This is a genomic window from Saccharicrinis fermentans DSM 9555 = JCM 21142, assembly GCF_000517085.1.
Taxonomy (GTDB): Bacteria; Bacteroidota; Bacteroidia; order Bacteroidales; family Marinilabiliaceae; genus Saccharicrinis; species Saccharicrinis fermentans.
In genome coordinates this window covers 4,434,235-4,491,905 of record NZ_KI912107.1, presented here as the reverse complement: position 1 = coordinate 4,491,905, position 57,671 = coordinate 4,434,235, and the positions used below count along the sequence as shown (strand labels likewise).

Annotated in this window: 51 protein-coding genes (2 of these 51 only partly in view); 19 read left to right on the top strand and 32 right to left on the bottom strand. The window is 34.3% G+C overall.

Annotated elements, in window-relative coordinates; all coding sequences use genetic code 11:
* The 3 genes from CYTFE_RS28970 to CYTFE_RS0118325 all read right to left on the bottom strand — a co-directional run.
* A protein-coding gene (locus CYTFE_RS28970) for a CheR family methyltransferase (protein WP_052343287.1) crosses the window boundary here: on the bottom strand, positions 1-4,765 show its 5' portion. Its footprint begins 56 nt before the window's first position; only the first 4,765 of its 4,821 coding nucleotides appear in the window; it begins with the start codon at positions 4,763-4,765; the stop codon falls past the left edge of the window.
* A gap of 79 nt (positions 4,766-4,844) precedes the next feature.
* Complete coding sequence (locus CYTFE_RS0118330) at positions 4,845-5,297, bottom strand: 6-pyruvoyl trahydropterin synthase family protein (RefSeq protein WP_081736030.1); 453 nt, start codon at positions 5,295-5,297, stop codon at positions 4,845-4,847.
* Between the two features lie 269 nt (positions 5,298-5,566).
* A complete protein-coding gene (locus CYTFE_RS0118325; RefSeq protein ID WP_027473004.1) occupies positions 5,567-5,890 on the bottom strand; it encodes an ArsR/SmtB family transcription factor in 324 nt (107 codons plus the stop codon).
* 203 nt (positions 5,891-6,093) lie between these two features.
* Between CYTFE_RS0118325 and CYTFE_RS27165 the strand changes: the two genes are divergently transcribed.
* Entirely contained in the window at positions 6,094-6,981 is an 888-nt protein-coding gene (locus CYTFE_RS27165; RefSeq protein WP_044212000.1) for a class I SAM-dependent methyltransferase, read from the top strand.
* A 15-nt stretch (positions 6,982-6,996) separates the two neighbouring features.
* Here the strand turns inward: CYTFE_RS27165 and CYTFE_RS0118315 are convergent, their stop codons facing one another.
* A complete protein-coding gene (locus tag CYTFE_RS0118315) occupies positions 6,997-7,845 on the bottom strand; it encodes a patatin-like phospholipase family protein (RefSeq protein WP_027473003.1) in 849 nt (282 codons plus the stop codon).
* Positions 7,846-7,908: 63 nt separating this feature from the next.
* Positions 7,909-8,208, bottom strand: a complete 300-nt coding sequence (locus tag CYTFE_RS0118310; protein WP_027473002.1) for a Dabb family protein — start codon at positions 8,206-8,208, stop codon at positions 7,909-7,911.
* A gap of 91 nt (positions 8,209-8,299) precedes the next feature.
* Between CYTFE_RS0118310 and udk the strand changes: the two genes are divergently transcribed.
* Together udk and CYTFE_RS0118300 are read left to right on the top strand one after the other, a co-directional pair.
* Complete coding sequence (udk, locus tag CYTFE_RS0118305; RefSeq protein WP_027473001.1) at positions 8,300-8,911, top strand: uridine kinase; 612 nt, start codon at positions 8,300-8,302, stop codon at positions 8,909-8,911.
* A 6-nt stretch (positions 8,912-8,917) separates the two neighbouring features.
* Complete coding sequence (locus tag CYTFE_RS0118300; protein WP_027473000.1) at positions 8,918-9,640, top strand: 3'-5' exonuclease; 723 nt, start codon at positions 8,918-8,920, stop codon at positions 9,638-9,640.
* A gap of 22 nt (positions 9,641-9,662) precedes the next feature.
* Here the strand turns inward: CYTFE_RS0118300 and CYTFE_RS0118295 are convergent, their stop codons facing one another.
* From CYTFE_RS0118295 to CYTFE_RS0118285, 3 genes are all read right to left on the bottom strand, one after another.
* Positions 9,663-10,424, bottom strand: a complete 762-nt coding sequence (locus CYTFE_RS0118295) for a sulfite exporter TauE/SafE family protein (RefSeq protein WP_027472999.1) — start codon at positions 10,422-10,424, stop codon at positions 9,663-9,665.
* Positions 10,425-10,492: 68 nt separating this feature from the next.
* Entirely contained in the window at positions 10,493-13,165 is a 2,673-nt protein-coding gene (locus CYTFE_RS0118290; RefSeq protein ID WP_027472998.1) for an outer membrane beta-barrel protein, read from the bottom strand.
* A 214-nt stretch (positions 13,166-13,379) separates the two neighbouring features.
* Positions 13,380-13,826, bottom strand: coding sequence for a DUF302 domain-containing protein (locus tag CYTFE_RS0118285; RefSeq protein ID WP_052343286.1), 447 nt, complete (start codon positions 13,824-13,826; stop codon positions 13,380-13,382).
* Positions 13,827-13,959: 133 nt separating this feature from the next.
* Between CYTFE_RS0118285 and trhA the strand changes: the two genes are divergently transcribed.
* From trhA to CYTFE_RS0118255, 6 genes are all read left to right on the top strand, one after another.
* Positions 13,960-14,619, top strand: a complete 660-nt coding sequence (gene trhA, locus CYTFE_RS0118280; protein ID WP_027472996.1) for a PAQR family membrane homeostasis protein TrhA — start codon at positions 13,960-13,962, stop codon at positions 14,617-14,619.
* A gap of 300 nt (positions 14,620-14,919) precedes the next feature.
* Positions 14,920-17,310 carry a TonB-dependent receptor gene (locus CYTFE_RS0118275; RefSeq protein ID WP_027472995.1) on the top strand — a complete coding sequence of 797 codons (2,391 nt, stop codon included), beginning with the start codon at positions 14,920-14,922 and terminating at the stop codon, positions 17,308-17,310.
* Positions 17,311-17,315: 5 nt separating this feature from the next.
* Positions 17,316-18,548, top strand: a complete 1,233-nt coding sequence (locus CYTFE_RS0118270) for a DUF4374 domain-containing protein (protein ID WP_027472994.1) — start codon at positions 17,316-17,318, stop codon at positions 18,546-18,548.
* Between the two features lie 154 nt (positions 18,549-18,702).
* Positions 18,703-19,821: a PepSY-associated TM helix domain-containing protein gene (locus CYTFE_RS27160; RefSeq protein ID WP_161636208.1), complete on the top strand. Its 1,119-nt coding sequence runs from the start codon at positions 18,703-18,705 to the stop codon at positions 19,819-19,821.
* 382 nt (positions 19,822-20,203) lie between these two features.
* On the top strand, positions 20,204-21,466 hold the full coding sequence (ilvA, locus tag CYTFE_RS0118260; protein ID WP_027472993.1) for a threonine ammonia-lyase IlvA: 1,263 nt from the start codon (positions 20,204-20,206) through the stop codon (positions 21,464-21,466).
* A 221-nt stretch (positions 21,467-21,687) separates the two neighbouring features.
* Positions 21,688-22,140, top strand: a complete 453-nt coding sequence (locus tag CYTFE_RS0118255; protein ID WP_027472992.1) for an Hsp20/alpha crystallin family protein — start codon at positions 21,688-21,690, stop codon at positions 22,138-22,140.
* Positions 22,141-22,231: 91 nt separating this feature from the next.
* Here the strand turns inward: CYTFE_RS0118255 and CYTFE_RS0118250 are convergent, their stop codons facing one another.
* The 8 genes from CYTFE_RS0118250 to dtd all read right to left on the bottom strand — a co-directional run bounded on the left by CYTFE_RS0118250 (position 22,232) and on the right by dtd (position 30,941).
* Positions 22,232-23,284, bottom strand: coding sequence for an ABC transporter permease (locus tag CYTFE_RS0118250; RefSeq protein ID WP_244880338.1), 1,053 nt, complete (start codon positions 23,282-23,284; stop codon positions 22,232-22,234).
* Positions 23,238-24,212 carry an ABC transporter ATP-binding protein gene (locus tag CYTFE_RS0118245; protein WP_027472990.1) on the bottom strand — a complete coding sequence of 325 codons (975 nt, stop codon included), beginning with the start codon at positions 24,210-24,212 and terminating at the stop codon, positions 23,238-23,240. The genes CYTFE_RS0118250 and CYTFE_RS0118245 overlap by 47 nt, the downstream gene beginning before the upstream one ends.
* A gap of 2 nt (positions 24,213-24,214) precedes the next feature.
* Positions 24,215-25,354, bottom strand: a complete 1,140-nt coding sequence (locus CYTFE_RS0118240) for a COG1470 family protein (RefSeq protein WP_044212004.1) — start codon at positions 25,352-25,354, stop codon at positions 24,215-24,217.
* Between the two features lie 42 nt (positions 25,355-25,396).
* The gene (locus tag CYTFE_RS0118235) at positions 25,397-26,365 is read right to left on the bottom strand and encodes a DUF4340 domain-containing protein (RefSeq protein ID WP_027472988.1); all 969 of its coding nucleotides are present in this window, start codon (positions 26,363-26,365) and stop codon (positions 25,397-25,399) included.
* Positions 26,358-27,857, bottom strand: a complete 1,500-nt coding sequence (locus CYTFE_RS0118230) for a GldG family protein (RefSeq protein WP_027472987.1) — start codon at positions 27,855-27,857, stop codon at positions 26,358-26,360. The genes CYTFE_RS0118235 and CYTFE_RS0118230 overlap by 8 nt, the downstream gene beginning before the upstream one ends.
* Positions 27,858-27,862: 5 nt before the next feature.
* Positions 27,863-28,588: an ABC transporter permease subunit gene (locus tag CYTFE_RS0118225; protein ID WP_027472986.1), complete on the bottom strand. Its 726-nt coding sequence runs from the start codon at positions 28,586-28,588 to the stop codon at positions 27,863-27,865.
* A 555-nt stretch (positions 28,589-29,143) separates the two neighbouring features.
* Entirely contained in the window at positions 29,144-30,109 is a 966-nt protein-coding gene (locus CYTFE_RS27155) for an ATP-binding cassette domain-containing protein (RefSeq protein WP_044262905.1), read from the bottom strand.
* Positions 30,110-30,488: 379 nt separating this feature from the next.
* Positions 30,489-30,941 (bottom strand): D-aminoacyl-tRNA deacylase, encoded by a 453-nt coding sequence (gene dtd, locus CYTFE_RS0118215; protein ID WP_027472985.1) that lies wholly within the window; start codon positions 30,939-30,941, stop codon positions 30,489-30,491.
* 251 nt (positions 30,942-31,192) lie between these two features.
* Between dtd and CYTFE_RS0118210 the strand changes: the two genes are divergently transcribed.
* Entirely contained in the window at positions 31,193-32,167 is a 975-nt protein-coding gene (locus CYTFE_RS0118210; protein ID WP_027472984.1) for a lipoate--protein ligase, read from the top strand.
* 122 nt (positions 32,168-32,289) lie between these two features.
* Here CYTFE_RS0118210 and uvrC read toward each other — a convergent pair whose 3' ends face one another.
* From uvrC to nadA, 13 genes are all read right to left on the bottom strand, one after another.
* A complete protein-coding gene (gene uvrC, locus CYTFE_RS0118205) occupies positions 32,290-34,104 on the bottom strand; it encodes an excinuclease ABC subunit UvrC (RefSeq protein WP_027472983.1) in 1,815 nt (604 codons plus the stop codon).
* Positions 34,104-35,729, bottom strand: a complete 1,626-nt coding sequence (gene ade / locus CYTFE_RS0118200; protein WP_027472982.1) for an adenine deaminase — start codon at positions 35,727-35,729, stop codon at positions 34,104-34,106. The genes uvrC and ade overlap by 1 nt, the downstream gene beginning before the upstream one ends.
* 33 nt (positions 35,730-35,762) lie before the next feature.
* Positions 35,763-37,640 (bottom strand): tRNA uridine-5-carboxymethylaminomethyl(34) synthesis enzyme MnmG, encoded by a 1,878-nt coding sequence (gene mnmG / locus CYTFE_RS0118195; protein WP_027472981.1) that lies wholly within the window; start codon positions 37,638-37,640, stop codon positions 35,763-35,765.
* 63 nt (positions 37,641-37,703) lie between these two features.
* Complete coding sequence (gene ybeY, locus CYTFE_RS0118190) at positions 37,704-38,102, bottom strand: rRNA maturation RNase YbeY (RefSeq protein ID WP_027472980.1); 399 nt, start codon at positions 38,100-38,102, stop codon at positions 37,704-37,706.
* A 24-nt stretch (positions 38,103-38,126) separates the two neighbouring features.
* A complete protein-coding gene (locus CYTFE_RS0118185; RefSeq protein ID WP_044212011.1) occupies positions 38,127-38,531 on the bottom strand; it encodes an ATP-binding protein in 405 nt (134 codons plus the stop codon).
* An 89-nt stretch (positions 38,532-38,620) separates the two neighbouring features.
* A complete protein-coding gene (locus CYTFE_RS0118180) occupies positions 38,621-39,742 on the bottom strand; it encodes a murein hydrolase activator EnvC family protein (RefSeq protein ID WP_052522055.1) in 1,122 nt (373 codons plus the stop codon).
* A gap of 19 nt (positions 39,743-39,761) precedes the next feature.
* The gene (locus CYTFE_RS0118175) at positions 39,762-40,517 is read right to left on the bottom strand and encodes a DUF4292 domain-containing protein (RefSeq protein WP_044212013.1); all 756 of its coding nucleotides are present in this window, start codon (positions 40,515-40,517) and stop codon (positions 39,762-39,764) included.
* A 64-nt stretch (positions 40,518-40,581) separates the two neighbouring features.
* Positions 40,582-42,324, bottom strand: a complete 1,743-nt coding sequence (locus CYTFE_RS0118170; RefSeq protein WP_027472976.1) for a tetratricopeptide repeat protein — start codon at positions 42,322-42,324, stop codon at positions 40,582-40,584.
* A 262-nt stretch (positions 42,325-42,586) separates the two neighbouring features.
* On the bottom strand, positions 42,587-43,027 hold the full coding sequence (dut, locus tag CYTFE_RS0118165) for a dUTP diphosphatase (RefSeq protein WP_027472975.1): 441 nt from the start codon (positions 43,025-43,027) through the stop codon (positions 42,587-42,589).
* Positions 43,028-43,031: 4 nt separating this feature from the next.
* Positions 43,032-44,522 carry an MATE family efflux transporter gene (locus CYTFE_RS0118160; protein ID WP_044212015.1) on the bottom strand — a complete coding sequence of 497 codons (1,491 nt, stop codon included), beginning with the start codon at positions 44,520-44,522 and terminating at the stop codon, positions 43,032-43,034.
* 14 nt (positions 44,523-44,536) lie between these two features.
* Positions 44,537-45,562 carry a Holliday junction branch migration DNA helicase RuvB gene (ruvB, locus tag CYTFE_RS0118155; protein WP_027472973.1) on the bottom strand — a complete coding sequence of 342 codons (1,026 nt, stop codon included), beginning with the start codon at positions 45,560-45,562 and terminating at the stop codon, positions 44,537-44,539.
* Positions 45,563-45,566: 4 nt separating this feature from the next.
* Positions 45,567-45,956 carry a response regulator gene (locus tag CYTFE_RS0118150; protein ID WP_027472972.1) on the bottom strand — a complete coding sequence of 130 codons (390 nt, stop codon included), beginning with the start codon at positions 45,954-45,956 and terminating at the stop codon, positions 45,567-45,569.
* A 70-nt stretch (positions 45,957-46,026) separates the two neighbouring features.
* Entirely contained in the window at positions 46,027-47,022 is a 996-nt protein-coding gene (gene nadA / locus CYTFE_RS0118145) for a quinolinate synthase NadA (protein ID WP_044212018.1), read from the bottom strand.
* 535 nt (positions 47,023-47,557) lie between these two features.
* On the opposite strand from nadA, the gene rpiB reads away from it, so the two are divergent.
* Both rpiB and CYTFE_RS0118135 read left to right on the top strand, forming a co-directional pair.
* Complete coding sequence (rpiB, locus tag CYTFE_RS0118140) at positions 47,558-47,995, top strand: ribose 5-phosphate isomerase B (RefSeq protein ID WP_027472970.1); 438 nt, start codon at positions 47,558-47,560, stop codon at positions 47,993-47,995.
* A gap of 209 nt (positions 47,996-48,204) precedes the next feature.
* Positions 48,205-48,648, top strand: coding sequence for an RrF2 family transcriptional regulator (locus CYTFE_RS0118135; protein ID WP_027472969.1), 444 nt, complete (start codon positions 48,205-48,207; stop codon positions 48,646-48,648).
* Here the strand turns inward: CYTFE_RS0118135 and CYTFE_RS32020 are convergent.
* Entirely contained in the window at positions 48,636-49,043 is a 408-nt protein-coding gene (locus CYTFE_RS32020; RefSeq protein WP_027472968.1) for a VanZ family protein, read from the bottom strand. The two genes, CYTFE_RS0118135 and CYTFE_RS32020, sit on opposite strands and share 13 nt — an antisense overlap.
* Positions 49,044-49,204: 161 nt before the next feature.
* On the opposite strand from CYTFE_RS32020, the gene hemW reads away from it, so the two are divergent.
* The 4 genes from hemW to CYTFE_RS0118105 all read left to right on the top strand — a co-directional run bounded on the left by hemW (position 49,205) and on the right by CYTFE_RS0118105 (position 52,627).
* The gene (hemW, locus tag CYTFE_RS0118125; protein WP_027472967.1) at positions 49,205-50,329 is read left to right on the top strand and encodes a radical SAM family heme chaperone HemW; all 1,125 of its coding nucleotides are present in this window, start codon (positions 49,205-49,207) and stop codon (positions 50,327-50,329) included.
* A 10-nt stretch (positions 50,330-50,339) separates the two neighbouring features.
* Entirely contained in the window at positions 50,340-50,738 is a 399-nt protein-coding gene (locus CYTFE_RS0118120; protein ID WP_027472966.1) for a rhodanese-like domain-containing protein, read from the top strand.
* Positions 50,738-51,607: a cation diffusion facilitator family transporter gene (locus CYTFE_RS0118115; RefSeq protein ID WP_027472965.1), complete on the top strand. Its 870-nt coding sequence runs from the start codon at positions 50,738-50,740 to the stop codon at positions 51,605-51,607. The genes CYTFE_RS0118120 and CYTFE_RS0118115 overlap by 1 nt, the downstream gene beginning before the upstream one ends.
* Before the next feature lie 216 nt (positions 51,608-51,823).
* Positions 51,824-52,627 (top strand): exonuclease/endonuclease/phosphatase family protein, encoded by an 804-nt coding sequence (locus tag CYTFE_RS0118105; RefSeq protein ID WP_152541648.1) that lies wholly within the window; start codon positions 51,824-51,826, stop codon positions 52,625-52,627.
* Between the two features lie 65 nt (positions 52,628-52,692).
* Here the strand turns inward: CYTFE_RS0118105 and CYTFE_RS0118100 are convergent, their stop codons facing one another.
* Together CYTFE_RS0118100 and CYTFE_RS0118095 are read right to left on the bottom strand one after the other, a co-directional pair.
* A complete protein-coding gene (locus CYTFE_RS0118100) occupies positions 52,693-53,493 on the bottom strand; it encodes a DUF2797 domain-containing protein (RefSeq protein WP_027472963.1) in 801 nt (266 codons plus the stop codon).
* 89 nt (positions 53,494-53,582) lie between these two features.
* Positions 53,583-54,839 (bottom strand): peptidase U32 family protein, encoded by a 1,257-nt coding sequence (locus tag CYTFE_RS0118095; RefSeq protein WP_027472962.1) that lies wholly within the window; start codon positions 54,837-54,839, stop codon positions 53,583-53,585.
* Positions 54,840-54,913: 74 nt separating this feature from the next.
* On the opposite strand from CYTFE_RS0118095, the gene CYTFE_RS0118090 reads away from it, so the two are divergent.
* From CYTFE_RS0118090 to CYTFE_RS0118080, 3 genes are all read left to right on the top strand, one after another.
* Positions 54,914-55,963, top strand: a complete 1,050-nt coding sequence (locus CYTFE_RS0118090) for a hypothetical protein (RefSeq protein WP_027472961.1) — start codon at positions 54,914-54,916, stop codon at positions 55,961-55,963.
* Positions 55,964-56,028: 65 nt separating this feature from the next.
* A complete protein-coding gene (locus CYTFE_RS0118085; RefSeq protein WP_027472960.1) occupies positions 56,029-56,991 on the top strand; it encodes a glycosyl transferase family 90 in 963 nt (320 codons plus the stop codon).
* A gap of 15 nt (positions 56,992-57,006) precedes the next feature.
* A protein-coding gene (locus tag CYTFE_RS0118080) for a glycosyl transferase family 90 (RefSeq protein WP_052343283.1) crosses the window boundary here: on the top strand, positions 57,007-57,671 show its 5' portion. The gene runs 319 nt beyond the window's last position; the window shows 665 of its 984 coding nt (coding positions 1-665); the start codon lies at positions 57,007-57,009; its stop codon lies off the right edge, out of view.

The window sequence follows — 57,671 nt, the reverse complement described above, 5'->3', positions numbered from 1 at the left end:
AAATATAACCTGCGAATCCTAATTCCAAATACTTATCACGATCAGAGCTCATAGCATAAGCCGTTTGTGCAATAATTTTAGCTTTAGGATTAACTCTTAAAATCTCCTGTGCCGTTTCAACGCCATTCATTACAGGCATTCTAATATCCATTAAAACAACATCAATTGAAGAATTATTTTTATAAATATGAAGAGCTTCTTTACCATTATTTGCATATAAAACATCTATCGGCGTTGAACTAAATAAAGCTTTAAAAAATTCCACGTTTACCGATTCATCATCCACAACCAAAAGAGTAATTTTATTAACAACACTTACACTATTAGAGATACTACTCTTAACTCCTTTCAATAAATCAATTCTAATTAACGGAATAACAAAAGAAAAGGTTGTACCTTGCCCAACCTTTGAGTCTACTTCGAATTTACCATTAAGCAATTTGACTATTCCCTTTGAAATAGACAACCCCAAACCCGTACCTTCATTAGGAATGTGTCTTCCCGTTCCAAGCTGTTCAAAACGATCAAATATAATATCTAATTTTTCAGGCGGTATACCCATACCCGTATCCTTAACGAAAAATTGAATTTCGTTTTTAGGTAAAAGAAAATAACCAAACTCAACAGTACCCTCCTCTGTATACTTCAAAGCATTACCAATTAAATTAGATAACACCTGCTGTACACGCATTGGATCTGTCTTAATTAACATTCTAGAATAACCTTTTGGAATAGTACACTTTAAGACAATATGATCTTTATTTTTATGCTTTTTTATTTCATTAAACGATGTTTCTAAACTTTTTAATATATCATTCAACCTGCACTCCTTAAACTCCAGACTAAGTTCATTAGCTTCTATCTTAGAAACATCAATAATATCATTTATAAGATTAAGTAATTGGTTCGAACTCGTTTTTATAATATCAATATACCTTTTTCTTGTTAAAGCATTTATTTCATCATCATCAAGCAAATCTGCAAACCCCACAACTCCATTCATAGGTGTACGTATCTCATGACTCATATTGGCTAAAAACTGATTTTTATAGACATTTGCAATTTCTGCTTTCTTTTTAGCTTCTATTAATTTTGTTTCATACTCTTTTCTTTCATTAATATTTTGAATATATACATGAATTAGCAATCTATTGTTGATAATAAATTTACAAGGCCTTACTTCTGCATAAAAAGTAGTATTATTTTTACGTTTAAAAATAGTTTCAATTGTTTCTTCTTGGTCATTTTCAATGCTATGCAAAACATCATTCGAATAATCTGATTCATCACTTGAATACAAATGATAAATCTTAATGCTTAACAACTCATCCTTTGTATAACCAAGCTCTTCTAAAGCCTTTTCATTGGCATCAATAATATTCATTTCTGTATCATGAATGATGATTGGTATAAGAGAAAACTGGAGCATTTGTTTATACATATTTTCTTCTTCATTAAGCAGCTTAAACTCATCTGTTAAAGCCAATACTCCTTCTTTGCGTTTGGTAATATCTTTCACCAATGCAACGGCATACATCATTTCCCCTTTTGCATCACATACCGAAGAAACAGTTAACTGTCCCCATATAATACGACCATCTTTATGAAGATATCTTTTCTCTAATCTATAAGAACTTATTTTTCCTCGTAGAAGCAAACCATATTGCTCCATATCTTTGTGTCGATCATCAGGATGGGTAAACATAGTAAAGGTCATTTCGGACAATTCTTTAACAGAATATCCCAAAATTTTCTCTAATTCAGGGTTTACAGACATAGGTTTTTCATCCAAAGACACAGTTGCAATACCTAGGCCAGCATTTAAAAAAATAGATTTAAATAGATTTTCACTTTGTCTTACCTTATTAACGGCATTTAAACGCTCCGTAATATCCCAAAACGTGGCGGCCCACTCTCCTTCTCTAGGTTGAAAGGTATGCACAGCAAAATGTAATCCAATAGGTGTAGATTCGGCCTCTATATAATGTTCTGTTCCATTTAGAGCGGTATCGCCATATAAACCAATCCAATCAGTTGGGTCTTCACTGATTGCAGGTAACACTTTCGTAATTCTTTTTCCAATAACATCCTTTGCTTTTAACCCGGTTAAGCTTTCAAACGCAGAATTTACAGTTATATATCGCCAATCAACAGGTACACCTTTTTCATCAACAATTATTTTTGCATGAGCAAAACCTTCGGTCATATTGTCAAATAGATTTCTGAATTTCTCTTCTGACTTTATGACTTGTTCCTCTGCTCGTTTTAATGCTGTAATTTCAACAAATGCAATTACTACTCCATCTATTTTTTTATCATTAGTAATGAAAGGGCTCGTACGACGCAAGTAACAACTTCCATTAGTATCATAAATCTCCGCCTCCATTCCCTTCAAGGTCTGCAAGGTTTTCTTACTATCGTATATAATAGATTTACGATCACTTTCCTCAAAGTTAGAAGCAAAACTAGTAATAGAACGCCCAACATCCTCATCCTGCAAATTAAAATGCTTCTGCATTGATGGCGTAAATTTTCTTATCCGTAAATCCACATCCAAAAATAGGGTACCTATCTCTGTTGAATTTAATAAATTATTAACATCGTTATTCAAATACGATAACTCTCTATTTTTCTCTTGCAACTCGGCATTAACAGTATATAATTCCTCATTAACCGATTGAAGTTCCTCATTCGTACTTTGTAACTCCTCATTGGAGGCCATCAATTCTTCATTACTTGATTGCAACTCTTCGTTACTCGTTTCAAGTTGCTCCACTACATTTTGAAGCTGTAGTCTATTGTCCTTTAATTCATCTTCTAATTCTGAAACTCGCTGTTTACTAACCTCATCGCCTAATTTATTGTTTATTGTGATTGTTTTTTCTGAATTATGCTGTTTATCCTCACTAAAATGAATAATGTATACAGTACCAAAACCTTCAAAATTTTTAACTTTACGAAACCCTAGATCAAAACAATACTCTTGATCTCCAATTACATTAACCACATCAGTCACCATCACTTCAGTGCCATCTCCATCTAATTTACGTATTGCACTTCGTATAATGGGTGCTACTTGACTACTCACTAATTGCAACAAATTACTCTGAAAAAGTCCCCCTCTAATAGATAACCTGGTGGTAATATCTCCATTAACAAAGAGAATATTAAAGTCAACATCCGTAAAAACCATTGCAGGACTATACTGCTGACTCATGTATTTATAAAATACATTTTCTGGGTTATGTTTAAATTTATACTCAAACTTTGGCTGAGATACAGTTGGTGCATTATGAAAATTGATGGTACGAACACGTTCTTCCGGCATTTCCTGCACAGGGAATCGCTTACTATCCACCACACATTTATAAATCTTCCATTTAGAATTCACGGTGTCAAAAAACTTAGATTGATGACCTAATGATTCACTGTTACCCAACAATAAATATCCTTCTTTACGTAATGCAAATTGAAAGTTCATTAATACTTTAGCCTGTATCCTTGCCTCAAGATAAATGAGCAGGTTACGACATGAGATCAAATCCATACGGATAAAAGGTGGATCTTTCAATAAATTATGCTTGGAGAATACAATACGTTCCCTGATGCGTTTAATAACCTTCATATTACCCGCATCATTCACAAAATAAGGTTCTATATATTCTCTGTTTATTTCGCTTACTGTATTAGGTGAATAAACACCATTTCCGGCTATTTCCAGCGCCTCCTCATCTATATCTGTGGCAAATATCTTAAAATCAACATGTAATTTATTTTCTTTTATATGATCATCTAACAAAATAGCAATAGAATAGGCTTCTTCTCCCGTAGAACACCCTGGTACCCAAATCCTGACTAACCCATTATCATTAGATTGATAGGAGCATAAATTCGGGATTATTGTTGTTTTGATCAACTCAAAAACTTCAACATCTCTAAAAAAACTCGTTACACCAATTAAGAAGTCCTGCTTTAAAACAAGAACTTCTTGAACATTACTTTTTAATAATAAAAAGTAATCGTATAAACATGAAAAGTTATTGATGTTCATCCTCTTTTCCAAACGTCGCAATAAAGTCTTCTTTTTATATTGCTTAAAATCAATGGTTGAATGCTTATGTACCAAATCAAGAATTTGAAAATAAATAACTTCATTTGATTTTGTCGCTTCCTCTTCTTCAGTCAATGATATGGTGTGATTTGGTATTCTTATTAAAATCTCAGCAATTTTAGGAGGACTTAAAATAAAATCGATCAAACTAGTAGCAATAGAACTATTCGGCATTCCATCGAATTGAGCACTTTCTGGATCCTGAACAAACAAAGTACCTCCAGCTTCTTTTATTGTTTTAATACCTCTAGAACCATCAGATCCAGTTCCTGATAAAATTACACCAATGGATTTATCTCTATGCTCTTCACCTAAGGTATGAAAGAAGATATCAATGGGCAAGTTTAAATTAGGCCTCGGGCTTTTCTCAGTTAAAAAAAGCTGATTCCCTTTAATGGTAATATTTTTATTTTTTTGATTGAGATATATGCAATTAGGTACTATCTTTTGTTTATCCTTAGCGGTAAAAATTTCCATACCTGTATGCTTAGCAAGCAATTCAGGCATTAAACTATTAAAATTAGGAGAAAGATGCTGCACTATTACATATGCCATACCTGTTTCGGCAGGGATATTATCAAACAATTGCTGTATGGCATCAAGACCTCCTGCAGATGCGCCAATACCAACAATAAAAAAAGTTTTCTCTTTCATCACAATTTAGGTTTTCTCAAATATATAAAATTTTAACTGTATAAACCTATAATTCAAGAACCTATTGGACGTTTAAAAACTATTTATTATCTTCAGCATACCACTCAGCAAAGGAATTTGCTGTCTCATTTAGACGCAAACTATGCAACAATACACCTTTGGGCAAGCGTGGTTTAATGCGTTCGGCCATTTCCAGAAGCATATTTTCGCAGGTAGGTTGGTATTGGGTCAATATCACCCTTTCACCCATTTCAGGCAAAGACAACAAAGCTTGGTGCTCCGAATCGTTATTCAGCACCAAAGCATGATCCATTCTATCAACCACCTCCTCATGCACAATTTGTTTGAGCAATCCAAAATCCATTACCATGCCATATTTAGGACTTTTTTTATCCTCAATAGGTTCACCCATCACAGTAACCCTTAAAATGTACGAATGCCCATGAAAATGCTTGCACAATCCATCATACTTCCACAATGCATGTGCCATCTCAAATCTGAACTCTTTGGTCAATCTAATTTTTCTCCCCATTCATCCTAATTATTAAATACCAGATACCCACCTATGTATCATCTTATTCTTTAAAAATTCCAAAGGAATGTTCATTAAAATTATCCTCTTAAATGTAATTTTTAATCGATTCATTTTACTGATAACTCCATCAGAGTCATCATAATTTTAACTTAACTTGGGCAAGCCAAGCCTTTCATTGGCATAGACTTGCCCAAACAAATAGGTGATAAATACCTTTGCCGTTTCTCCCTTTTAAAATCTTACAATCCTCTCAATGTACAGTACAGCTATAAATTAACCGTACATTTACTTACACAGTTAACAATATTCTGTAAGCTTTCATGTTTTAAAGAATAGTAGGTATTTTTACCTTCTCTCTGCGACACCAGCACTCCTTTATCCTTCAATATCCCCAAATGGTGTGAGGTGGTAGACTGTTCAATATTCAGTAGTTTATGTATCTCTGTCACCGTGAGTCGGGTTCCTTCTTCTAAATGACTCAAAATAGCAATCCGCATTGGATGCGCAATAGCCTTGAGCATACTGGCGGCTCGCTCCAGCTGCGCCGTATCCAAATCCTGTATCTTCATTTCTTTAGCATATTCTTTCATAGCTGGTACTCTTATAAGTATAATCAGCAAACAATTACAAATACAAATATATAAATATGTCGCCTAACAACCTTAACATATCGACAATATTTACATATTTAGATGCGTTTTAATATACTTACCATAAATGCAGGCCTGCGTTGTTATTTCTGTTTGGTGCTCTTTATGCGATTACATATATTTGAACTCAAGAAAAATAAAGGATGGTAAACCAGGATTTCAAAGCACAGAGCTATGCAGCTCACGAACAACACTACAAGAGCAGCCAAAAAGTTTTCCGTCGTTTGGAGAATAAAGAAAGCATTGACTTTTGGCGACATGAGAGGATGTACAATACGCTTAGTCCTTTTATTCAGGATAAGAAGGACAGGTGGCTAACGGTTGGTGACGGTGTAGGTACAGATGCCAATTGGCTACAAGACCAATCACTTGCTGTGGTAGCCTCAGATATTTCTGATGTGATTCTAACAAAAGCCCACGAAAAAGGATATGTAAAAGAATTCAGCAAAGAAAATGCAGAACATTTAAGTTTCGATGACTGCTCTTTTGACTATGTATTTTGCAAGGAGGCATATCATCACTTTCCCCGCCCTTACATGGCTTTATACGAAATGATACGTGTTTCATCCAAGGCTGTGATACTTATTGAACCAGAAGATATAGGCATTCAGATGCCATTAATGATATTTATCAAAAACATACTAGACAAAATTTCACCTACCATGATCAACAAAGTATGGAAAAATCGGTTTTCATTTGAGGAGGTGGGTAATTATGTATATAAAGTATCAGAACGAGAACTTGAAAAAGTAGCTATGGGAATCAACCTTCCATGCATTGCCTTTAAAGGAATCAACGACTACTACAGTACTTCTTTAGATCTTTCTCTGTCCACCAGCAAGCAAAAAATTTTAAATAAAGTAAAGTCAAAAATAAAATTTAAGAATTTACTATGCCAACTAGGTATCGTACCCTATCAATTAAAGACCTGCATTATTTTTAAAACTACACCAACATCACAAGTAAAAACAAGCATGAAAAAACAAGGTTACAAATTCATTGAGTTGGCGAAAAATCCCTATTTAAAATAAGCTCACGCAGCAAAGTCAATCTAAAAAAGACAACAATTTATTCATCAAAACATCCCCTTGCCTGCATCCAATATCAAAAGTTTCTTTCAACTTTTCCTTTTTCTGTTCTGTTCTACTCACTGGAAGAGTAAAATTGGGTCTAAACACAAAAGCCTTACCCTCGGCTTCCAGCTGTTCCACAAGATCTAATTGCTTATTATACTTTATGTGACGTTTGAGTATAGCCTCCGCTAATTGCGGATACTTCTTATATATCATATGTGTAAGCCGTTTAGCTTTAATGGCCTTTTTGCGAAATTCCTTTGGCTGAGTTAAGATTACCACCAATTTTTCATAGCCTTCCTCCATTGCTTTTTCCACCGGAATAGGATCTGTAATTCCTCCATCCAACAACAAACGATTGTGTAAAGGAACCATCTTAGAAACAAAAGGTAAACTTGTAGAAGCTTCCAATGCTTTAAATGATTCATTCATACTGGTATTAAGCACATAATAAGGTTTTCCCAGACAACAATCAGTCGTTACATAAATAAGCTTTTGCTTAGACTCCGTAAAAGTCTTAAAATCGAATGGAATCAATTTCTTTGGTATATCCACAAAAATAAAATCTATCCCAAACAAAGCACCTCCAGTTAATAAGCGTGCATAACTCATATACCGCTTATCATTCACAAAAGTATAAGGAACATCAAGGTTTCTTTGGGTTTGTTTGGCCAGATAATTAGTAGCATTACTGGCTCCCATCGAAACGGCAATGATAAAAGGAAATTCTAAATTATTTTCAGAGAAACGGTGAAGAATTCCTGCGGTATACAAACCACGAAATCCTCCCCCCTCTAATACTAAGGCTGTTTTATTATTCATATTATATTAAGAAAAGACTTAGCTAGTCCATTTGCTTTGCTCTATATTTTAAAGTACTGGTGTTTATATCTCGTAGTCGACGCATGATCGTGACTCTAAAACAGGTCGCAATAACTTACCTACGGCCACATGATCAGGATGCGTATTATACAGAGCCAATGCCTCTAAAGAGTCCACATCAACCACCAAAGCCAGGTCAAACTTCTCTGCTGGATTTACATTTAAACCCACTACTAAACCTTTCACCACATCAATTTTGGCAGGTAAGGACTCTAAAGCAGATTTAAGCTCGTTCAACTTATTCAATTTTGCTTCCTCAGTATCAAAATCCTGCAACTTAAATAAAACAGTGTGTCTTATCATCGAAATTCTATTTTAAAGATTATTTTTGTTGTAATTATCTTTACAAAGATAGGATAAACAAATATTTTGTATCAGTGATAAAGAAAAAAGCATGCTAATAATTGAAATTGCGGGAGGAACAGGCTCGGGAAAAACAACGGTAGTCAGAAGAATAATTGAACAACTACCACAAGGGGAAGTAACCGTACTTCCACAAGATTCCTATTATCGAGACAATGCGGATATACCATTGGAAGAACGCCAGAAAATAAACTTCGACCATCCAGATAGTCTGGAATTCGAATTACTGGTTGAACACCTCAAGCGTTTAAAACAAGGCAAAACCATTGAACTACCCACCTATTCATACTTAACATGTACCAGAGGTGAAAAAACCATCTCTATCCATCCAACCCAGGTGGTAATTATAGAAGGAATTTTAATACTCGGACACAAAGAACTGCGAGAACTCATGGATCTGAGAATTTTTGTAGATGCTGATGCTAATGACCGCCTTTCAAGAGTAATCTCCAGAGATATTATAGAACGTGGAAGAGACGTATCTCAAGTATTAGACAGATATAAAGAAACGGTGAAACCAAGCCATTTACAATTTATTGAACCCACCAAGCGCTATGCTAACCTAATCGTTCCGCAAGGAGGAAACAATAAGGTAGCCATCAACCTACTAAAACAATATATAGAACAAAATCTAAATAGCTAAATTATCATGTTAGATAGATTACAACCCGAAAATATTCTTTTCATCGATATCGAAACAGTTCCTCAACATCCGGTTTACAATGAAGTGGAGGAAAACATACAAAAACTTTGGGACAAAAAAGCGGCTTTCTTTTTAAAAGATGACCAAACACCTGCTGATGTATATCAGAGAGCCGGTATATATGCAGAGTTCGGAAAAATAGTGTGCATCTCGGCTGGCGTAATCCATTATGTGAAAGGCGAAATGCACTTTAAAGTGAAGAGCTTTGCCAATGATGATGAAAAAAAATTACTGATGGAATTTGCTGATATGCTGGATCATTTCATGAGTAAAAGTCCCGACCGAAATCTATGTGGCCATAACGCCAAAGAATTTGACTTTCCCTATATTGCCCGAAGAATGCTTATCAACGGAATCAAACTACCCCAGGCTTTAAATATAGCCGGCAAAAAACCGTGGGAAATAAAATTTATTGATACACTCGACTTATGGAAATTTGGTGACTATAAACATTATACCTCCCTTAACTTACTAACTACTATCTTTGGAATCCCTTCCCCCAAGGATGATATCGACGGAAGCCAAGTGGCCGATGTTTACTACCGGGAAAATGACCTGGACCGAATAGCTATATATTGCGAAAAAGATGTATTGGCTACCGCCCAGCTTTTACTACGTTTTATGGGTAAACCACTGATAGAACAAGACTATTTTGAACGCGTAATATAACTTATACCAATAAGTTAGTTTGTTAGAAAAACAACATAATAGCCGAAACAGATATCACGCCTATCACAAAATAACGATAGGCTTTTTCTGGTATATATTTAACTATACGCTTACCAATAAATGCACCGGTCAAAAGAACAGGAAGTAATACAAAATTTAGCTGCAATGACTTAAGAGATATGGAGTCCCAATAAAACATTTGGATGGGAAACTTTAACAAATTGAGTATCAAATAAAAGATAGCACCAGTACCGATAAACACATTTTTAGGTAACCGCATGCTCATCAAGTAAAGATTAAATATAGGACCAGCTGCATTTCCTATCATCGTAGCAAAACCACCAGAAAGACCTAAGGAAGAAGAAAACCATTTTTTATCAGATAATACTTGTTTGCCCCCATATATATCCTTATAAACAATGAGTGCCAAACATATTATTATGGCAATTCCAATACTGATTCTAAATTGCTCATCATTGATATATCGCCCAAAAAAAGTCGCTATCAACACTCCGGCTAATGCCCAAGGAAAAAGTATTTTTATATATTTCCATTCTGCACTTCTTCGATAATAAACCAATGCAAAAATATCTCCAAAAATAAGAAATGGTAAAAGAATACCTACCGAAGCCATGCCCCCGTACAAATTGGCTAAAAGAGGAATGTTAATCATGGCAAAGCCCTTCAATCCACTCTTACTCATACCTGCAACCAATGCACAGAAGGCAGTTATTACCCAAGTAGTCCAATCGGTATTTAAAGGGTTTATAACAGATTCAATCATAAAACAAAGGAAGGCTTATTTTACCGCAACACCTAAGAATTAGATTTTTTTAAGATTTAACAACCCTCTTATAGACTATAGGAAAAACTCAACATATAAAATCTATTTATGGTAGGACGAAAAGATTCTGAGATATAAAGGTCACTTACCTGGCGGCTCTGATCACTTTGATTATTTGCTAAATCATACAATGAAAAACTAATTTCGCCCTGATTATCAGCAAATAATTTTTTACTGAGCCCTAAGTTAACAAACCACCTGTTGGAACGCTTTAAACTACCATACCCGCCGGTAAAATATTGACTCGTATTAGACTTAAAGATGAATTTTTTATAAAAATTATAATATAGATTAATGCCAGTACGCTGCGAAAAAGTACCCAATTGATTACCTGTATTAAGCTTATTATCAATCATTGAATAACTACTTTGCGAATGAAAGGTAAAATCAATTTTTTCATTGATATTAGATGCTACAGTAAAATTTTGCGATACTCGTATTCTATCGGCTTTATTTTTTAAGCCATTTAAAATATAGGGCGTACGGTTAAAAGATAACTCTGATCTGGTATTAAGTTTAGATTTTAGCTTTTTAAGAGGCATACTGTAAACACCATTTATTCCCAAATAGTATTTCCCATTCAAGTTAACTGGTCGCATAAACTGTCCTCCTGCCGGCAAAAAATAAGCCCCTAAAATCAGCGTATCATTCTGAGCCACCACCCTGTCCTGGGCTACCATATGATTGGTTATATCCCCCTTAAGCTGCAAGGTAAAAAACGATGACTTTTTCATATCAGGCTGCGACATTGAAAATGTAAACTTATGACTGGAAGATAACTTCAGGTTTGGATTACCCGTTGAAATACTCAATGGGTTAGTATTATTTACAATATCTTGTAAACTACCCAAGGATGGAATGCGCTGTTTAAAACCATAATTGAATACATAATTACGTTTAGACTTTGTGGTGTAGGATAACTTTGTATTGGGTTCCACAGAAACGAACGACTCTTTAAATTTTTGTAAATCAGGGAATACCTCTTCGCTCTTCATCTGAGTGTTTTTAAATTTAATACCTGCATATGTTTTCAACTTCCCTTTATCAAACCTATAACCCATCTTTACATAATGCACATCCGAAAAATTATCGAAGGTATTAGAAGTCAATGAATCCAATGATGAATAATCTTCATGATCCGCATCGTAATCCAACGTTTTCTTCTCTGATTGTTGCGCATAATTACGGTATTTATAGCCTAGAGATAACCTTCCATATTCACCTAATTTTTCACTAAACGAAATACCTGCTTTTATATCTGTTTGGCTACTTTGTATGTCAGATAGTTGATCAATGAGCTGACTAATATCCCCGTCCTCATTACGTGTTTCTGAAACCTGTTTTCTATTTCCTTCATTATTTCGGTAAGCATATTCAAACTGCAACGATACAGAACTACCTTTATCATTAAGTTTACGTGTATAACGCAACTCACTATTAACGTTAACCATATCATTATCCGACAACTGGTAATTAGAGCTGGTGTTAATTATCTCCTCCAACATTCGCGTATCTGACGCTAATGCACTTTCATTATTAGATGAGCTCTTACCAAACTTCAAATGAATATCATAGTCATTTTTTTTATTTTTCTTACTTCCTATCCTTAATCCAAACTGTTGACTATTGGATTCTTTATTAGAATTATTATCCTGTTGAGATGTTTGACCTAGTAGAGCTCCAGCCACATATTCACGATTACTACTACTATACATATCTGATTTTGTATCACGTAAAGCATAATTGGCATTCAAAACCATTTTACCGCTTAGACCAAAATTAGCACCCAAACTATTATTTTCCGAGTCATTACCTGATATAGAAAGTTGAGAATTTCCCCTGTTAATACGCAATGGTACCTGCACATTATTCCGATCGGCATAAGCATTTATTCGGTTACTTTGCATAAACCTACTATAATACCCCTTGGCAGAATACCTATCCTCCTTACCCAATCCTAGAGCAAGCTCACTTTTCACAAAGGCCTTGGAATCAAGATTGGTCACTATATTTATTGTTTTTCCATCTTCATTTTCCTCAAAACCACCATGTTTAGCCTCCTTACTTTGATAGGGGTACACCTCAATATTACGAATAATTTTAGGAGGTATTAATTCCAACGCACTCGCTAAATCATCTTCAAAAAAATCCTTACCATCAACCAACACTTCCCTGATGGTATCCCCCATAGCCATCAGTTTACCATCTACTGAGTAAAAACCAGGCATCTTTAACAACAAATCATTGGTAGTAGCATCCATATTCACCTTAAAAGCATCCGGATTATAAGAGGTTGTATCACCCTTCTGAAGCGTTGTAGTCATCCTTCCCAACACCTTTACCTCCTTGAGTAAAGATTTTTGCTCACTTAACTCAATCATACCCATATCAATACCTCTATTATGAACGGTGATGGTATCTCTTAGCTCATTATATCCCAAAAAAGAAACAGTCATGAAATATTTTTGATTTTCCACATCAAGAGAAAATGTGCCATCTGCACCAGAGATAGTTCCATTCAAAAAAGAAGTATCGTTGGCCATTGTTAGCACAACAGCAGCCCCGGGTAAAGGAAGTCGCTGTTGCTTATCAATGACCATCCCCACAATTGTTACTTTGCTTTGCGACAACGAGGTTAACACACTCAATAACAATACAATAGTTAATGTAATTCTGTTCATACGGTTTTAAATACATCCTGTCAGAACCTATCCAATAAAAGCTCTAAACATACGATGCTGCGATATAACAAAATCAATAACAAATGCAAAGTTTATAACATACTAATTCCGGCAATACCTGTCAATAGCTCTGGAACATAGTTTGGCCATTTCACTCACCACTGGCTTATCTCAATGCTCTAAGACAGAAAAAACAGTCGTTTTCTTGCAGCCACTATATATCATCCAATGCCTTTTTCATTAATACAGAAACCTCCATCAGTAATTTATGAGCTTTGGTATTATCAATAGCTTTCATAGCCACTACCGGATTCACCATCACCACTTCAGTTTTATTTTCAGCAACATACTTGATAATCACTTTACAAGGTAAAAAAATAGCTATATTATCTTCCACTTGTATGGCCCGATAAGCAATTTTTGGATTACAGGCTCCCAATACCCGATAAGGCATTAAATCAACACCTATTTTTTCCTTAAGCATCTTATCCATATTAGACTCCGCAACAATGCCAAAACCTTGTGTTTTTAACGACGCTTTTGCTTTTGTAGTGGCTTCCTCAAACGACAGCTCCACCATTTTATTAAAATAATATGAATCCTGCGCATTTATTGTAAGCGCGAACATCATATAGAAAATAAACCCTAAAATAATTTTCATAATTGATATGTTTTATATAGAACGGATGATTAAACCAGAATAATTATTCACTAACTTTGTTCAAGTTAAGTTTTAAAAAACAGAGTGTCAAGCTAAAATATTATTTACATTTGTCTCTATCAAAACAAAAGAGATGACTACTACCAAAGCACAATACCCGCTCAAAACATACCCTGCCAGAGAGGAAAAACTAAATATTCTTTCACATGCACTCGGAGTTATATTTGGTATTATTGCAATATATATGATGCTTATCAAGGTAATCCCATTTAACAACACTATATATATATTCGCATTTTTGATTTATGGTATAAGTATAATCACTCTATTCGGAGCCTCTACCCTCTTTCATAGCGCTAAAACGCCCAAAATTAGATACAAATTAAACATACTGGATCATTGTGCAATTTTCTTTTTAATAGCAGGCACATACACTCCCTATACTTTAATTGTATTGTCAGGAAAAACAGGTTGGATATTATTTTCAGCCATCTGGTGCATCGCTTTAATCGGTATTCTTTTAAAACTTTTCTTTACCGGTAAATACCGTATTTTATCAACCGTTATTTATGTACTCATGGGCTGGGCTGCTGTCTTTGCCTTCAAACCCCTGTACCAAAACATGCATAGTAACGGCTTTGCATGGCTTATTTTTGGAGGTATCGCTTATACTTTGGGCGCAGTTCTTTATGCCATTAAAAAAATCCCATACAACCATGCCATATTTCACATATTTGTGCTGATAGCTGCTATCAGCCACTTTATTTCTATTTACTATTTTATACTACTCTAAGTCAAACCTAAAAAATGATGATATATCTTGTATATTCATCATTTTTTATCATTCAAATTGACACCAACAAATGCTATAACAGGCATATCTCCTCCCCTAAAAAATTAAACACCTACAGCTGTCATCTTAACCGTAGCTATGCATTGTAGTAATAATATCAATACATAATCATAAATACTGGGTATAATATTCTGTATTACTAACTTCAAAATACCTAATAATAAGGATATGAGGTGTTATTAGAATCACATAATTTTGCTTGTATTTATTTAGAATAAATAAACATAGCAATTAAACTATATGACAATAAAAATCAGACCCCTCTCAAAGGGCTTATTATATCTATTCACAGCACTAACAGTCAGTATAGTAAGTGCACAAAACCATGATATTTCAGAAATAACCGGACGTATCACAGACAGCAAAGGTAAAATAATACCATTGGTAAACATTAGTTTAAAAGGCACACCATATGGCACGGTAAGCGATGAAAATGGGCATTTTAAATTACAGGTCAATAAACCAGGAAGATACCAATTGGTGATGAGTTGTCTGGGTTATCAAACCAAATACCTGGAAGCAGACTTGAATAAAGCGAAGCGACTGACATTTAATGAATTTCTCTTTGAGTCAAACACCACCATTGACGAAATCATGATAACAGGCAAATCGGAGGCTACGATCCTACGCGAAAAATCATATGCGATAGAGGTAATTGAGTCAAAGCAATTCAAAAACTTATCTACCAATGGTAATGACATACTTGGAAAATTATCAGGTGTTAATATCCGGCAGTCAGGCGGCTTAGGTTCTAACTATACACTTTCATTAAACGGTCTATCTAACAACCAAATTCGCATATTTATTGATGGAATACCCATGGACTACTTTGGCAGCTCTTTGAGTCTTAATAACTTCTCTGCCAATCTGATAGAACGTATAGAAGTTTACAAAGGAGTAGTTCCTATTCATCTATCTGCCGATGCGCTTGGAGGTGCCATCAACGTAGTGACATTGAAAAAGAAAGAATCTTTTTTGGATGCTTCCTATTCCCTAGGTTCTTTTGGAACCCACGTTGCTTCCGTAAATTCTCAATACAGAGATACTAGTTCTGGCTATACACTTCAATTGATGTCTTTTTATAACAAAGCAGACAATAACTATAAAGTCCCCATATATTTGGTTGACTTTACAACAGGGAAAGAAAGCGAACAAGCTACTTGGGTTGAACGCTTCCACGATGCCTACGAGTCAAAAATGTTTTGGTTGCAAACAGGCTTCACACAGACAAGATGGGCCGATAACCTAATGTTTGGTCTTATGTATTCAGATAACTACAATGAAATTCAACAACCCACACATGCGGTTGGACAAGCCAAAATACCCTATGGTGAAGTATCTACGGCCGAAGATAAATGGATTGTGAACGCTCAATACGAGAACAACAATATATGGAAACATAAACTTGGGTTACGATCCTATTTTGTAGGAGTGTTCTCAGATAATATCAATAGTGATACCAGCAGTTATCGCTACGATTGGTTCGCCAACAAAACATTCTTTCATGAAAACGTAGGTGAAATAGAAAACCGAAAAACACTGCTAACATTAGATGTCACCAATATTTTAGGCAATACCTATCTCGAATATCAGCTGAACGAAAAACATGGTTTAGCAGCAAATATAAGTCTTAACTACCTTAATCTAAAAGGATCAGACCAGCTCAAAAACCAAAACAACACCCAATTTAAAGATCCCAACACCGTAATAAAAAACGCAACAGGACTTTCATACACCAATCGATTTTTCAACGATTTATTACGAAGCTCTTTATTCATTAAATGGTACAACTACAAGCTAGAATCTATAGAAACCGATTATCAAGGTAATGAATCCATTCCGGTTAATATTGATAAAGACTTTGTAGGATATGGATTTTCGGGAACCTTACATCGGGGCAAATTTCAATTTAAGAGCTCCTATGAATATGCAACTCGCTTCCCTGAACTATTTGAACTTTTTGGCGATGGATTAAACAATGTGGCCAACCCATCTCTTCAACCAGAGAGAAGTCACAACTACAATGTAGGCATTATTTTCAGCCAAAAACACCCTAATGGTCATTCTATTCTATCCTTCAATGCCTTTATTCGCGATGCCAGTGATTTTATTAGACAAGAAGTTACCGGTATTAAAGCCAGACATATCAACGATGCCAGTACCCTCTCCAAAGGAATCGACATATCTGGTGTTTATCATTATAAAAAAGCACTTAAGATAACACTAAATGGCACCTATGTAGATATACGCAATAATTCAGGCAATAATAAAACAAACTTCCACAATGCACGAAAACCTAATGAACCATATCTATTTGGCAATCTTCAGTTTACTTATCAGTTCGAAGAAGTGTTCAGTAAAGCAGATCGCTTTTCGATGACAGCCAGCCAATACTATGTACATAGTTTTCCCTATCGCTGGGAATATCTAGCCAGTAAAGATAAAGAAGAAGTGCCTACGCAATACTCCACCGACCTTGACTTCGTATACAGTTTAAAAAACGGAAGGTACAACATTTCTGCAGGCATCATCAACCTCTTAGATCAGGACAGATACGACAATTTTGAGCAACGTCGACCCGGAAGAACACTCAGTTTTAAGATGAGATATTTTATACATTCATTTAAATAAAAACCATGAAATTTCATATTTTTAATGTAAGTCAATTAGTATTGACAGCCCTATTCACCTTTACCGGCTGCACAGAAGATGGTGAAGAAATAACTCCAATAGAAACCAGTTATTACGTTGGAATTGAATCAGCAACAGACCCGGTGGTTGATGTATTAAGTAATGCTGAGACACTCTATTCAGGTACTATTTCCCCTGTCAATAATGGTTTTGAACAACCTGCATGGATGGTCTTTATACAGGGAGTAGATCAGATCTTTTCTACGGGATACACCAGCGCACCGGAATTCACAAGTTATGAATTGATAAATGGCACACTCACCAAAGGAGAGGGCTTTTATACCGATCTGAATATCTATGCCATAGATGTAGTTGACGAAGCCTCTATGGTATTAATGGGATCCGCACGTTCGGGTTTATCTGATAAAAAGATATATCTAATAAATACCAATACCATGAGCATTACAAAAACGGTATCTATCGATTTTGGCAATATCGAAAACGAGCAATTAATGGCTTTTCCGGTAGATATGAAAGTTCGCGACAATAAACTATTTGCAGCTTATTATCATATCAGTTCAAGTGGTGATTTTTCTACTCCCAATGCCAACCAAGCTTATGTTGCTGTATTTAGTTATCCGGAATTGGAATTTGAAACAATCATTTCAGACAATAGAGCTCCCAACATAGGTAGATATTTCACTATGAATGCTTTACAAAAAGATGAATTGGGCGACATTTATACTTTTTCTCCCTCTTCATTGGCCTGCGGCTATACACCTGTTCCTTCAAAAAACTCAGCTATCTTACGCATCAAAAATGGAGAAACAGTATTTGATAACACATTTTATATCGACTTTGAAACCCTAAGTGGAGGTTATAAAATCAACGATATGATCTATGTGAAGAATGGTAAGGCCGTAGTTAAAGTACTCAAAGAAGATGAAAACGATCAAGCCTATTTGTGGGCTGCTTATGCTCCTAATGCCGAAAATCCAATACTTGAAACAGGAATTATAGATCTATATAACCAAACATTCACTTTACTACCTAATATACCTAAAGGTGGTGGCGGATGGAATAGTGCTTACCTCATTGAAGATGATAAATTATATTTGGGAGTCAGCAGTCAAACATTTGCCTCTATTTACGTGATAGACACTCAAGCCAATACAGCTACAAAAGGCGCTGACGTGGAAGGTAATTATGCCAAAGCTATTTTAGCGCTTTATCAGTAGACAAAACAATATATTGCTATTCATATCTGACATTGGATAGGGTATTATTTTCTATTGCTATTTGCCTGGAATCCACAAGTTCCGGGCTTTTCCTCATTTCACACAGAATATGAAATACGAATTCAAAGCCAATACAATGCTATTCAAAAAATTAATGAGACATATTCATTTATATCTCGGTATTATTTCAGGAATTATTGTATTTATTATTTCTATTACAGGTGCATTATATGCCTTTAAAGAAGAGATTGAATCTCTAAACGCCGATTATAAAAAAGTTCAAGCAGAAAACAAAAATAGAATACTTCCTTCAAAAGCTATCTCCATCGGTAAAAAACTAAATCCTGGGATCCAAATCCATGCCGCTATCTATCGAGAAAAGGACGATGCCCTTGAAATTGTTTATTATCAGGCTGAACCCATGCACTATAGTGCAGTATACATAAACCCATATTCAGGTGAATATATTAAATCAATAGATTATCTAAAATCATTTTGGGGACTTGTACTTCATGGCCATATGGCTCTATGGTTACCCTTAAATATAGGAATGCCGATCGTTGCCATAGGTACCCTCATTTTTCTCATTTTATTAATTACTGGCCTCATTTTATGGTGGCCTAGAAATTTCCGTATCAAAGGAGTATTTTCATTCTCACGTAACAAAACCAAACATATAAAAACAGCATCTATTCATAAAGTAGTAGGATTTTATATACTCATCCCTGCACTTATTATTGCCCTCACTGGAGCATCCTGGTTATTTGGCAGCCTTGCCAAACTTATATACACATCCTTTGGTGGTCAGATGGAAGTAAAATATACAATGTTGCCATCCGATATCACGCAAAAAGAGAAATATAACTACCCTACACAAGCTATTGATATGGTTTATCAAAAAGTGAAAAATGAAAATAAGAATATACCTTTTCTTGAAATACATCCCCCTCAAAAGGACAACGAATCTATATTGGTAGAACTAAACCGTGAGCCCTCGACCCACTGGAAAATGGATTACATTTTTTATGACCAATATACACTTCAAGAATTAAAACCAAAACATATTTATGGCAGATATGAAATGGCCGGACTGCCCGAAAAAATACGACGTATGAATTATGATATCCATACAGGTAATATACTGGGTATTCCAGGAAAAATATGTGCCTTTCTGATCAGCTTATTTTGCGCTTCGCTTCCTATAACTGGTATGATAATGTGGATATCCCGAAGAAAACAAAAGAAAAAATTTATACAAGAATTTGATATTTAATAATAAACCTATTAAATGAGTACCAAAATACGGATTCAAAATATTGTGGCTGACAAACATTATGAGGCGCTTATGATCTCGCTGTTCTTTCATATCAGTGATCCTTCTTAGGCAAACATCATAGTTTTTAGGACTTATTTCTCCTAAGACATCTTTATCAGCTAAAAAAACTTGGATAAAAAGCGGATCACCTTTGGGGATGTTTAGTAAAAAAAAGCCTTTTCATATTGTACAAAACTATAAGTTAAAAGCATTAATATTGCAGATAGCTTAAACAGATCAAATTTTATATTGATTTTACCAAGATATCTTTGTTATAAAAAGAGCAAACAGAGGATCTTCGACGAAGTATGAAAGCATAGCCATTTAATAAAAAACAAGAATGAACAGTCAACAAAAAATATACATCCCCCAGTTAAAAGATATTCAGGAAGCAGCAAAGCGTTTACAAGGTGTTATCAAAAAAACACCCCTGGAATACAACCCAACCTATTCAGAGAAATACCAAGCAGATATATATTTTAAACGAGAAGACCAACAAGTCGTTCGTTCCTATAAAATCAGGGGTGCATACAATAAAATAGCCTCTCTCCCGCAAGAAAGACTCAAACAAGGAATCGTGTGTGCCAGTGCTGGCAACCATGCACAAGGTGTGGCTTTATCCTGTTTTTTACTAAAGGCCAGAGGTGTTATTTATATGCCTACCACAACACCACAACAAAAAATAAAACGAGTAAAAACCTTAGGAAAAGAATGGGTTGAAGTTGTTTTATTTGGCGACACCTTTGACGATGCCAACACCGAAGCATTAAAATTTACGGCCGAAAATAATATGCCTTTTATACCTCCCTTTGATGATGCCAAAGTCATTGAAGGACAAGGAACCATTGGTATGGAAATACTAGAAGAGTTACCCGAAACCGACTTTATTTTTATTCCGGTAGGAGGTGGCGGACTAACAGCAGGCTTAAGTACCTATATCAAACAAAACAGCACCAATATACAGCTGATTGGTGTGGAACCACAAGGAGCCCCTGCCATGTACAAATCAATAAAGGCAGATCAAATAGTAACCTTACCTGAAATTGATAAATTTGTGGACGGTGCAGCCGTACAAAGGGTTGGTGAATTCACTTTTCCTATCTGTAAAAAATATTTAGACGATATGTTATTGGTTCCCGAAGGCAGAGTATGTACCAAAATATTAGAGTTATACAACAATGAAGCAATTGTAGCAGAACCTGCGGGTGTACTTTCGGTTGCTGCCCTAGAGCAATATAAAGAGCATATCAAAGGTAAAAAGGTAGTCTGCATTATTAGTGGTGGAAATAATGATATTACACGTACCGAAGAAATCAAAGAACGATCCATGCTTTACGAAGGTTTAAAACACTATTTCATCGTTCGTTTTCCTCAGCGCCCGGGTGCATTAAAAGAATTTGTGAATCAAATCCTCGGACCCACAGACAATATTGTCCTTTTTGAATACGCAAAAAAAATTAATCGAGAAAAGGGTCCAGCTTTGGTTGGTATAGAACTAAAAGAAAAAGCCGATTTTGAACCCTTATTAGAGCGAATGAAGGCCAAAAACTTCTTTGGCGAATACGTGAATAATAAACAAGATTTATTTGCGTATTTGATCTAAAATCGAATGATATCATTACTAAAGCCTCCATATATATTTGTCCAAACCTTACAATTCACAGCAATTAAGTCAGTATAAACTGCACATTTGACAGGTTAAGTTCTTAATTATCAGACATATTTACCTATTCGTAACATCTATCTTCATTAGCATTCAATTTGAAGAAGTATCGTTGTTCAATTAAAAACAAAATGTCTAACTAAATAATTGGAGGATTTATCATGACACTTGCAAGATTAAGTAACCAAGCGTTTCCATCCTTTCCCAGCTTCTTTGATCGTTTTTTCGATAATGATTTGATGGATTGGAGTCAATCGAACTTATTGGGCACTCAAAGTACACTACCCGCTGTTAACGTGGCAGAAAACGACATTGAATTCCACATTGAAGTAGCTGCACCGGGAATGAAAAAGGACGATTTTAAATTAAACTACAACAATGGTATCTTGACTATTTCATCGGAACACAAAGACGAAAAAGAAGATAAACAAGGAGGTAAAATAACCAGAAAAGAATACAGTTATCAAGCATTTCAAAGATCATTTGAGCTAGGTGAAAATTCTGTGAAGGTAGATGAAATTAAAGCAAGCTACAGCGACGGTATTCTTCATATTACGCTACCCAAAAGCGAAGCGTTGAAACCTCGGCCTGTTAAAACAATTCCGATATCATAAACCCCATAAAATAAAGAAAGAGGTCTTCATAAATTGAAGACCTCTTTTTTTATTTTAATCCGTAGCACAAGAGTACTTAAAACATAAATAACTATGTACTTCTTATTTCACGCTTCACGAATAGTAAATAGGAAACCACAAAACAAATAACGGTTAAAGCAATAATACCTATTATCTGGGGCCAAATAAGCATTACACTTTGTAAAACCGGTATAGGACCAGGAATAGCACCCTTCACCTGTTCCATCGTCAATGGGCCAACACTTCTTACTGTAGGTGTTAAAAGCACATTGGTTATTTCATTAAAAAGCTGATTAGGCGCCAACTGCAAAATATTCAGCTTCATCCTCTCTCCCATTAGCGACAAATTTCTTCCTGCCGGAACCAACATACTGAAAATAACATTTACCAGCATATTATAGAAGATAGAAAAAAACAACCATACAGATATTCCTGTTAAGGCGGAAGTTGCTGGTTGAATAAATTTAATAGAAAACAAAATAGATAAATTCAACCAAAAAGAAACATAAATAATGGCAGCAATGGTGAAGAGTAATATTCTAATAAACTCTTCAGGAGTAGGTGGTATGCCAATGGCAATTAAACCGATACCCATCACTAAAAAACTCAGTGAAAAAAATAACACACTGATAACAACCAATGAAGCAGTAAATTTGGCATTGATAAAATAATCCCGGGGAATAGGCTGGGATAATATCCTATTAACCGTTCCTTTATTCATCTCTGAATTAACCGCATCAAAGCCCATTCCAATACCCAATAAGGGTCCTAAAAAGCCCACAAAAACAAAAAATGAAGGCAATGTTCCGTCCGACACGGTATAAAGTTTCAAGAAAACAAATATATCATTGGCATTATTGTTTTTAAGCGCATCTGAAATATTACCTAAAGCTGTATACATAGAACCTATGCAGGTTAAGGAAATAAGGGCTATGAGAATAATAAACCGCCAACTTTTAATATGGTCAGATATCTCCTTATGCACCAACACCCTAAAAGGATCCGGAACACTTTCGGCTGCTTGTTTACCTAAAAGTCTCTTGAACCAGCTTAGCGACTGCTTTTTTAAGACATTACTATTTTCCATGGTCACCTCCCTCAAAATATTTGTTATAGATATCATTTAAGCCGTATTCCTTTTTTTGCAAAAAAGTTAAATCAATATTCGCAGCTACTATTTGTTTTGCCACCATAGAACAAACATCGCGGGTACACGCCATCGTTAAAATATCATCCTGCAAATTCACTTGGCTTACACCTTCTATATTTAAAATAGAAGATTTCAGTTGCTGGATACCTTGTCCGGAACTGCCATTGTTTTCATTTATGGCTATTCCTGCCTGGATTTGCACCAGACTATCTGAAAATAACTCAGCAGATAAACTACCGATATCCCCAGAGGCAATCAACTTCCCTTTCACAAAGAGACCTACCCTATCACATATGTGTTGGACCTGCTGCAAATGATGCGAAGAAAACAGTACAGTCAAACCCTCTTTTAAGCTCAAGTTTTTGATTTGTTCTAAAAACTCATTCATACCTTTAGGATCCAGTCCCAATGTAGGCTCATCAAGAATAATAACTTGTGGTTTTTTAATAAGTACATCGGCTAGTCCCAGCCGTTGTTTCATCCCTTTTGAATAAGCGCCTGTTTTTTTATCCGCTTCATGTCCTAGGCCAACCAATTTTAGTAATTCTATGACCCTTAACTTAGCTTCGTTCGAAGGTATTTGATTAAGTCGTGCTGTAAGCATTAGGTTTTCATAACCCGTCATTTGATGATAAAAACCAACATCCTCTGGCAAAAAGCCCACCCTTTCCTTCACTTTTATGGGCTCATATTGCGATGAATAACCACACACTTCAACATTTCCTTGCGACGGTTCTGCCAGACCCAGTATCATACGTATAGTAGTGGATTTGCCGGCACCATTAGGTCCCAGCAAACCAAAAATCTCTCCTTTTTCTATTTGTAAATTCAGATCATCGACTACCGTTGTTTGATTGTATTTTTTTGACAGCGATTCTATTTTGATAACAGGATTACCCATGCTTACCTCCTTCCGTATTTACGAAATAAAAACGCCACACCAGCTATGGCTCCCACAATAACCACTATACCTAACCATCCCCAAATAGCAGGCGTTTTAACCGCCATTCTAAAGGAAATTTTATCTGTCACTTCAGGCACCTTAGCTGTTATATTACACAGGTAGTCACCAGCAATTGATTTTTTAGCTGCTTTAATGGTAGCTTTAACGCTCGCATTTTTTCCGGCAGCAATCTCTTCAATCTCTTCCGGCTTAAAAGTCACCTCCCAACCCGAAGGTTTCGAAGCGCTCATTTTAACTTTATTCAAAGGACTAGAACCTGTATTTTTCACCAACAAATCAATCGTTTCTGTACTTCCTGCCGTTATATCTGCACTTAATAAACCTGTAGGCGTTGTTACTTCCATTTCATAAGTACCCTCTATTACCACCTCTAATTCCAGCTCAGCACTACTAAAGTTATTCACTGCTTTAACGGGTATCTGATAGGTACCGGCACTAATACTGTGAGGTGGTTTCACTTCAATAGTCACATCTTTAGAAGCATTGGGTTCTATTTCCACCGATGTTGCTTGTTTATAATTTGGTTTAAAGGTAACACGCCAACCTTTGGGGGCATTGCTGCGCAATGCATAAAGCTGCTTTTCGCCTGTTCTGTTTCTTAAATCGGCTTTAAAAGAAAAGTCAGCCTTAGAATGACCTTGCATATTGGCTTGCTCAGTTGTAAACTCAGTTTTATTGCTTCCTTGTTGGGTGATATTAACAACCAAAGGTAGCTGCGCTTCTCCGGCTTTAACAGTAATTGGATAGTTTCCTTTGTTTACTTTCAGTGGCACTTCTACCTTCAAGTCAACAGATTGCTTTTCACCCGGCAATACTGCTATCTGTTTTACACTATAAGCCCCTGATTTTAAACTATAATCCCAACTTCGAGGTATACCCGTAATATATAAGTTACAAAGCTTTGTTTGCTCGGAATTATTAATAATTTGTAGTTTATAACTTAAAGATTCACCCGGAGGCACTGAGATTTTTGTATTGGCCGTATACACTTCTACATCTCCTTCTGCATGCGCTGGTTGACTTAGCATTGTTATCATAGCCAAAACAGATAACAACATCAAATAAGATTTTCTTCTCATGATCACTTATCTTAAAATTTAACAAAATATCGAGCCCCACCTCTATTTCAAGGCAGCTTTAGAAACAAACAAAGTAGAAAAGTTAACCTCTCTTTTTTCAGAGAATATGCTTCCTGTATTTTGCGAAGAGTTCAACTTTACATCTTCACCATCGACCCATGCTTTCACTTCAGACATAACCATCTGTTGATCTTGAAATTGAACAGTATAGTTGTAATTAGCCGGAACATCATCCGTAAATGAAGAGCCTCTTAAAGAGGAAATTTTAGATAAGTAATTAGCCACTTTAGCTGAATCTAATGCCACTCCATCACTCATCCATGTATCCTCATTTTTAATCATTGTAAATGAACTATCAGCAGGATAAGTAAAGGATATCTTGCTCAAGTTATTTTTATCCACTTTTAAAATTTGCTTATTTCTAAAGGCATCCACATTACGATTAACAGTGCTACCCAAGAAACCTTCAACAGCATACACTTCATGATCCTTACCTGCTCTTACATAGGTGGTCATCGTACCTTGTGGTCCTCTTTGGTAAGGATACTGCTGCATCATCATTGGGTTTTGTTTTGATTGAACATAAGAGAATTTACCAATATATAAGGTTTCCAGCACCTCAGCATCTTTGAGCAACTCAATCTTTGAGGAAAGAGAATCTGTTAGCTCATATTTTTTCCAGCTATCCTTATTCTTAGAAGCCAACCGTAAAGGTTTTAAGTCATTTACTTGATGAATCAATCCCGAAATGATTCCAGCATCACCATTATAACTTTTACCATCAGCCCAAACCTTCCATATATCTCCTTCTTTTTTCAATTCAATTTTTCCTCCATTCAATACTTTAGGATATACCACCACAGAATTTATGTCTTCTGTTTGAATATGGAAGAGTACGCTTTTTAAGGTATTTACACCCTTGGATCTATCTACAAAATATGTGATAACCACAATAGCCAACAACACGCCAAAAGTGACGCTTAATGTTTTAAGGTTGAATTTTCTAAACATAGCTTTCCCCCTTTCTTTTTAATCGAATCAATTTTCGTTTTTGGTTTCTATATATTCCTATGCCCAGGATGATCATTATAGGGAGGGCAAAATTGACCCATTTCAATATTTGCTTATCAGCATCATCTATTTGATCGAGCGGGCGCATTTTTACCTGCTTAGAACGCAATTGAATTAAACCGGTATCATCACTCATAAAATCGATGGCATTCACCACAAAATTGGCATTATCAGGTTGCACCTGACGTATTTCATCACCAGAACCATTAATGGCCATATCTCCATCTGAAATCACCACTATTTTGCTATTATCCGATTCTACCATAGCAGCAACCGCTAATTTTGACATTGGAAAATCACTTTCTTCCCATTGTTTTTGAATATTAAAATACACTGGAGTAGCTTGTGTCGTAGATTTATCGGAGGTAAACACCAAAGGGGTATAATTCATTGTACTATCTCCCGAAAAACTTAAGCTACTGGCAAACTGTAAAACCATAGAGCCTAAGCCACTGGTAATGGGATGCTCGGCAAAATTAGAGAGTATAGGCAGATAAGGAAAATTGATAGGACGGTTAACAGTAAATATGCCCTGACGCTGCTGCACTGTTACAGAGCCACAATTAACATCCATCACAAAGTTATCTTCCACCTTAATACCTTTCCCTTCCAACCACTTACCTAATGCGGTATATTTAGAGAAACCCATACCTTGATTGAGTTGGGCATCCACTTTGTTTAATGCCACAAAAAGATTGCCTCCTTGTGCCAAAAAGGCATCTACAATAGCCAGATGTTCCTCGGGTATAGTATCCTGAGGATTAATCCATGCAATGGTTTTATATTTACTTAGATTAACACTATCAGAAAGTTCTACTTCTTCAGGAACATAAAGAACATCTAAGCCCTGAGTCACTTGCATCATTTCCGACAAGTGAGCCTCTCCATGTCCACTAATAAAACCAACAGCAGCTTTCTCCGGAACTGTCATTTTTTTTATAGCAGTAGTTAAGGCATACTCCATCTGAGCACCAGGCTGAATAAAAGGAATCGTCTCAGAGGCCTCACCAATTTGAATCACTGCTCCCATATATGCTTTCTTGGTGGTCGATTGATCCTTTTCTCGAGCTTCAATCATTACGGTCTGTATTCCTGCTTCTACAGCTTTTTGTTCCAATTGTTGATCTTCATTTGGATTCACAAATTCATATACTACTTGTCGATTCGAAAGAGAAGCATATTCAGCCAGTATGTCTTTAAAATCATTTCTCAATTGATCAAATTGTGGTTGTAATCCTTCAGAAAAATAAGCCGTAACAGTAACCGGCTCTGTGATTCCTTCCATGATATCCTTCGTGGTTTCACTTAATGTATAGCGCTGATCCTCGGTGAAATCCAAGCGAAAAAAGAATCTGCTGGCCAGCATATTGATTAACACAATGATTCCAATCACCAGCAGTATGTAATATTTTAGTTGACTCTTTTTAAACATAGTTCTTAGTTTAAGTTTCGTTTAACCAATGATAGTTCAGATGCCATCAAGCCCATCATTATAATGGATGCAAAATATATCAGGTTTTTGCTGTCTACTACTCCTCTTGTAATACTCTGGTAATGATAGCGCATATCCATATACGACAAAAAATCACCTGCAACACCCGAAAATGCAGAAGCAATAATACCAAAGAGAATCTGGAAGAATATACCAATGATCAGAGCTAGCAAAAAGGCAACTATTTGATTAGATGTGATACTACTGGCAAAAATTCCCAGACTGATATAAGCAGCACTCATCAATAACAATCCTAAATAACCTGTCCAGACCGATCCATGATCAATAGGACCAATGGAAGCGATTGAAATATAATAAGGTAAGGTTAATATCAACGAAACTACAATAAGCAAAAAGGTAGATAGAAACTTACCTGTAACTATTTGCCAGTCAGATACTGGCTTAGTAAGCATTAACTCAATCGTTCCGGTTTTATATTCTTCGGCAATCTGCTTCATTGTGAGTGCAGGAATAAAAATAAAGAGTGTCCAATATGCAATGCCAAAAAAGGGCTGCATGGTGGCACGATTAATAAAAAACACATCGTTGTTTCCATAAAGCCAAGTGAAAAATCCACTCAAACCCAGAAAAACCACAATAAGAATGTAGGCCATCAGGGAATCAAAATATCCCTTCAGTTCCTTTTTGGTGATAATCCATATCTGTTTCATCTGTTAAAAAATTAGCGAAACTTCACTAGCCACTGCAAATTTCAATCATTCACCTGTGTGCCCGATTACTTGCCCTGGCCATACCAGTTTCATCTGTTTAATTATATTTTCCAATGGTCAGATGGAACTCTCCATAACTCATCATCCACCTGTGTGTGTGAAATAAATCCCATGGCTCGTTTCATATTCATTAATTCACATACTTCCATATGCCATCTATATCAATCCATATCCATCAAGCTCGTGTGTGAGAAGCTATTTATATGGCATAAAAAATAAACACAAAGAAGTATAAACCCATTCGTTCGGGGATCCATCTATCCGGTTAATAATTGTAAAATAAATTCTATATATCTAGCACATAAACGGTCAGGTAGAACATGTCAGTTATGCTTATTGCATACGTGAGAATCGTCCGTTGGCTCTACAAAAGATAGATAAAAGAGAACACCTCACTTTATGATCCTCCTGATCCCTGGTTACTTCTCCATACTAAAGTCTTTTCTAGGTATGCCATGAATAATTCCCTGACGTAATGACCGTAATAGAAATATGCTAATTCGCTCGAATCATATCGGCTGTTACGTTAATATTTCCGCCAGTTAATTCACGGAAGATATCTTCAAGATTCTTCTCTAACGGGGTAAGTTGGGTTAAGTACCAACCTTTATCAACGCAAACTTTGAATATTGACTCACAAGATGAGAGTCCCTGCTGCGATTCAACTTCAAAAAGGGTTTTACTATCATCAGCAAAAGAAACCACAGCAGTTTCTGCTAAAGCACTTAATGCATCATAAATCTCCTGACTTGTTCCTCCCTGAATACCTACTCTGAGTACTTCATTTCCCTGCGCCTTATGACGAAGCTCTGACGGACTGCCATCAGCCACAATTTTACCCTTATTAATAATAAGAACTCTGTCACAGGTAGCTTCCACTTCAGCCAGAATATGAGAACTCAATATAACTGTCTTTTCGCGTCCAATTTCTTTAATCAACTCACGAATTTCAATAATTTGGTTGGGATCTAAACCAGTAGTAGGCTCATCTAAAATAAGCACTTCTGGATCATGAATAAGCGCTTGAGCCAAACCTACACGCTGTCGGTATCCCTTGGATAACTCCCCAATTTTTTTGTGTTTCTCGTCATTGAGACCACATTTAGCCACCATTTCCCTAACCCTATCTCTAAGCTTCGATTTAGCAACTCCCTGCAATTCTCCAATAAACTGAAGATAATCCATAACAGGCATGTCTAAATAAAGCGGGTTGTTCTCGGGCAAATAACCAATGTTTTTTTTCACTTCATCAGGGTTTTCAAGAACTGATTTACCACCCACAGTAATATCACCGACATTCGGTGATATAAAACAAGTAATGGCTTTCATAGTAGTTGTTTTTCCTGCGCCATTCGGTCCAAGAAAACCCAGGATTTCGCCGGTCCTAACTTTAAACGAGAGATTGTCCAAAGCTTTTTGCGGACCGTACGTTTTAGTAATTCCTTTAACGTTGATGTCCATTTTGTAAGTAATTAATTACAATGTTTTAAGCGGCCCTAAAATAATAAATGACTGATATAAAAATTCCAGGAAAACTGGATTTAACTTCATTTTAACCCAACTTATGTTAATCAAAACAAACCAAGCAAGAGAGTGCCCTACCAACAGATAGGATAGGCAAACAAACATTAAGTCTATCAATCGTAATAAGACCTAAAACTCCACAAGGATCATACAAATGCCATTAACAACTTAATAAGGGAAAGCATAGCAAGACTATGGTTAATAAGATTAAGTTAGCTGGATACTCGATAAGGTTCATTTAATTCCTAATAAATTTTCTAAGATTTTTCTAAAGATAAATTATCAGAATAGAAAGATACCAGTCACAATAGCAGCTTTATTCTCTATTCTTAGAATCAATAATAATGGTCACAGGTCCGTTATTAGTTAGTGAAACTTTCATTTGAGCCCCAAATACGCCCGTTTTAACCTCCTTACCTAACAACTGCCCTGCATAAGAAATAAAAGCTTCATATAACGGCTTAGATACCTCCGTTTTGGCAGCTTCAATATAGGAAGGTCGATTACCCTTCTTTGTTTTTGCATAAAGGGTGAATTGACTCACAATTAATAATTCACCATTGACATCTAGTAATGATTGATTCATCACACCACTATGGTCGGAAAAAATTCTAAGATTGGCAATTTTTTTACAAAGCCATTCAATATCGTTTTTATCATCATCATTCGTAATGCCCAATAAAACCAAAAGACCATTTTGAATAGAAGAAACTATATTATTATTTATCGTAACTGAAGCTTCAGATACTCTTTGAACAACTACACGCATGTATGTTTTTAAATAGTTATATATATAAATTAAACTTATCCACTTCAAAATTTGTTCTAATGTGTAAAATTAGAACAATTTGTCAAAATTTTACCTAGATTAGCAGCAAAGACGATTAAGTTTTTACTTTTATATAAGTTATATAATATATTGTATTTCAATATTTTACAATATTAAATAGTCACTATTTACAGTATTTTAATCGTCTGAGATTTTTATATAATTAATTTCCTTATAAACGATACAGCTACATGCGAATTATACTCAGTAAAAAAAGCGATCCTTTTCAAAATTTAGCCAGCGAAGAATATTTATTAAAAAATTTTAAAGACGACATATTTTTTCTCTACATCAATTCTAAAAGTATTATTGTAGGTAAACATCAAAATACGCTTGCTGAAATTAATTATAAATTTGTTAAAGAAAATAATATACCAGTTGTAAGAAGGCTATCTGGTGGAGGGACGGTATTTCATGATCCAGGTAATATCAATTTTTGTTTTATCACTTCAGGCATCAAAGGCGAATTGGTAAATTTTAAAAAATACACAAGTCCCATTGTTGCCTTCTTAAAATCTATTGGAATACAAGCTCATTTTGGAGGGAGAAATGACATTTTAATAGATGGATGCAAAATTAGTGGTAATGCCTCCCACGTGTTTAAAAATAGGGTTATGCATCATGGTACATTACTTTTTAATAGTCAATTGGGTTCATTAACACAATCATTGAAAAACGACCCACTAAAATTCAAAGACAAGGCGGTGAAATCGGTTAGAAGTAAAGTGACAAATATTCATGAGCACCTAAAAGAAAGTAAAACAGTAGAACTATTTGTACAAGAGCTGACTGAATACATCATAAAAAATTACGAGTGTGAATCTTATAATATATCAGATAAGGACTATGAGTACATTAATGACTTAGTAAAAAATAAATTTAATACATGGAACTGGAATTTTGGCTATAGTCCCAAATATGAACTTAAGAAGCGAATTAAATCAGCGTCAGGTAAACGTTTCGAAATAGTATTAAAAGTAAACAAAGGTACTATAATAGAAGCAGCTATTAAATCGAATGCCACCGATAAGAACAAAATTCAAGAACTAGAGTCAAGCATGATAAACTGTTTCCACGAAACAAAATCATTAAAAGAAAAAACAACCACCCTATTTTTAGGATGGGAAGAATTAAAACAACAAGAACTATTGGAAGCCTTATTTTAGTAAGGGTAATATTTCAAAACAATTAACTGACAACTCGAATGGCAATAATTATTATTCGTAATAGACTTTACATCACTTTTTCACGTTCACCAATGTATATATGCATAGGTCGGCTTAAAAAATCAGGTACTTTGAAAATGATTCCACACTAATTTACCCTTTACGGCACCAATAGAATGTTCCATTTCCTGCAAACTTAATTTTTTAATTTGCTCAACGGATTTAAAGTCGCCTAGAAGCTTTTGAGCAGTCTTATCACCAATTCCTTTTATCTGATGTAATTCCGAAGTAGCGAAATTCTTAGAACGTTGGTTACGGTGAAATGTTATTCCAAAACGGTGCGCCTCATTACGGGCATGCTGAATAATTTTTAATGTCTCTGAGTTTTTATCCAGATATAAAGGAACAGGATCTCCTGGAAAAAAAATCTCTTCCAACCGTTTGGCAATACCGATTACGGCCACTTGATCATCGATCTGTAAGCGACGAAATATTTTCATAGCAGCACCTAATTGTCCCTTACCCCCATCAATAATAACCAGATTAGGTAAAGCCTCATTTTCTCGAATCAAACGTGAATATCGTCTTTCAATGATCTCCTCCATACTAGCAAAATCATCTGGTCCTACCACTGTTTTTACATGAAAATGTCGATAATCCTTTTTACTAGGTTTACCATTTTTAAACACTACACAAGCTGCAACGGGGAAATTGCCCTGAATATTTGAATTATCGAAACACTCAATATGCTTTGGTTTATCCTTAAGTCGTAAATCCTTTTGCATAGTATTGACTATACGATCCTCAGGCGTTTCTTTTTTACGTAAGGACAACTGTTTAAGCTTTTCAAGACGATAATAAGTAACATTTCTCTGCGAAAGTTCCAACAACTTCTTTTTATCACCCTTTTGAGGTATAATAAACCTAATATTTTCGTACTTGGAATCCGGAAAAATGGGCACTATAATTTCCCTGGACGTACTATGAAGTCGTTCTCTTACTTCTGTAATCGCCAAAGAAAGTAATTCAGGGAGCGACTCATTAAGTTTTTTCTTCAACTCAATGGTATGGGCTTGTATAATGGCACCATTAACGACCTTTAAAAAATTAACGTAGGCCGCATCATTATCATCAATAATAGAATAAACATCCACATTATTAATATTTGAGCTTACCACGGTAGATTTGCTTTGATAACTGTCTAACTGCTTAATTTTTTGTTTCAGCTCTTCGGCTTCTTCGAACCTATAATTAGAAGCATGATCCAACATTAAATCCTTTAAATATTTAATAGCAGCATGTATATTACCTCTCAATATATTTTTTATAGATTCAATATTCTGGCGATAAATATCCTCCGCATAAGCACCAATACAAGGTCCTTTACAATTCCCTAAATGATATTCCAAACAAACCTTATACCGCCCTTCAGCAATTTTTTGGGAAGCCAAATTAAGCTTACAATTACGTAAAGGATAGGTAGATTTAAATAGATCAAGTAAGGTACGAACCATACCTAGCGATGTATAGGGTCCAAAATACAAACTCCCGTCTTTAACTATATGCCTGGTAGAAAAAACACGAGGGAAAGGTTCATTCTTTACAACAATCCAAGGATAAGATTTATCATCCTTAAGAAGTACATTATAGCGAGGTTGGTACTTCTTAATTAAATTATTCTCCAATAATAGTGCATCCTCCTCGCTATTAACAACGATATGCTCAATATTACAGATATTTCGTACCAGTAAAGCTGTTTTACCATTATCGGGACGTCCTACAAAATAAGAAGAAACCCTTTTCTTTAGATTTTTTGCTTTACCCACATAGATAATTTTCCCATCCTTATTGTAATATTGATACACGCCCGGATCAGAAGGTAAAACAGCAATTTTCTCCTTTAGTAATTCAATTTTTGGATTAATAGATTTATCCATTAAGCATATAAATTTGTAAAAGAAAAGCTACTCACATCAAACAATCCCTTATCACCTATTTTAAGTTTTGGTATTACCAAGAGGCTCATAAACGACAATGTCATGAAAGGGGCGGCCAATGTAGAACCTAACTCTTGTGCCTTTATATTTAAAGTTTGGTATTTTTCTGCAACAACCCTACCTGGTTTACCCGTCATTAAACCGCCTACTTCCAGAGCTAAACAATCTTTATCATCATTGAAAGCGTAGGCCATTCCACCTTTGTGAGCAATAATTTCATTTAAAGCACTTACTATATCCTTGTCAGATACACCTACGGCAATTAAGTTATGGCTATCATGAGCCACACTACAAGCAATGGCACCCTGTTTTAAACCAATATTTTTAATAAATCCAACGACTGGAGGAGCCGTTTTGTATCGATTTAAAACCACAATTTTAAGAATATCATCATTAACACTAGACTTAATAAAACCAGAAGAATTAGAAGGAGTCCATATAAATTCATCCGTTAGTAGGTCACCATCTTTAGCCTCTATAACCCGAATATTGCAATCCTTTTTATAGGCAACACAAATATCTTCTTCTGAGATGCTTGAAATATTAAAATTATTAATAACCTTAGATGTAGGAACCTCAAACAGTACTTTACCTTGACCATATACTGGTTGGCCATCGATAAAAGTCTCAAGAATATTAAAATCAGTCAAAGTATCCACCACTATCAGATCAGCAGCATCACCTACACGTAGTCTACCCACAGGAAGCTGATAATGCTCAATAGGCTTCAATATGGCTGCTTTTAACAGGTCAAAGATATCAAGTCCTAATGACAATCCTAGACGAATAATTTTGTCGATATGTCCTTTTTGAATAATTTCATCTGGGTGTGAATCGTCGGTACAAAGCATAATATCATCAGGGTGTGTATGAAAAAGAGGTGCTAAAACCTTAAAGTTTTTAGCCGCACTTCCCTCCCGTATTTGAATACATACCCCTTGTTCTATTTTTTGTATAGCTTCTTTTACCGATACACATTCATGATCAGAACTAATTCCGGCACGGGTATATTTTTTCAAATCATTACCCATCAACCCTGGCGCATGTCCATCAATTCTTTTTCCATTAGAATGAGCCGCCTTCACTTTATCCCAAACCTCCTTATCATCGAAGATAACCCCTGGAAAGTTCATCATTTCCGATAAGAACCAAATATCGTCCCGCTGCAATAACTCATTAATCGTTGTAGCATTAATAATAGCCCCACTGGTTTCAAAAGACGTAGCCGGAACACACGAAGGTGCACCGAAAAAACACTTCAAGGGCGTTTTTTTTGCATCTTCAATCATGTAATTCACACCTTCAACCCCCATCACATTGGCTATTTCATGAGGATCTGTAACCACAGCTACCGTTCCACGTGGAACAACTATCTTTGAAAACTGGGTTGGTGTGAGCATGGAACTCTCAATATGAACATGTCCATCAATTAAACCAGGTAATATATAATGCGTGCATTCCTCCTGAATTTCTTCAATGTTTGTGATCATTCCATTACAAATTGAAACAATTCCATTAAAAATATTACGATTGGTAATATCAACTACTTTTCCTTTTATATCCATATTTTTGTTTTATTCCGTTCCACGTGGAACGCATTAACGACCCATCAAAACCAAAAGTACATTTATATCGCTTGGACTTACACCGGAAATACGACTAGCTTGTCCGATAGTTTTAGGATTAACTTTAGCCAATTTTTGGCGTCCTTCGGTAGAAATACTCTTTAATTCTTCATAATTAAAACGCCCTTCTATCTCAAGATTTTCCAATCTCGATAATTTATCGGCCATCATCCTTTCCCTATTGATATATCCTTGATACTTAATGAAAATTTCTGCAGACTCGAGTATTTCCATTCTTCGCTGAATGGGAATTTGAGAACAATGCTCTTTAAAAGGTTCTATATACTCAATAAGTCCCATAATACTAACTTGTGGACGCAAAAGAACATCTTTTAATTTAACCGTTTGCTTAAGCGGAGTGGTATCTACAGTGGATAAATAATCATTTATATACTTAGGCTTTATACTAAAATTATCCACAAATTCAATAATTAAATCTCTATACTTTAATTTTTCGTCTAGTAAAAGTAAACGTTCCTTTTTGGCTAATCCTATATCAAAACTTTTTTTAGTCAGCCTTATATCAGCATTATCTTGCCTTAATAAAATACGATACTCGGCACGAGAAGTAAACATCCTATAGGGTTCATCTACACCTTTGGTCACCAAATCATCAATTAAAACGCCAATATAAGCTTCATCTCTCCCAAGCACAAACGATTCCTTTCCTTGCAATTTTAGATGCGCGTTTATGCCAGCCATTAACCCTTGGGCTCCGGCTTCTTCATAGCCGGTAGTACCGTTAATCTGGCCAGCAAAATACAAATGATTTACTAACTTAGTTTCCAGAGTATGGTGCAACTGAGTAGGATCAAAAAAGTCATATTCAATGGCATATCCGGGACGAAATATTTTAGCATTTTCTAGTCCGGGTATATGTTTTAAGGCGGCTAACTGAACAGATAAAGGCAAAGAACTACTAAACCCATTTAAATAATACTCAATCGTTGTTTCTCCTTCTGGTTCTAAATGTAATTGATGCTTATCCTTATCGGCAAATGTTACAATCTTTGTCTCGATACTCGGACAATAACGAGGACCCATACTTTGAATAGTGCCATCATATAAAGGAGATTGATGCAGTCCTGCTTCTAAGGCCTCATGGACTTTGGTATTGGTATAAGTCAACCAACAACTTTTCTGAACTAATTTAGACTGTTCATCGGGTAAGTAAGAAAACTTATAAAAGGTATCATCACCTACCTGTTCCTCACATTTTGAAAAATCAACAGATCTTCCATCTACACGAACAGGAGTACCAGTTTTCATACGATCAGTGACGAACCCAAAATCCTTCATTTTATTACTAAGACCATAGGAACTAGCTTCACTAATACGACCGCCTTCCATTTGCACTTGCCCAATATGCATAAGTCCGTTTAAAAAAGTACCATTAGTCAAAATAAGGGCTTTACAAGTAAACTCCACTCCCATTTTCGTAAGAACAGATTTTACACGATTCCCGTCAAACTGAATATCAACCACCGTATCCTGCCAAAAATATAGATTCTCTGTTTGTTCTAAGATCGACCTCCATTGGGAAGAATAAACCATTCTATCACACTGTGCCCTTGGACTCCACATCGCAGGACCCTTTGATCTATTTAAAAGTCGAAACTGAATAGAAGATCTATCAGTTACTACACCTGCATATCCACCCAGGGCATCAATTTCGCGAACAATTTGACCTTTCGCAATACCGCCAATGGCCGGATTACAGCTCATTTGGGCTATTTTATTCATATCCATTGTAATCAACAATGTTTTAGAACCTAAATTAGCAGCAGCTGCTGCTGCCTCACAACCAGCATGCCCTGCTCCAACCACAATAATATCGTAATTAAAATCCATAACAAATCAATAAGAATGCAAAGGTACATGCATTCAGTTATTTACAATAAAAAAACAGTGAAATTATGAAATTGTTTTAAGAACTTCCAGTGCTTGATCCTCTAAAGCATGCATAGCTGCATCTTCTTGGTCTGTTTTATCCTTAAAACCTAATAAATGAAGTATACCATGAATAATAACACGATGTAATTCGTCTTTAAAAACAGTGTTATACTCCTTGGCATTAGAACGTACCGTATCTAAACTAATCAGAATGTCTCCGCTAATGAAATTATCTTCGCAATAATCAAAAGTTATAACATCCGTATAATAATCATGATTTAAATAATCACGATTGATTTTTAAAATATACTCATCAGAGCAAAAAAGAAAGGAAATTTCTTTACAAATACCTTTATGCTGGTCTACAATAATATTTATCCAGCGCTTCAATAAATCAGTATCTAACTGTATATCAGACACATCCTCATAATCAAAATAAATCACCTACAAATTAAATGTTAACTTAACCATACTACCCTCTTTTTCAAAATCAATTTCATCAGCTAAATGGTTCATCAAAAAAATACCTCTACCATGCGTCTTTTCAACATTCTCAGGTAAAGTTGGATCTGGAACCTTAGTGTAATCGAATCCTTTTCCTTCATCCATAATGACAATTTGAATATCTTTATCGGATATTTGATATTCTAATTTTACATTTTTAGACGAATCTAGCTTGTTTCCATGTACAATTGCATTGTTAACACCTTCAACAACGCCTAACAATAGCTTACCATATACATCCGAATGTATATCGTATTGACTCGAAATATCATCAATCAATTTCTCGATTAGGCTAATATTCTTAATGTCAGAACTTATAACGACTCTTTCCACAGTTAAATCCATTTATGTCTTAGTAATTTACACTTACATTATACTACAAATTACACAAATAGTTACTCAAATGTAAATATTTTTCTTTTAATTATAAAGTGCTATTTCTGCAACCATTCTAAAGGGTTAATCTTTTTACTCTCCTCCCAAATCTCAAAATGTAAGATACCATTCTTATCTTCATTATCAGCAAAAATTTGACCGATACTTTGATTACTTTTAACAACTTGGTCATTTTTTACATCAACCTTGGCCAAGTTGGCGTAGACGGTCAGATATTTTCCATGTCTCACAATGACCGCCTTATTGTATCCAGGAATAGCAATAACGCGGCTTACAGTACCTTCATAGACACATTTAACCCTATTCTCTTTCGATGCTGTTATATCAATGCCATTGTTCTTAATTTTTACGCCCTTTAAAACGGCGTGATTATGTTCACCAAAACTACTGGTTACGATACCATTTTCAACAGGCCAATTTAACTTACCTTTAGCACTATGGAAATTAGAAAAAGAATAACCTACCTCGGAAGAAGATTCCCTAATGAGTTTTTCAATACTCGCTTGTAATTTTTTGGTAGCACTTTCTTTTTTAAGAATTTCACGCCTTAACCATTTTTCGTCTTTTTTTAAATCAGCTATATATTTTTGTTTTTGAGAAACACTCCTTTTTAAACTTTCTATTTCATTCAATAAAGCTAAATATCTTTTTTGTTTACTTTCAAGTATAATCTCATTTTCACGAACTATACTATCGTGTCTTAATTTAGTGTCAATTAAAACCAGACCTTGCTTTTTTCGATAAGAAGCATATTGTTTCATGAGATGAAATCGCCGATAGGCCTCAGAAAAAGACTTGGCACTAAAAACAAGCATAAACTCATTGTAATTGGATCCCATCTGCTTATGTGCAGACAAAATTAGATTTTTATAGCCATCACGCAAGAAACTAATTTCTTCTTCCAAGGAAGCAGTAAGCTCCTTATTTATATTGATTTGTTCCGTAATAGCCTCCATTTCCTTTTTATATGAGGCAATTACCAACTTTTGGGCACTTATCTGCGCATTAATCAACTTTAAATCATTCAGATAAGCGATACGCGTATTACCCTTTGTCTTTAAAAGCTTTTTTGCATTACTAATATCTCTTTCATACTGCTCACGTTGCTTCTTTAAGGACTCAACATCAGTACTTTGTGCCGAAATTCCAGTTAGTACCAAGCAAATAAGTATGGCAACACTACAAAGCTTTAGAGGTATAACTCGAAGGAATTTTAAAATGAAGGCTACCACCATCGTTTATTTCTAAAAAATTTATTTTTAAATCTACATCAAAAACCTGAGAACCATGCGCTGCTTTAATTTCTAACCTTTCAGGAAACAAGATATCATCAAAGGATTTAAAATCCTTATACTTAATAAAAACGGACTGATTAGTTGAGAAATCCTTAATATACACATTAAAAATACGATATAAGTCAGGATAAATATCAATTTCGTGGAGAATTATATTATTATTACTACGTCTACTTAACCTTCCTAATCTTTTATCCTTTAAAGATTTAAAAGAATAAAAGTCATCTTCGACATGATGTTTATACTTTTTTAATCCATCCATATAATCACCATCAGAAGGATACAAAAAAAGAGAATTACTTAAAATCGACTGGAGCGCAAAGAAATCAAGATCTAATCCATACTTCGTACTAAAAAAATTGTAATTAGTGAACATAGCCACTTTATTATGCTTATCAAGAATAACGACCTCATTTTTCGTGAATTTAGCCCTCACCAATTCAATACCCATTAATGCATAAATAGAAACAATGATTTGACTATCCTTTTCAATAACAAAACTTCCCTTAAAGGACTTTTTACTACGTCCATCATTATAGTTAAACTGGACTTTTTTTAAATATAACTTATCATAAACAACTTGATTTGCATCCAATTGATTACGCAATCTGGCATCACTAATATTAGAAACTTTCCCCAAGGTAATCCTTTCCGTCGTTTTACAACTAACAAAGAGAATAATGCACCCTACTACACATATAACCCTATTCAGCAACATACTTTTTTAATTCTATTTTTCGTTTTAAAACCACCGATTCATTACCCATATCCAAAGACTTTTTCCACTGAATCAAAGCATCCTCCACCTTATTATTCATGAACAAAATATCTCCATAATGTTCTACAATAACATCACTGTCAACACCTCCGTTATCTATAGCTCTTTCAATAATGTATTTAGCTTCAAAAAACCTTCCTCTTTTAAAAAGAACCCAAGCATACGTATCTAAATAGGTAGCATTACCTGACTCTAACTCAATACACTTAGAAATCATTTTTTCAGCCTTTTCCAGCTCCTTATTCTCAACAGATAAATAATAACTATAGTTATTTAGCACAACCACATTGTTATCATCGATTTCTAAAGCCTTTTCGTAATGTTTAAAGGACTCATCTGAATTACCTAGACTATGTTCTACATCCCCGAGATAAGCATGCATTTGCCCCTTTAAAGTAAGATTATCACCCGCATATTCTAGACCATTCTGTAACTTTTCCTTTGCATGTATATACTCCTCCTTCTGCATGGCGGCTAAGGCATAAAACAGATTAAATAAAGGCTCTTCAGGAAAAATAGAAAGCACTTCATCAGTTCCGGTATATAAGTCCTCAAATAATCCTAAATCGATTTCTAACAGAAACATATCTTGCCACAGCGCAGGGTTACTCTTATCAATACTCAATGCCTTTTTATATTGAACAAGAGCAGCCGGCTTATCTCTATTTTGAAGGTAATTGGCATAATACACATAACTACGGGCGTCGTCCTTATGAACAATAGTTAAGCGATCAAACAATTCAGCTACAACATTTGTATCTTTATAAGTCGCAAAATCCTTACCCATCAATAAAGGTAACAAACGTTGAAATTTAACTTCCAATGCAAGATCCTTATCATCCAATGCTTTAGCAAAATAAGTAAAATAGGCAGTGGTATCCGCTTGCTTTAATTTAGTATTGGCCAATGAAAAATAGCCCATTCCATTTCCTTCATCCAATTGAAGAATTTTTAGATAGCTTTGCTCAGCCTTGGTATAATTTTTATTATACAAATATAAATCACCTAAAAAACCATAATACCTGGGCTCATAAGGATTATCATCAATCAACTTATTAATTTCTTTATAAGCTAATCCTTCCTTACCCATCTCCAGATAAATCTTTTCCTTTTCAGTAGATATCGTTTCGTTAATACCTATACTTTTCTCTAGAACATTGTAAGTATCAATGGCTTTCTGATAATCTTTATTGTTTTGATAAAGTTGGGCTAGAACATATGTGAATTCATCACTATCAGGAAATCGCGCTACTAATTTTTCATAGGTAGCAATGGCTTTAGGGATATCTTTATTTTGCTGATATAAATCGCCCAACAAAATCTGAAACCACTTATTATCCGGAGATAGACGCACCGAATTACTCAGCAAATCCTGCGCAGCTTTATAATTTTTGGCAGCGATGGCAATATTCGCTAATTCAAAATAACAAGTACCACTTAAAGAATCAATTTTTAAACATTCCACAAAATAATTTTTTGCTTTATTTAAATCACCATTCATTTTTAAACGTTGGCCTTCATAAAAAAAGTAATCAAACTTTCTCTTATTTTGAGGACTCAAGAAAGAAACTTTTGAATCCAAATTCTGTTTAACTGTTACGGTATTCTTAACACTTTTGCATCCTCCTAAACAAATAACAAGAGCCAAAAGCCAATATAAATTTTTCATGCGATAAAATTTTAATTTGAATGATCACATCAAACTCACCACCAAAACATATCCTAAGAGAATAATAATGGTTCGTTTTATCTGCCCGATTCTCTCTTTAATAAACTTTAAAAATCATTCAATAGTCAATATTTCCTCACTAAATCAAATGAGTTTTATACAAAACAATGAACAAAGTAATATTGCAAAAAATACTAAACCTACCTCAAAGAACAAAACACATAAAAGCGATCTAATAAAACACAATACGAATTAAAAACATTTATAACTTACCGGTGTGGCCAAATCCACCAGCCCCTCTTTCTGAATCTACTAACTGATCCACCAATGAAAAGGTCACTTTCTCATGTTTAGCTACCACCATTTGACAAATGCGTTCACCATTTTTAATAACAAAATTATCCTTGGAGAGATTAATCAAAATAACTTTAATTTCACCTCTATAATCAGCATCAATCGTACCAGGGCTATTCAAAACTGTAATACCATGCTTAAGTGCCAGACCACTTCTAGGTCTAATTTGAGCTTCAAAACCAGCAGGCAATTCAATAAACAAACCTGTTGGAACCAACACACGCTCTAAAGGTTTAATAAGCATATCCTCTTGAAGACTGGCTCTTAAATCCACTCCTGCCGAGAGCTCAGTAGCATACGAAGGAACAATATTTGAACTTTTATTAATTAACTTAACTTCTAATGTCATGATTTTATATTAGCTTCTTTTTAAACTCTTTCAAATAAACAAACCCTAAAAATACAATTATTAAGCCAATCCGCACACCATACAATAAAATATCATACCAAAGTATGGAAAAATCTGACTTATAAATATTTATTAAGGGCAATATATAAATGCCAGTCACATAAATAACAGCTGCAAGAGCAATATAACGCAAAATCGGCCACCAGTTATACCGTATATTAGAATGTTTATTACCCCAATAAATACTTAATCCCACCATAACAGCAAAACAAATTAGACTAGCCAAAGCCGCACCAATATACCCGATAACAGGAATTAAAATAAAATTAAGCGATACGGTAATAATACTCCCCACAATACCCATAAAAGCACCGTATTTAGTATTATCTGTTACCTTATACCATACCGACAAAGTAAAATAGATTCCACTTAAAAGTTGGGCTACCAAAACAATTGGGATAATCACATTTCCTTGTTCGTACTCCTCAGTAAGAACGATATTGATGAAATCCATAAAAAAAGTGACGCCAAGGAAAATAAGCAATCCGAATAGGGTAAAAAACTTCAATATGTCCGAATACATACCCGGACGTTTATTGTCAGCATGATTTTTAAAGAAAAAAGGTTCAAAGGCTAAACGAAACGATTGCGTAAACATAGCCATGAGTACACCAATTTTAAAGTTGGCACCATAAATAGCCAATTGTCTTAAACCCTCATCACCACCTACCAATTTAGGAATCAAAATCTTATCTATTTGAATATTTATCATCCCGGTAATTCCTACAATCAGAATTGGAAAAGAATACTTATACATATTAAGGAGCAAACGAAAATCTAGCTTACCAATACAATTAAAAACATCCGGTAAAATGACAACTAAAATAGAAAAAGAGGCAAATAAATTAGATAGTAAGACAAAAAAAGCTTGATCATCAGAAAAGGCATACCAATCCAATAACCTAAAAAAATTCGATCCATAATTTTGCGGACACCAGTACAGAAAAAATAGGTTGAAAGAAATTAAAATTAGTACATTTAAAAGCTTTAATAAACCAAAACGAACACTTTTACCTTCGTAACGTATTTTAGCAAAAATAAGGGATGAAATAGCATCAATAATGACTATTAATGCAACAATAACAACTAATTTAGCAGGAATGCCATTACTAAGCCAGGCACTAAAACTATCCTTAAAAATAACAACGAACCACAAAAAAAGTAAACTGGTTGAAAAAATACTACCAATAGCAGTGGTAAAAACAGAACTATAATTTTTTGTTTTAGCAAAACGAAAAAAACTGGTTTCAAAACCATAAGTTAAGATAACCAGTAATATAGCAATATAACTGTAGAGCTGAGTCACGATACCATATTGTATCCCATCCATCGTACGGATATAATAAGGCATCAACAACCAATTCAGAAGACGCACCAAAATGGTACTTCCGCCATACACAATTGTATCACCAGCCAAAGACTTAAACTTACCCAAAATACATTAGCTTATTAAAAAAGTGAATACTGTTCCTGATTAAAAGAATCTTTTCCCAAATGACTATAAGCCAACGCTGTCGCCATACGTCCCCTCGGTGTGCGTTTGATAAATCCTTCCTTTATTAAAAAGGGTTCATATACCTCTTCTATGGTACCACTATCCTCACCAATAGCAGTAGCAATGGTACCAACACCCACAGGCCCTCCATGAAATTTATCTATAAGCGTACATAGTATCTTATGATCCATTTCATCCAATCCATGCTGATCAATATTGAGGGCCTCCAGTGAATATCTAGATATTTCAATATCAATGGAACCATTACCTTTTACCTGGGCAAAATCTCTGACCCTTCGAAGTAATGCGTTGGCAATACGTGGAGTTCCGCGACTTCTGCCAGAAATTTCGAGACAAGCCTCCTTACTAATACTTGTATCTAAAATACCCGATGATCGATTCACTATACCCGCAAGAACTGTATTATCATAATATTCCAGGTGACAATTAATGCCAAAACGAGCCCTTAATGGACTAGTTAACAATCCACTACGTGTAGTTGCACCCACCAATGTAAAAGGGTTTAATTCGATTTGTATACTTCGTGCACCAGGTCCTTTATCAATGACAATATCTATTCTATAATCTTCCATAGCTGAATAAAGATACTCTTCAACTACAGGACTAAGACGGTGTATTTCGTCAATAAATAGAACATCATTAGGTTCTAAATTAGTGAGTATACCGGCCAAATCACCAGGTTTATCAAGTACAGGTCCACTTGTTAATTTGAAGCCTACGCCCAATTCATTGGCAATAATATTCGATAAAGTCGTTTTACCAAGGCCTGGAGGGCCATGTAACAAAACATGGTCTAAAGCTTCCTCGCGCATGGAAGCAGCTTGCACAAATATTTTTAGATTTTCAACAATACTATCCTGTCCTTTAAAATCATCAAATTTCAAGGGCCGTAACTTATTATCGGCTTCTCTTTCTATATTTTGGTACCCTTCCTCACGTATATCAAAATTATCTTCCATCCCACTATTTAATAATTCCCAATTGTTTTATTAAGGCCATAAATAAATCTAATTCGAATGGCTTAGCCATATATTCATCCATACCTTGTGCCAAACATTTTTCGCGATCGGCATCGAAAGTATTGGCCGTTAAACCAATAATTGGCGTAGAATAACTCAAACCCTCTTCATACTTTCTAATTTCGGAAGTAGCCTGAAGACCATCCATAACAGGCATCATTAAATCCATGATAACCAAATCATAACGACATTTTTTAATCATATCCAAAGCCTCCTGTCCATTATTAGCTATATCCATCTTAAAACCTAGCTTACTCAGATTCAAGAATATAAGTTTTTGATTTAATATATTATCCTCAACTAATAATATAGACAAAGAAGCAGAATTTTCCATTTAAAATAGATATTGAAGTCCAAGCACAAAAAAAGCAAAATATTAGCACATATGTAAACTATTCGTCAAATTAAAGACCTAGTTTATTAGAAATATCTAGCATTCTTTCAATGGGCTTCACGGCTTTCACCCGTACCGCTTCATCTACTTCAATGGTTGGCCACCCAAATTTTAGTGCATTATAAAGCTTATCCATGGTATTTAAACGCATAAATTCGCAATCATTACATGCACAAGTAGAATCATTAGGCGGAGCAGGAATAAATGTCTTATTAGGGCTCTTTAGTTTCATTTGATGAATAATACCCGATTCGGTAGCCACAATAAATTTTTGACTACTGCTGGTAGAGGAATAATTCAAAAGGGCAGCGGTAGACCCAATATGATCAGCAACCATTAAAAGTTGCTTTTTACATTCAGGATGCGCCAATATTTCAGCGTCTTTATTACTATCCTTGATTTCAAGTATTTTTTCCAGTGAAAACTTTTCATGAACATGACAGGCACCGTCCCATAAAAGCATTTCACGTCCGGTTATACTATTAATATAATTTCCCAGATTTTTATCAGGTCCAAATATTAATTTTTCATCCTTAGGAAAACTATCTACAATAGCTTTAGCATTGGTGCTGGTTACTACAATATCAGATAAAGCCTTAATTTCAGCTGAAGTATTCACGTAGGTGATGACCTTATGATCTGGATATTGTTTTATAAACTTAGCAAAAACATCAGGCGGACAACTATCCGCTAAACTACATCCTGCATTTAAATCAGGAACTATTACTGTTTTTTCTGGGGATAATATCTTAGCACTTTCACCCATAAAATGCACACCCGCGACCATAATAATTTCAGCATCTGTTTTGGCTGCAAACTGTGCCAAAGCTAAACTATCACCTACAAAATCCGCGATATCCTGGATTTTATTCTCTTGATAGAAGTGAGCCATTAATACGGCATTTTTTTCCTTTTTCAGTTTTAAAAAAGCATCTTCTATATTTCCAACTTCTTTGGTAGATTCATCGACGAATCCTTTTTTCAACCAATTTTCCTTTAGTTCCATTATTATTTTTAAATAAAGAGAGATTTCTAAAATATATGATGATTATAATAGTCTGTTAATACGGTTTATAAAATTGTAAACAAATCCTTGTTTACATGTTACTTCAACATTTGAAGCAGGTTTATTAATATTTAATTAACATGTAATATTGTTAGTTGTTTCTTAAAAACCAAGTTATTACTATACTTTATTAACAAGTTGTTAATAGAAAACAAATTTAATAAGATTATCGGTTGAAACGATATAACAGCTGTTAAAATGCTGTTTGAAATACGTGTTTAATTAATTACTTTATCACTTGACTTATTCGTTTCAAGGATGACTTATACAAAAATGAAATAATTACAAATTTATTTTTTGATATTTTTCATTTCCGCTTTCACATTTTATCAACAATTAATAACCAGTTATTCACAGTTTATTAATAATGCCTTCATATACTATATTTAGGTCCTTCTTTTAGTCTATTATATGTAGCCCTTAACGTAGTTGTCGGCTTAGATGTTCAAGTTTCTTTTTATCTTTGAAAAAAAAAATGAAGTATACTACTATTGGCCTGGCTGCAGATCATGCTGGTTATGAACTAAAAGAGACTTTAAAATCATTCTTATCCGAAAAGGGTATAAAATGTATTGATTTTGGTACTGATTCAAAGGAAAGTTGTGATTATGCAGACTTTGCACACCCTTTAGCAACAGCTGTTGAAAACAAAGATGTGGAGTTAGGTATCTCCGTGTGTGGCAGTGGAAATGGCATAAATATGACTGTTAATAAACATGTTGGTATCCGTGCTGCCTTGTGTTGGAATAAGGAAATTTCTGAACTGGCTAGGGTTCATAATGATGCCAATATATGCTCTCTTCCTGCCCGATTTATTAGTTCTGATGAAGCAAAGGCTATTATTGATGCTTTTTTGGAGTCAGAATTTGAGGGTGGAAGACATCAGCGTAGGATAGAAAAAATACCTTGTTAATTAATTGTTATTGAGAACGGAAGCTAAGAGATTTTTAATTTTTATGGCTTAGCTTCCTACTTATTTATGTGCGTAACAAATTAATATGGCTCGCTCGCTCAATATACTAGAGACTTTGGTTTTGTTTGCAATATGCAAATTAAAAGAATGTGATTAGATATTTGTGTTTTAGCATATTTGTGTAATTTAGTATTTGTAAATCTTTTATTATGCTATCTAATACTTGTAAATACGCAGTTCGTTCGGTTATATATCTGGCTTTGAATCAACAAGAGGATAAAAAAATAGGTATAAAACAAATATCAAAGGATTTGGATATACCTACACCTTTTTTAGGCAAGATATTACAGACTCTTGCAAAACAAAAAATGTTACTGTCTAATAAAGGACCGCATGGAGGATTTTCCTTAGCCATTGCAGCCGATGAAATTACACTCTTGGATATAGTGAGTATTATTGATGGACTCGATGTATTTGAAAATTGTATGATTGGTATGAATAGTTGCCAGTCGGCTCATGAAAATAATCGTCCCTGCCCTGTTCATGATCAGTTTTGTGAAGTGCGTAGTCAGATGTTTAAACTTTTTAAAGAAGAGACCATCGGCAATATTACCCGTAGGATCAAAAATAAAGAAGATTATTATTTGTTGTAGACCTTTTTAAAAAGCATTAATCTATATATAAATGCACTATTTCTTAAGGCAAAAAAGAAGATGCTTCCTGTCATAACACCTATGGTATTAAATACGGCGTCATAAAAATTTCCACTTCTATTATTTGTAAATAGTAATTGTATGAATTCTAACAATATACCTAATACTATGGTGTCCAATACTATCCATCCTTTTCTAATAGGTTTTGTACTTTTATGATTTTCAATAAAAAAAACAAAACTAAGGGTCAGATACATGGTGAAATGTGCAAATTTGTCGAAATGATGAAATAGTTGCACCTTATCGGGAACAAGATTGTTGACATTTGAAACGCTTAGAAAAAATATTGTTAAGAATAGAAAAATGCTTCTCCAGTAATTTTTAATAAAAAACATAATCAATGTGTTTGATTTATAGTGTTTTAAGTTTAGATTGTGAAAAATATTTGCAACAAATGTACCATATTTAAATAAAAAACAAATGTTTCACGTGAAACGTTCTTATAATTTTTAAACTATAGCAAGGATTAATAGTTACTGTATAAAATAATTTAATAATGGCTGGTATTTATATACACATTCCCTTTTGTATTCAAAAATGCGGTTACTGCGATTTTTACAGTATTATTCGATTAACGGATAAATCTGACTTTGTTGCTTGTTTATGTAAGGAGATCATTGATAGAAAAGACACATTAAATGGTGAAGCTGTAAAAACTATTTATTTTGGTGGCGGTACGCCTAGTTTATTAAGTAAACAAGACCTCACAAAAATAGTAGATGTTTTGTTTGCTCATTATGATCTATCTAAGCTTGAAGAGTTTACCATTGAGGTGAATCCTGATGATATCAATATGTCATATCTGACAGATTTAAGAGAATTGGGTATAAATCGTTTAAGTATGGGAATTCAAAGTTTTAACAATAAGATTCTTACTTTTATGAATCGTAGACATAATGCTGCTGAGGCGCTACAGGCAGTTGAATTGTCTAAACGGTCCGGCTTTGATAATGTGAGTATTGATTTGATCTATGGTATTCCCAATATGAGCCTTCAGGAATGGGAAAGTAGTATTGATACAGCTTTAGGAATGGGAGTGCAGCATATATCTGCTTATCACCTTACTTTTGAACCGGGAACTGTGTTTTATAAAAATTTAAAAAAGAATATATTGAAAGAGGTTGATGATAGTGTAAGTGTGGAACAACATGCTTTGTTAATTCATAAATTAAAAGAGAAAGGTTTTATTGATTATGAAATATCTAACTTTTGTCAACCTGGCTTTGAATCTAAACATAATTCTAGTTACTGGAATGGAAGTAACTATTTAGGCTTTGGTCCCTCTGCTCATTCTTATTCTGCACCGTCAAGAAGGTGGAATATTTCTGATTTAAAAGAGTATATGAAAAAAGTGCAAGAAGAGGAGTGTTATTTTGAATTTGAAATTTTAAGTGAAAAGGATAAATATAATGAGGCTATTATGCTCGGATTACGCACAAACAAAGGTGTTGAGTTAAATGTAATCAATCAAATGAAGGATGAATTTATCCTTTTTTTTAATGAAATAATGAAGAAAAATATAAAATTAAAAACTACGTTTGAGCAAGATGGTTATTTAAAAGTTTGTTTTGATCAGAAAATACTGACAGATCAAATTATTACTGATTTTTTTATCGCATAATTATAGTTGGATGAAGTTTATTTTTTGTTTAGGTTTATTTTTTGTATTGACAATTAATGGTTTTTCGCAGAAGTCGAGCATCCTTGAGTGCGATGAATTTTATAATTCTATATATACTCTTAATGATGTTGTTATCTTTGATATAAGGATCAAAGAAAGTTACCAGAAGTTTAGAATTAAGGATGCACTTTGGGCCGGAACGAAAGAGCGTTTACGTAGCTATTTAAAAGATATAGAGAAAAATACTACGCTATTTGTTTACTGCGAAATAGGAAAAAGAAGTAAGGATTGTGTAGAATTATTAGACTCTTTAGGTTATAGAAATGTTTTTCAACTTAAGGATGGTATTAGAGAATGGAAAAAGAATGGTTATCCTATTGATCGTTCTAGGATTAAAGATAAATTATAATGAGCCAGAAAAAATTGTATACTACCGGATTAATCATTTCTTGGTTGTCTATCGTCTTAAATATTGCATTATTTGCCATTAAATTTTGGGTGGGTATTTTATATAATTCAGTGGCTTTGATTGCGGATGCTTGGCATACTTTAACCGATTCAATTTCGTCTTTTGCTGTTCTTATTGGTATTAAGGTTTCAATGAAACCAGCGGATGAAGATCATCCCTTTGGGCATGGCAGAGCTGAACTGATTGCTACTATTTTTGTAGGTATATTATTGGCTATTGTGGGTGCTAATTTTACCTATGAATCCATCCTGAAACTTAGTTCTCACGAATCAGTCGAATATGGAAAGTATGCTATTATTGTAACTGTTGTTTCCATTGTTGTGAAAGAAATGATGGCTCAGTATTCTATTTATTTTGGAAATAAAACATCTTCCACATCTTTGGTTGCAGATGGATGGCATCATAGAAGTGATGCTATTTCAAGTGTTGTAATTTTGGTGGGTATTTTTATTGGGAAATATTTTTGGTGGATGGACGGAATACTTGGTCTTATTGTTTCTTTTTTAATATTTTATACTACTTATAAAATATTAAAAGAAGCATTGTCGTTGTTTTTAGGCGAAAGAATTGATGATGAGTTAAAGGAGAGCATTCAAAAAATTGGTTTTGATACTTTTATGAGAGATTTAGATCCTCACCATTTCTTAATTCATAAATATGGACATCACTCTGAACTTACTTTTCATATTTCTTTATCGGGTAATATGAGCCTGGCGGAAGCCCATCGTATGGCAACCCAGTATGAAAATAAAATTAAGGAAAAGTTTAATATAGGTGTCACTATTCATATTGATTCTTTAGATTATTAACGGGAGTGTTTTAAAGTTTTTGTTTTAATTTTTTTTGGGACTTGTTTTTTTAAATTAATGATATTCAAATTATTGTAGGCCATAAAAATCCCATTTGAAGGAGTGTGCTTGGGGTTATCACCAATTTTTGGTGCATTATCAACTATTACGGGCTTCACGTGTAAATAATATTTATCGCAAGTTTTAAGCCTGTATATTGACTACAAATGGTTTGTAATGAGGTTTATTTTTTATTTCTTTCTTTTTAATCTGATATTTCTTTGCGGATGTCATCATAAAGGTAAAAATATTTCAGTAACTAGTATGAAGTTTACCTGTCAGTTTGCTGGTGATTCTATTTATGTTCATGAGCCTTATTTTGATACTTTACAATTTTTTATATCCCGATCGAATCCCGATTTAATTAGTTTTAAAGAGAGTAATTTTAGTAGAAAGTGTACCGATCATATTGAATCAATAGGGTATCGTTTTATGCCTTTGAATATTGCCCAGGATTCTACTTTACAACTTGTTTCTCCTGTTGCCTATAAAATTTCTTCATTTGATTTTTTGGCTTCGTCCGTAATTTCTTATAACAATGATAGTCTGAGGTATGGCCAAAATTTGGTTTCATGGTATCAATTAAGAAACCAGCGAACGGGGCATATTTTCTATCTTTTTAACCTACAGCTTCAAAAGAACCTTACTTTGTATCAATCCAGGTTAATAGGTTTTGATTTGTTAAGAAAGATCGATGAAATATCTGCTGGCGTTCCAGTGATATTAATAGGTGATTTTTATGGTTCAAATGCGGAAATTAAAAGATTATTGACCGATAATTGGAAAAACACATATCCCCTTAGCGAAGTAAAAACAAGTCATCAAGAGTCAGATTTTTTGGTGAACGAATTTCTAAAAATTAAGAACAGTTCCAGTAATAAAACCAACGACTCTATTATAAACAGTGTGGTTATTCAGTTTGCTATAAATACAAAAAAAATATCCAGAAGTAAATCTGGACATCCTATTCCTGAATATTAGATCAAATACTTTCACTAATGATTATATTTAATTGTTTGATTAAAAGATTTTAGTGACGTGAATATTTACTCAGGTGTTTCTATTTCAATTAGGTATCCATTGTGTTTTCTAATATTTAGCACGAATGAGTTATCCAGTAACAGATATTGACCTTTTATTCCGGTTAAAATACCTTCTATCTTCTCTGATTTATCAAAACTTAAGCTGCTAATTTTTGTGGGATACTGGTCCACAGGAAAATGTATTTCGCTTATGTTGTTGTCGGAAGTGCAGTATTGTTTTAACTCATTGGGTAAATAATGATAGGCCTTTTCTTTTTCGCTGTGTAAATTAATTTGCTCTATTTTTCCCTTTAACATGCCTTGCCAACTTGTTTTATCAGAATAAAATTGCATTAGAAATTTTTCTATGGTTCCTGCGATGTGTCTGTTAGGTGTTTCCGCGACTATAATAGCGCGTGAGGCTCCCTGGTCAATCCAACGTGTTGGTATTTGTGTTTTACGGGTGATTCCTACTTTTAAATTGGATGATACGGCCAAATACACAACATGTGGTTGAAGACAATGGTCATTTGCCCATTCTTGATCTCTGGAAATACCTAAGTGTGCTTTACATTTATCAGGATGTAAGACGCATTCGCTTGCCTGTGGAGATTCTGTAAAGCAGGTATAACAAAAGCCTTGTCCAAACGATTTGTTGGTTTTATTACCACAGGAAATACAATTGATTTGGTGTAGGTATGTTAAAATAATTTTTTGATGAATGAATTTATTGAGTGCAATGTGTTTATCACCTATGGGAAGCACATATTCAACCGGTTCAGCTAAAGAGCTTTTCATTTTAATAATATTGCCTTGGTATTTCATTTTTCAGTTTTTAAGCTTCTTGTAATTTTAAGTTGTAACATAGTTCGATCGTTGTACACCCATGTTCTTATTAATGAGATAAAGATGTTTTATTGATTCAACGAGGTATGTGCATCAACTAGTTTATATAGTTTGTCTGATCGTCTTATTTTTTCCTTAATAGGCATAGAGAACCTCTCCCCTTTTTGGGTCTCTTCTACTGGTTTTAATTCTACTCTTATTTCAGGAACCTTCATTTTTATTACACCTGTGGTTGGACCTGTAATGAGTATTTCATCACCTACTTTCAAACTTTGTGTTTCCATGAGAAACTCTGCTACACCAATTTTAGGAAAGTAGTTGGTTCCTTTACCTATATAAATTTTTCGTTTTGAGGCTCTGTTTCCGTAATTGTGACTCCATTCACCTAGCTTTTGCCCCAAGTAATATCCATCCCAAAAACCACGGTTAAAAACTGTTTTTAATTCTTTATCCCATCCATCAATTTTACTTTGATTAAAGTTGCCTTCCAGAATGGCATTTAAGGCTTCATTATACGCCTTTACCACCGTATGTACATATTCTGGACCTCTTGCTCTCCCCTCTATTTTAAATACGCGTACCCCTGCATCCACCATTTTATTTAAAAAGTGAATGGTTTTTAAGTCTTTGGGTGACATGATATATTCATTGTCTACTTCTAATTCTTGACCTGTTTCCTTATCGGTTACAATATAACTTCTGCGACAAGTTTGTAAGCAGGCTCCCCTATTGGCCGAGGAAGTAGTATTATGTAAGCTCAGGTAACATTTGCCTGATACAGCCATACATAGTGCACCATGACAGAACATTTCTATTTGAATTAATTGACCATTTGGACCTTTAATCTGTTGAAGCTCAATTTCTCGATATATTTGAGCCACTTGATCCATGTCGAGTTCACGAGCTAACACCACAACATCAGCAAACTGCGCGTAGAATTTGAGGGCTTCGATATTTGAAATATTAAGCTGTGTACTTAGGTGTATCTCTACTCCTATTTCTCGTGCAAAGGAAATAGCAGATACATCAGAAGCTATTACTGCCGATATATTGGCTTCTTTGGCTGCTAAAATTACTTTTCGCATCAGGTTTAAGTCCTGATCGTAAAGAACAGTGTTTACAGTTAGATATGTTTTAACGTGCTTTTCTTGTGCTATCGTAACAATCTTGTGTAAATCGTCGACTGTAAAATTGTTGGATGATCTGGAGCGCATATTCAATCCTTCAATTCCAAAATACACTGAATTGGCTCCTGCTTGAATGGCCGCTCTCAAAGATTCATAAGAACCTACTGGCGCCATTATTTCAAATTCTTCTCGTTTCATTAAAAAATTTCAATAATGATAATTCTGGTGCAAAGGTACTTAATTATAAATACTACTTTAGCAAAAAAAAATCTATGAATGTAGCCATCGTTGAATTTAATAACTTCCATGATGAATGTATTTATTCTCAAGTTGTTTATTTAAAGTCGTCTGCAGAGGTTAAATTGTTTTTGGTTTGTAACTACCGCATGAAAAGCAGAATTCAGTATCTTGATATGTTTGAAGATATTCTGACTGTTAGAAGTAATCAATGGGGTGTTGGACACTTTAAAATTCTTAATTTTTTAAGAAAAAATCGTATTGAAAAAGTTATTTTTAATAGTTCCTTATATAGTCCTGTAACCAATCTTTTAAGAATATGCTCCAGTAAAAAGAGGGATTATTTTGGCTTGGTTCACAATAAAAAAATGCTGATTGAAAAGAAGAACTCTCAATTGGTAAAAAAGGCGAAGGGCTATTTTTTTCTGAATGATTATTTGTTGGATGGAATAGACAATTGTTTACCTGTAAAAAAGAATTGTTCATCCTACTACCCTATTTTTTTTCAAAAACATAAATCTATTCCATTAGATAAACAAAAGGATGAAATATGGGTCACTATTCCCGGTAGAATGCAAAAATCCAGGCGTGACTATGATACCTTGTTGAATTCTTTTAAAAGTGGAAAACTGAATAAAAATGTTAAACTCTTATTTCTTGGACAAAGTATCTTTGTGAAAGATCATGGTCAGGATATTCGAAAGGAATTTGAAAAATATGATAGTAACCATAGCTGTATTTTTTGGGATAAATTTATAGAAAAGGATGTTTTTCAGAGTTATATGGAGAACAGTGATTTTATTTTGCCACTTATTCATTCAAATCACGTTTCTATTGAGGAGTATAAAAATAAGATATCTGGTTCCTTTAATTTAGCCTTTGGTTATAATATACCCTTGATTATGGATCACTTTTTTAGTCAATTCGAAGATTTTAAAAAGACGTCTTTATTTTATCATCCAGATGAAGATATTGTTCGAGTGTTGAATAATTTAAAACCCCAAAATAAAGAAAATGTTTATCATCATGAAAAGTGGAGTTTTGAATTTCAGTGTAAAAAGTTTATTAGTTTTTTGAATGAATAATGAAGTCTATTGGTAGGATGTATTAGTTTTACCCATAACAGAGTCCGTAAATTTAGAGATTACATATGCGAAATTTTGTCCGAACATTAAAGTCTTTTAGACATAAAAATATTAAAGCCTTATTTTATCTGGATAATGGAATAAAATTTATTATTCCCAAAGCCTTTTATAGAGCTATGCTAGGTTCATATTTTAAGAAAAAATATTTAAATGACCCTTACCTTCAAAAGAGAGTAAACTATTATAATAAGCTTGATAAAAACTATACTTTATCAGATTTTGTTCCATTAAAAGATTATAAATTTAATGGTAAAGATTCTTCTTACTTTTTTGATTTATATCAGGATATAAAATTTTTTCCTTTAAAGAATAAAATAGCTTATTTATTTGGAGATGTAACTACGATTCCCAAAGGACCAACTCTTGTTAAAAGTAGACCTATAGAAGGTGAAAATCAAAATTCAATCATATTAAAATTGAATAAGGTAAGGCATTATACCTTTTCTAAGGATAGATACAAATATGCTAGGAAAAAGGATTTGCTTGTGTGGCGTGGCCATATTGATGAGCGTACAACAAAAAGAATAGATTTTTTCAAGCGGCATTTTAATAATACCTTATGTGATATTGCTGCTACCCCGCATTCAAGATGTGATGACGTTTGGAAACAACCAAAACTAACCATTGACGAACAGTTAACTTATAAGTTTGTATTGAGTATTGAAGGTATTGATGTAGCTACTAATTTAAAGTGGATTATGTCTTCTAATTCTATTGCGGTAATGCCGAAACCTGAATATGAGACTTGGTTTATGGAAGGTACTTTAATACCTGATTATCATTATATATCTATTAAGAGGGATTTTTCTGATTTAGATGAAAAGTTAAATTATTACTTGAAGAATGAAGATAAGGCATTGGAGATAATTAGAAATGCACATCAATATATTCAGCAGTTTAAGAATAAAAAACAGGAAAGAGTTATTTCCCTTTTGGTTTTAAATAAGTATTTTCAATTTCAATCGTAATATTAACATTTAGATATGATTTCTGGATATAAAATTAAAGATTCAGTGAAGCAATTGCTCTCCACAAGAATGAGCACTTCTAAAGAGCTTTTTTATGCTACTAATTTTTTAAAGTATACTATTCCTCAGTTTTTGTATAAATCAAGATTGTCTAAGTTATTAGATGAAAAGAATATTAAAAATCTGGATTATGTAAAATATAGGGTTGACTATTGTAATAAACTTGATGCGCCTTTTAAACTTAATAATGCAACCTCCATTAAAAATTTTAAGTTTAGGCACGCATTTTCTACTTATTTTTTTGACACCTACGAATTAACAAAGTATTTTAATAAAAATTATGTCTTTAATTATGAATTTGGAGACGTTGTAACAATTCCAGAAGAGCCATCATTTGTAAAAAGTAGACCTATTCATGGTGATAACAAAAATTCAATTTTACTGAAACTCAATAAAATTCGACACTATGGCTTTGTGAAGGATAAGATAGATTTTAGTGATAAAAAAAATATTGTATTATGGAGAGGCAATGTTACTGATAATAAGGTGAAAAGGATAGCGTTTTTTAAAGCCCATTTTGATAATGAATTATGTGATATTGGTGTTACATCTCGAAAGTTTAGAGAAAAGAAATGGTTCAAAGAGAAGATGACTTTGGGCGAGCAATTGAAGTATAAGTT

Bases quoted from the DNA above. Each gene is read 5' to 3' on its own strand.
- CYTFE_RS0118245 (WP_027472990.1), bottom strand. From the start codon at position 24,212: ATGGGTAATCCTGTTATCAAAATAGAATCGCTGTCAAAAAAATACAAT.
- CYTFE_RS0118240 (WP_044212004.1), bottom strand. From the start codon at position 25,354: ATGAGAAGAAAATCTTATTTGATGTTGTTATCTGTTTTGGCTATGATA.
- CYTFE_RS27155 (WP_044262905.1), bottom strand. From the start codon at position 30,109: ATGGACATCAACGTTAAAGGAATTACTAAAACGTACGGTCCGCAAAAA.
- CYTFE_RS0118275 (WP_027472995.1), top strand. From the start codon at position 14,920: ATGACAATAAAAATCAGACCCCTCTCAAAGGGCTTATTATATCTATTC.
- rpiB (WP_027472970.1), top strand. From the start codon at position 47,558: ATGAAGTATACTACTATTGGCCTGGCTGCAGATCATGCTGGTTATGAA.
- ade (WP_027472982.1), bottom strand. From the start codon at position 35,729: ATGGATATAAAAGGAAAAGTAGTTGATATTACCAATCGTAATATTTTT.
- CYTFE_RS0118270 (WP_027472994.1), top strand. From the start codon at position 17,316: ATGAAATTTCATATTTTTAATGTAAGTCAATTAGTATTGACAGCCCTA.
- CYTFE_RS0118120 (WP_027472966.1), top strand. From the start codon at position 50,340: ATGAAGTTTATTTTTTGTTTAGGTTTATTTTTTGTATTGACAATTAAT.
- CYTFE_RS0118105 (WP_152541648.1), top strand. From the start codon at position 51,824: ATGAGGTTTATTTTTTATTTCTTTCTTTTTAATCTGATATTTCTTTGC.
- mnmG (WP_027472981.1), bottom strand. From the start codon at position 37,640: ATGGATTTTAATTACGATATTATTGTGGTTGGAGCAGGGCATGCTGGT.
- trhA (WP_027472996.1), top strand. From the start codon at position 13,960: ATGACTACTACCAAAGCACAATACCCGCTCAAAACATACCCTGCCAGA.
- CYTFE_RS0118225 (WP_027472986.1), bottom strand. From the start codon at position 28,588: ATGAAACAGATATGGATTATCACCAAAAAGGAACTGAAGGGATATTTT.
- CYTFE_RS0118325 (WP_027473004.1), bottom strand. From the start codon at position 5,890: ATGAAAGAATATGCTAAAGAAATGAAGATACAGGATTTGGATACGGCG.
- CYTFE_RS0118285 (WP_052343286.1), bottom strand. From the start codon at position 13,826: ATGAAAATTATTTTAGGGTTTATTTTCTATATGATGTTCGCGCTTACA.
- ruvB (WP_027472973.1), bottom strand. From the start codon at position 45,562: ATGGAAGATAATTTTGATATACGTGAGGAAGGGTACCAAAATATAGAA.
- CYTFE_RS0118115 (WP_027472965.1), top strand. From the start codon at position 50,738: ATGAGCCAGAAAAAATTGTATACTACCGGATTAATCATTTCTTGGTTG.
- CYTFE_RS27165 (WP_044212000.1), top strand. From the start codon at position 6,094: ATGGTAAACCAGGATTTCAAAGCACAGAGCTATGCAGCTCACGAACAA.
- CYTFE_RS0118150 (WP_027472972.1), bottom strand. From the start codon at position 45,956: ATGGAAAATTCTGCTTCTTTGTCTATATTATTAGTTGAGGATAATATA.
- CYTFE_RS0118295 (WP_027472999.1), bottom strand. From the start codon at position 10,424: ATGATTGAATCTGTTATAAACCCTTTAAATACCGATTGGACTACTTGG.
- CYTFE_RS0118185 (WP_044212011.1), bottom strand. From the start codon at position 38,531: ATGGATTTAACTGTGGAAAGAGTCGTTATAAGTTCTGACATTAAGAAT.
- CYTFE_RS0118095 (WP_027472962.1), bottom strand. From the start codon at position 54,839: ATGAAACGAGAAGAATTTGAAATAATGGCGCCAGTAGGTTCTTATGAA.
- udk (WP_027473001.1), top strand. From the start codon at position 8,300: ATGCTAATAATTGAAATTGCGGGAGGAACAGGCTCGGGAAAAACAACG.
- CYTFE_RS0118235 (WP_027472988.1), bottom strand. From the start codon at position 26,365: ATGTTTAGAAAATTCAACCTTAAAACATTAAGCGTCACTTTTGGCGTG.
- CYTFE_RS0118210 (WP_027472984.1), top strand. From the start codon at position 31,193: ATGCGAATTATACTCAGTAAAAAAAGCGATCCTTTTCAAAATTTAGCC.
- nadA (WP_044212018.1), bottom strand. From the start codon at position 47,022: ATGGAACTAAAGGAAAATTGGTTGAAAAAAGGATTCGTCGATGAATCT.
- CYTFE_RS0118135 (WP_027472969.1), top strand. From the start codon at position 48,205: ATGCTATCTAATACTTGTAAATACGCAGTTCGTTCGGTTATATATCTG.
- dtd (WP_027472985.1), bottom strand. From the start codon at position 30,941: ATGCGTGTAGTTGTTCAAAGAGTATCTGAAGCTTCAGTTACGATAAAT.
- CYTFE_RS27160 (WP_161636208.1), top strand. From the start codon at position 18,703: ATGAGACATATTCATTTATATCTCGGTATTATTTCAGGAATTATTGTA.
- hemW (WP_027472967.1), top strand. From the start codon at position 49,205: ATGGCTGGTATTTATATACACATTCCCTTTTGTATTCAAAAATGCGGT.
- CYTFE_RS0118315 (WP_027473003.1), bottom strand. From the start codon at position 7,845: ATGAATAATAAAACAGCCTTAGTATTAGAGGGGGGAGGATTTCGTGGT.
- CYTFE_RS0118300 (WP_027473000.1), top strand. From the start codon at position 8,918: ATGTTAGATAGATTACAACCCGAAAATATTCTTTTCATCGATATCGAA.
- dut (WP_027472975.1), bottom strand. From the start codon at position 43,027: ATGACATTAGAAGTTAAGTTAATTAATAAAAGTTCAAATATTGTTCCT.
- CYTFE_RS0118090 (WP_027472961.1), top strand. From the start codon at position 54,914: ATGAATGTAGCCATCGTTGAATTTAATAACTTCCATGATGAATGTATT.
- CYTFE_RS0118330 (WP_081736030.1), bottom strand. From the start codon at position 5,297: ATGGGGAGAAAAATTAGATTGACCAAAGAGTTCAGATTTGAGATGGCA.
- CYTFE_RS0118085 (WP_027472960.1), top strand. From the start codon at position 56,029: ATGCGAAATTTTGTCCGAACATTAAAGTCTTTTAGACATAAAAATATT.
- uvrC (WP_027472983.1), bottom strand. From the start codon at position 34,104: ATGGATAAATCTATTAATCCAAAAATTGAATTACTAAAGGAGAAAATT.
- CYTFE_RS0118230 (WP_027472987.1), bottom strand. From the start codon at position 27,857: ATGTTTAAAAAGAGTCAACTAAAATATTACATACTGCTGGTGATTGGA.
- ilvA (WP_027472993.1), top strand. From the start codon at position 20,204: ATGAACAGTCAACAAAAAATATACATCCCCCAGTTAAAAGATATTCAG.
- CYTFE_RS0118100 (WP_027472963.1), bottom strand. From the start codon at position 53,493: ATGAAATACCAAGGCAATATTATTAAAATGAAAAGCTCTTTAGCTGAA.
- CYTFE_RS0118250 (WP_244880338.1), bottom strand. From the start codon at position 23,284: ATGATATCTATAACAAATATTTTGAGGGAGGTGACCATGGAAAATAGT.
- CYTFE_RS32020 (WP_027472968.1), bottom strand. From the start codon at position 49,043: ATGTTTTTTATTAAAAATTACTGGAGAAGCATTTTTCTATTCTTAACA.
- CYTFE_RS0118255 (WP_027472992.1), top strand. From the start codon at position 21,688: ATGACACTTGCAAGATTAAGTAACCAAGCGTTTCCATCCTTTCCCAGC.
- CYTFE_RS0118170 (WP_027472976.1), bottom strand. From the start codon at position 42,324: ATGAAAAATTTATATTGGCTTTTGGCTCTTGTTATTTGTTTAGGAGGA.
- CYTFE_RS0118310 (WP_027473002.1), bottom strand. From the start codon at position 8,208: ATGATAAGACACACTGTTTTATTTAAGTTGCAGGATTTTGATACTGAG.
- CYTFE_RS0118290 (WP_027472998.1), bottom strand. From the start codon at position 13,165: ATGAACAGAATTACATTAACTATTGTATTGTTATTGAGTGTGTTAACC.